The sequence below is a fragment of the Candidatus Flexifilum breve genome (assembly GCF_016713355.1).
Genome location: NZ_JADJPI010000032.1, coordinates 1 through 55,976 on the forward strand (window position 1 = coordinate 1; position 55,976 = coordinate 55,976).

The window sequence follows — 55,976 nt, forward strand, 5'->3', positions numbered from 1 at the left end:
AAAGCGTCGAAATTGGGGCCCCTTGACGGGCTGTTTGATCGTAGTGGTGGCGGTGTTCGCGTGCAGCATCGGTTCGGTGTTGGGCCTCAGCGGTGTGTGCTCCGCCTATTTTCCGGAACGCCTGCCGTATTACCCGGGCGCGGAAGTGCGCTCGGAAGTGCACAACTTCATTAACGCGTGGGGGATGGGCATCACGGTGGCTACGCTGTGGACGCCGGATGACTCGAACACGGTGCGCTCGTGGTATGGTGCACATTGGCACTTACCTGCGCAATTCGGTGGATAGCCCTACGCCGATCTCTTACTTGGGGCGGCAAATCGCTCGCGTCGATTTCGACATTGCCCGCGCCGACGATGGCGTCGGCACGCAAATCATCCTGTACGGTACGTGTTTGAATTAGGCGGCCATGACTCCTATTCCTTTCTCCCAACGCATTACCCAACCGAATCGCCCGCTGTTGGCCGATGGCGCCATGGGCACGCAGATTCACGCGCACGGCGTCTCGATGGACACGTGTTTCGATGACCTGAACCGGAAACAGCCCGCCGTCATCCTCGACATTCACCGCACCTATTTACAGGCGGGCGCGGAACTGCTGGAAACGAACACCTTCGGCGCGAACCGCTACAAGCTGGCGGATCACGGCCTCGAAGATCGCGTGTCCGAGATCAATCGGGCGGGCGCGCGACTGGCGCGGCAGGTGATCCGCGAAAGCGGGCGCGACGATGTGTATGTTGCCGGATCGGTCGGGCCGCTCGGCGTGGCGTACAGCCGTATGGTCGCCTGAAAGAAGAGGATGCATGCGGCCTACGCCGAACAGATCAAGGGCTGGCGGACGGTGGCGTGGATGTGATCCTTTGTTCGAGACCTTCAATGACCTGCCGGAAATGCTGCTCGCGCTGCAAGCCGCACGGGACGCCGCGCCGGAACTTCCGGTGATGTGCCAGATGACCTTCTCGCAGGATGATCGCACGCTCTCCGGTCACATGCCGGGGGCAGTGGCGCGGGCGCTGGTAGCCGCTGGCGCGGACGTGATCGGCGTGAATTGCAGCGGCGGCCCGGTGCAAATCGCGCGCGTGCTCCAGCAGATGCGGCTGGTCGAACCGGAAGCGCAGTTCTCCGCCCAGCCGAACGCGGGTTTTCCGCAGATCATGGGCGGGCGCACCATGTACCCGGCGACGGTCGAATACTTTGCGGATTACGCGCTGCAATTCAAGGCGATTGGCGCCAATATCATCGGCGGGTGCTGCGGCACGACGCCGGAACACATCAGCGCGATGCGGGCGGCGCTCGACGATACGACCCGTCCGCTGCCGCACGTCGCTATTCTGGAGACGAATGGCGAAGTCGATGGCGGCGTCGCGGAACGTCCGAGCGACTCGCCTTCAAAGCTGAAGGGCGGCAAATTCGTGATCAGCGTGGAGGTTAACCCGCCTCGCTCGCATAACTTCGAGCGCCTGCTGCAATCCGCGCAGACCTTGCGCGATGCGGGCGCGGACGTGCTCAACATTGCGGACAGCCCGACGGCGCGCATGCGTGTCAGCCCGTGGGCGGTGTGCCATTCGCTGCAAACGCGCCTCGGCATCGAAACGGTGCTGCATTTCCCGACGCGCGGGCGGAATCTGCTGCGCATTCAGGGCGATTTGCTCGGCGCGCATGCGCTCGGCGTGCGCAATATCTTCGTGTGCATGGGCGACCCCACGCGTATTGGCGATTATCCGGATGCGATGGACAACTACGACATCGTGCCCTCCGCGCTGATCCGGCTCGTCGACGAACGCATGAATGTCGGCGTGGATCAGGCGGGGAATTCGCTTGGCCAGCCGACCAGCTTCACCATCGGCTGCGCGCTGAACATGGGCGCGGTGGACGCCGACAAAGAGATCGACGTGCTGCGCAAGAAGATCGAAGCGGGGGCGGATTTCGCGCTCGGTCAGCCCGTGTTCCAGCCCGAAGTGGCGGAACGCTTCTTGCGACGCTATGAGGAACTCGAAGGGCATCCGCTGGAACTGCCCGTGCTGATGGGCGTCATGCCGCTGTACAGCCTGCGCCACGCCATGTTCCTCAACAACGAAATCCCCGGCATCGAGATTCCGCAGAGTATCCTCAAGCGGCTGGAAGATGCGGGCGAAGAAGCGGCGGCCGAAGGCGTGCGCGTGGCGCAGGAACTGCTGCGCGACATGAAAGACCTCGTGCGCGGCGCGTATGTGATCCCCGCGTTTGGCCAATACGAACTCGCCGCCGAAGTCATCGACGCGGTGGCGGTGGGATAACTCTCTCAGCCTTTAGTCCCCTTTCCGTTCGAAGAGGGGACTAAAGGGCGCGCTGTGCCTGCACCTCTCGTTTCTGTGCTCTAGCCCAAGCTGCACATCCCCCTCATTGATCAATGTCAGACCCCATAAGTCGCCTCAGTTGTCGAAATTGGATTGAGTTTGCTCTCCGTCTAAATGGGGATCGCAATTTCCCGCGGACGCATGAAGTTGTAGGCATGAAACTGCGGTTTAATCATGGCATATCGTTAGAAATCGATTTGATTGAGGATCAAACTGCCATGGCTCAGCCTAAAAATCACAGCGCGATTGTCATCGGCGGCAGCATCGCCGGACTGCTCACCGCGCGGGTGCTCAGCGATCATTTTGAACAGGTGACGATCATTGAACGCGACAAGGTGTCCAGCTTGGACGCCGATCCGCGGGCGGGCGTCCCGCAGGGTTTTCACGGGCATGCGCTGCTCGGGCGTGGGCGTGAAATTATGGAAGAACTCTTCCCCGGTCTCGAAGCCGATTTGTTGGATCACGGCACGCTCAAGCTGGATGCAGGACAAGCGGCGCAGATCCGCTTCCGTACGGGCTGGGCAAAGCGTCTGGTTTCCGGCATCGAAGCGGTCAGCATGAGTCGTCCGCTGCTGGAGTCGCGCATTCGTGCGCATGTACTGGCGAACCCGCGCATCACTGTGCTCGAAGGCTATGATGTGCTCGGTTTGAGCGCCAATACGCTGGCGACGACCATCACGGGTGTGGAAGTGCGGCAGCGGGGCACGCAGGGTGTCGATACTTTGTATGCCGATCTGGTGGTGGATGCCAGCGGACGCAGCACAAAACCCCGGACTGGTTGGAGGCAATGGGATATGAACGGGCCTCAGGAAACGGTGATTGATGCGTTTGTCGGCTACAGTACGCGCTGGTTCGAAATGCCCGACACGGCGGAGTACGACTGGAATTTGCTGTGGATTCAGCCCGTCCATCCCGTCCTGCCGCGCGGCGGTCTGATCGTGCCGGTGGAGGGTGGGCGCTGGCAGGTGACGCTGTACGGGATTGGCAAGGATTACCCGCCGACCGACGAAGCGGGCTTTATGAACTTCGCGCGGTCGCTCGCGTCCCGCCAGCTTTACGACGCGATCTGCAAGGGTACGCCGATCACGCCTGTGCACGGTTATCGCAACCTGATCAACCGGATGCGCCATTATGACAAGCTGGAGCACTTCCTGAAGGTTTGATCATCATTGGCGATGCCTATACGCAGTTCAACCCAACCTATGCGCAGGGCATGACCGTGTCAGCCTCGAGTGCCGACGCCCTGGCGACCCTGCTGCGCGAACGCAACGGCGCGTTTGCCGGACTGGGACATGAATTTCAAAACGCGTGGCGAAAGTCCTCGCGCCGGCATGGATGATGGCGATCACAGAAGATTTGGGCTGGCCGGCGACTGAAGGCGGCAAGCGGAATGCCCTGACGCGCTTCATGAACTGGTATACCGTGAATCTGCTGGCGCTCATCCCGGAAGATGAGGAAGTTTACCGGGCGTTTATGCCCGTACAGCACATGCTTCAGCCGGGGACAACGCTGTTCGCGCCGCGCATCGCCCGCAAGGTGATCGCTTATGCGCTGCGCCAGCGCCGTCAGCCGCAGACACCCGCCATTCAGGTCACACAGGAATTGGCCGCGGTCAAGCAGTAAAGACGCCTCACCCAAACCCCTCTCCCACGCGAGAGGGGTTTTTATTTTCCATTCCACCCATCGATGGAGACGCTTTATTTCAGCGCCGACGCGAGAAAATCCAGCACGAGGCGGTTGAATTCTTCTGGGCGTTCCATGTTGGGCAGGTGCGCCGTGCCCGTCATGACGGCGCGCTGCGCGCCGGGGATGCCGTCGGCTAAGGCGGGCGAGGCGGCGAGGATGTAATTCGTATCCAGATCGCCCCAGAGGATGAGCGCGGGCACTTTGATCTCGTGCAGGCGCGCCACACCGGGCGGATCGAGCACAATCGGCTTGAGTTGTTCGCTGATATGCTGGTAATTGGCGCGGCCCATCTCGACCATTTTGGCGACGAACGACGCGGGCATCACGTCGACCGAGCGTTTTAGGCCCGACCCCCAGATTTGCACATCCAACTGAATAAGTTTTTCCGTGTCACCGGCTTGTTCGGCGGCCTCCACTTGCGGATACAGCGCATCTTCGTCGGAGGTATCGCCGTCGGTGAAACCGCCCGGTCCCGACCCGACCGTGATCAGCGCGGTGACGCGTTCCGGGAATTCGAGCGTGGTATCGGTGGCGATCTGCCCGCCGCGTGAGCAGCCAATCAGCACGGCTTTGTCGATGCCGAGATGATCGAGCAGCGCGCGGAGATCGGCCCGGTTGGAGAATTCCACGCTGTCGCTGGTCGTCTGGCCGAACCCACGCGTATCATAGCGGACGACGCGATACTTTTCGGCGAACACCGCGAATTGATCATCCCACATCCGATGATCAGCGATGCCGGCATGAACGAAAACCACCGCTTGTCCCGCCCCGGCGGCCTCGTAGTACAGCTTGCCGCCCGGCACATCCAGATACCCGCTGACCGTTTGTGTCATTCACCTGTATCCTTGTGTTATAAATGCAGACAATCTTGAAGATAGCACAAAAGTTCGCTTTATGCAAAAGGATTGATGATGCGCCTTGAAGTAATCTCGCGTGCCCCGACTACTGTTCCGCGTTCCACGCCGATTTTGTTCGTTCATGGCGCATGGCATGGCGCGTGGGCATGGGAGGACCATTATCTGCCGTACTTCGCTGACCACGGCTATCATGTGCATGCGCTGAGTCTGCGCGGGCATGGCAACAGCGAAGGCCGCGCGGGGCTGCGCTGGTATTCGATCAGCGATTACGTGGCGGACATCAAACAGGTAGCGGATACACTGCCAGCGCCGCCGATCATCATCGCGCATTCGATGGGCGGCTATACCTTGTTCAAATATCTGGAACAGTACAGCGCCGCCGCGGGGGTACTGGTCGCCGCGCTGCCGACCGTGGGCGCGCTGGGTATGGTACTGCGCTTACTGAGCAAAAACCCAGTGGTGTTCGTCAAAATGCTGGCTCAGTTGAAGCTGTACCCGCTCGTGGGGACGCCGGAACTGGCGCGCCGGCATCTATACACCCCGGCGACCGCCGATGCGATTGTGCAGCGCACCTACGAACGCCTGCAGGATGAATCATTTCGCGTGTTCATCGAGATCGCGCTCCAGAGCTTCACCGCGCCCAAACCGCTCCGAGCGCCGGTGATGGTGATCGGCGCGGAGAACGACGGCTTCTTCACGCCGGATGAACAGCGCGCCATCGCTCGTGCCGCCAACACGACGGCGATCATCGTGCCGGATACGGGGCACAACATGATGTGTGAGGCGTCGTGGCAGACGAGCGCCGATCACATCCTCGCGTGGCTGGCGGAACGGGGGTTGTAGAGAACAACCTCACCCCTAAATCCCCTCCCAAGGGCAAGGGGACTTCAAAACTCTGCCTGCCTCCCCTCTCCTCTAGGAGAGGGGTTGGGGGTGAGGTTCACCACCGCCGAATCTGCTCGATTTCTGTTTTGGTGAGCGCTTGGTATTGTCCCGGCTGCAAGCCTGCCAGCGTGATCGAGCCAATGGCCCAGCGGACGAGGCGCAGCGTCGGGTAGCCGACCGCCGCCGTCATGCGCCGCACCTGCCGATTCTTCCCCTCGCTGATGGTCAATTCGAGCCACGTCGTGGGGATGTGGGCGCGGTAACGAATGGGCACGGGGCGCTCGGGGATGTCCGGTGGGTCGATCAGGCGGGCTTGCGCGGGCTTGGTGCGCCACAGCTTCCCGCCCTCGCTGAGTTCTACACCGCGCCGCAGACTTTCGAGCGCCGTCTCGTCCGGGATGCGTTCGACCTGTGCCCAATACGTTTTGGGATGCTCAAAGCGCGGATCGCTGAGGCGGTGCTGGAGCGCGCCGGAATCGGTCAGCAGCAGCAAGCCTTCGCTGTCCATATCCAAGCGTCCCGCCGCGTAAACGTTCGCCACGTCGATGTAATCCGCGAGCGTGGGGCGGCCGTCCGCGTCGGTGAACTTGGTCAGCACGTTATAGGGTTTCCAGAAGCGGTAAATTTGCATGGTTGCTAATCATCTGTAGTTACTTGTTGTGGTTTTGTTTTGTTATAATTTCTAACTTTGATCACTAAGAAAGCAGCTTCGCTTGCCCAATACTGGACGCGCCGTTGCTGCGTCCCTACGACTCGTTGTCTTGGGAATTTGGTTGGGCGAGGTGAGGTTGGCTCCCCTACTTACCCAACCTAAACAACAAAAAGAATTCGGGAAGGGGTTGGTGGAGGGGTCGAGTATGCTTGCCCTGTTGAAACAAGGGAAGCCCCCCAACATACCCACTTGAACTGACCACTGACCACTGTCAACTTGGTCACAGGACCAAAAAAAAAATTCCTTTCCAATTTTAAACTCTACTACAGCCACCGTCCAATCTTCTCGATCAGCTTGGACTGCGGATCGTCGGGGATGAAGCCGTGGTCACGATACCAGTGATAGGTGTCCGCGACGCTCTGGCGCATGTCGATCTGCGGTTCGCCGAGTTCACTCCACGCCTTGCGAAAATCGAAGTAGATGCGTTCCTTGCCGAGCCGCGTCTGGTTGCCGTCAATCGGCACAGGGATGCCCGCCGCGCGTAGGCGATCCACCACCGAGGCCACAATCGGCAGCGCAAAGCCGGGGACGGGGAATCCGGGACGCGGCAAGCCCATGACATCGGCGATCAGGTTGAACCACTCCGAGTACGGATAGTTGACTGCGCCGAGGATGTAGCGTTCGCCGGTGCGTCCGCGTTCCGCCGCAGCGATGTGCATGTGCGCCACATCGCGCACGTCGATGGTCGCTACGCCGCCGGGTGGGACGGGCAGCGTCCACGACAGGCGCTTCATTTGCAGGATGAAGTCGCCGGAAATCATGTTGAGGTCGCCGGGGCCGATGATCACGACCGGGTTGACCGTGACCACATCCTGACCCGCCTCAACTGCCCTGCCGACCTCAATTTCGGCGAGAACTTTACTGTAGCCGTAGGGGAATTGATCCGGTGGCAGGCTGAAACGCACGGTTTCGTCGGCGGGCAGACCATCGGCGCGAATGCCGATCGCCGCCGCGCTGCTCGTGAAGACCACGCGCTGCACGCCCGCTTCCCGTGCCGCTTGCAGCACGTTCTGCGTGCCGCCCACGTTGACATCGAACATGCGCTGTTTGTCGCTGCGCCAGTAATCCGCGACCGCCGCCACATGGAAGACCCAATCGCAGTCCGCCGCGGCCTTGCGCAGCGAGTCGAGGTCGGTCACATCGCCGAGCGCGCTCGCATAGGTCAAGCCCGCTAGCGCGTCTAGCTTTGACGAAGAACGGTGCAGCGCCACCGCCTGATGTCCACTTTCACCCAGCGCCCGCACCACGTGCGACCCGACAAACCCGGTAGCGCCTGTGACCAATGCCCGCATCGTTTGTTTGCTCCTACGCCCAGCCCAATGCGTGAACTATAGCCGTGATGCGCGCGTTCCTCAAGGCGTGGTCAGGCGTTCTAGTTGATCGCGCAGGTCTTGGGCGACGAGTTTCGCGCCCGTTGCCTGCCAGTTGTAGAGGGTGCGTTCGGGGACGGCGTTCGCGAACCAGTCGAGCGCCTGCCGTGCCGCCGGATCGAGATCGTCGGCGTCCAAGCGGCGGCTGTAAGGCTTCAGGCCCGCGACATACGGGAAATAGAGCACGTTGTAATAGCGCCATTCGTCGGTGAAGCCGCTGCCCTCATGCGGTTTGAGCCGCTCAATGCTGGCGCGGAGCAGGGCGCGCAGTTCTTTGGCGCGTTCCAGCAGCGACGCATCCGCGCCGCGCGCCGCCAAGCGCTGATCGATGAGCGGCAGGTAGGTGAGCGGACTGGTGGCCAGCTTGTCGAGATTTTGCGCGTGGCTGAGCGCCTGCCGGGTGTAGCGCGTGAATTCGGCGCTGCTCAATGTGGTGAAATCGACCGTTGAGTTGACGCGCAGCACCGCGTCCCCGACGGAGCGCAGTTCGGCGCGCTGTTCGCTCAAATCGGATTGGCGCGGGAACGTCAGTCGATCCAGCCCGGCTTGCAGGCGGTCGAACAGGGTAACGAGGGTGATGGCCGTGGCGATCACGGGCAATCCGATGACCAGTGCTGCCGCACCCAAACCGAGCAGGTGCAGGCTGATCACCACCTGCCCGCCGAACACGAGCGCGACGATGCCATTCAAGGTGAATGAGCGCAGCAGGTCGCGCCAGAGGAGCGTGCCTTCCTCGTAAGCGTCGAGCCCGGCCAGCGCGTAGCCGAGCAGCAGCAGGTCGCCGCTCGCGCCGAGGAACACGAGCGTGTGCATGAGCACCGCCGTGGGCAGCAGCAGCAGACCGAGCGAGAGCACGAAAAACGTCGTCGCCACCAGCAGAATGATCAGCGGGCGGCGGGGGAGTTCGCGCAGATGGCGCAGCACGCTGATCAGCGCGAACAGGAGACCGCCGATGGGCACAAATACGACCAGCGTGAGCGCATCGAGGAGCAGCGCGGCGGCGAGCGTCACGGCGGTCAGGGCGGCGCTTGCACCGAACAGACGATGCACCTGATACGCGCTGACGTTGGGCGTGAACGAATAGATCGCCGCCAGCCAGAACAGACCGGGAAAGAGCAGGGCTAAGGGGCGAATCGCGCTGACGGGCAGCGCCGGTTCGAGCAGCAAATAGGCCAGCCCGCCCGCGTAGGCGATCAAGCCCCAACCGGCGTAGCGCAGCCCCGGTCGTTTGGAACTGCGCGCCGCCAGATAGCAGCCGAACCATAAGGTCAGGCCGAAGACCGTGACTTGGACAACCGCCAAGAGAACTCCCGATTCACATTAGGCTTGCGCCCGCACCCCTGCACTGATCCGCCGCGCGCCGATATATTGCAGGACGGCCAGCACCAAGACAATATCCGCGCCAATGAGAATCGCCCAGCGCCCGCTCGTTGTCAAGGCGAAGGCGTCGGTGACGAGGATGAGCGCGCACAGCAGGACGAAGATCAGGTTCAAGCCGAAGAAGACAACCCCGGTTGTGGGGGTGAGCGTCTGGCGGCTTTCGCGGCCGATGATCAGACCGTAGATCACCTGGGCGATGCCAAGGAGCGTCGCCACCAGCGGATCGGGGATGCCCATAAACGCGGCGACGGGCGCGGCGGCGAAGATGAAGATCAGCCCGCTGGTGGTCGAGATCAGGCTGTCGGCGAGCAGAGCGCGGCGGAGAAGCTGGGCGTTATTCATAGCGGTGCACCTTTCCATAAGTTGAGCGAATGCCCTCAGCTTAGGCGAACAACCACTGCCAAATCCACGAAAAAGACTGCCAACTCCTGCCAAAATCGCGTTTATCATAGACAGGGCAAACAACACAACGAGGAGCAAGGGTTTGCGGATAGTTTTATTCATGCTGCTGGCGCTGACCGGCTGGGCGCGCCCGCAGGGGCTGACGATTGCTGAATGCAGCGAAGCAGCGCTGGATCAGGCACTGGCGGCGGCGGTGGACGGCGACGCGCTGGAATTCACCTGCGCGGGAATCATCCCGATCACGACGACTAAAGTCATTGACGCGGATATCACGATCAACGCCGCGCCGCATACGGTGACCTTCGATGGGGAAGAGCGCGGGCGCATCCTGTTCATTGAAGACGGCGCGGAGGTCAACATCCGCGGGGTCGATTTTGTGCGCGGGAACGCGGAATCCGGCGGCAGCGCGATCAACACCAACGGCACGCTCACGCTGAGCGACAGCCGCCTCGCCGGGAACGTACACGCGCTGGCGAATTTCGGCACGCTCACGCTCGAACGGGTCACGTTTGCGGGCAACCGGGGCGCGGCGCTGTACAACTCCGGCTTAGCGTATGTGCGTGACAGTACGTTCACGGGCAATCGGCGCGGCGTGGACAACGCCAGCGGCGATCTGTTCGTGCAGAACAGCGTGTTTTACGGGAACGTCGCCACCGAACGCGGCGGCATGGGCGCGGGGATTGCCAACAGCGGCAGTGTGGTCGTCATCGGCAGCACCTTCTACGAGAATTACGCCCCCGCCGGGGGCAGCGCGGTCGGCACGCATCGCGGCGGAGAAGTGGTTCTGGCGCATTCGCTGCTGCTGGGCAGCGCCGATTCCGCGCCATGCTTTGGCGGGATGATTGACGGGGGCGGGAACGTACAAGCACCGGGGACGAGCTGCGGCGAACTCGTCCCGGTGCTGCCGGGGTCATGACGCGCTGCGGCGGAAGAGCAGCAGCCCCGCCGTCACCAGCCACACTGACCACACGATGTAACTCAGCGCGTTGACCAGCCCGGCGAACTCGACGCCCGCGGGTTCGAGCAGCCCGACCATGATACCAATCGCCGCGCTGATGCCGACGATGCCCAGCCCGCGGTTGAACCAGCGCGAACGGAACATCATGACGCTGAGTAAAATCGTCCATGTGCCCGTGAAGAAGTAGCCGAGATGTTCACCCACGGCAACGCCGAGATATTGATGCGCGGACTCGAACGCGATCATCGCTGCGTCACGCAGACCGGGCGTGGCGGCGGGATCGGCGACGGTCGCGGCCAGCGTCGGCACGAGGAACACCCAGCGGAACAGGCCGAGCGTCTGCACGAGCCCCGCCAGCACGCCGATCACCCCGGCGGCGCGGGCAAGCTGCGGATGTTCGTCTTCGAACACGCTTTGCAGCAGCAGCGCCAGCGGAACTGAGAGCAGCGCGGTCAGCGCGAAGGCATACCACAGCGCGACGAGGCTGCTCCCACCCGCGCTGAACTTTTGCAGAATGTCAGCGGTCGGCTGGCGCAGAATATCCGGGTATTCGAAGGCTCCACCGAGCGCGAAGAAGGCGACATTGAAGGCGAGCGGAACGACGATCAGAAACAGGGCAGTGCTGCGATATTTGTTCATGGTGCAGTTCTCCTCTATCTGCGGATAGGCGCAGTGAACTACACGGGCTCGAAAGTGAGCACGTGGGGAAACCGATCTAGATTGGTCGAGCTGGACTTACACGGCGAAGTACGGGCGCAGCACGTGCAGCATGAGCTCAACGCCGCGTTCAATGCCCGCTTCGTCGACGGGCTGGCCGCTGACCTCCAGTGAGGACAGCCAGAATTCGGTGATCAGCCAGCAGATATCGGCGAGGCGCGTGACCGCCGCCGGATCGCTTAAATTGGTGATCCCGGCCTGCGCCAGCACCGCGATCAACGCGCGGAAGCCGAAGTAACCGCGGGCGCGCGCCGCGAGATAGGCCTTGTGCAGTTCCGGGTCGGCTTGCATCAGCGCGGCGAATTCGCGATAGATGAAGGCATAATCACGCAGGATGGTGAAATTCGTCCGCACGAGCGCTTGCACATCGTCGATCGTGGCCAGCCGATTGGGCGGAAGCTGGAGTTCGACATCATTGCGCGCCGAAAGCTGCGCGTACAGCGCGCGGATGATCTCGTCTTTGTTGCGGAAGTGATAGTACAAGTTGCCGGGGCTGATGCCCGCCGCCTCGGCGATATGATTGGTCGTCACGGCGTTGGTGCCTTTTTGATTGAAGAGCCCCAGCGCCGTACTGAGAATGTGTTCTTTGGTCTTCATACAACCCTGTGTTCTGTAGATTAGAGTAAAAACTCTAAAAGACAATTTAGAGCAATTACTCTAAATTGTCAAGAGCTAACTTGGCCGCCCTTGCGAAAGGTGGACATGCCAGCCGACACAAGCGCCTGACCAGGCGCTTGACAGAGGATGATTAAAACTCTACACTTTGTAAACAGTGTTCACAGAAGCTGAAACCTATGCAGAGCAAGCCCGGCGAACGCCGTAAAACGAAAACCCGGCAGGACATCATCAACACAGCGTATGCCATGATTATTGCCGATGGATTGGACGCTGTATCGCTGCGCGCGGTGGCTGACCGCTTGGATTACAGCCCAGCAGCGCTCTACCGCTACTTCAGCAGCAAAGATGAGTTGGTGGACGCCGTGCGCGCCAAGTGTTTTGAGCACCTGAACGCGGCGATCTTTCAGCGCCTGCACGGCGTATCCAGTCCCGCGCGGATGCTGTTGGTTGGTGGCATGACCTACATTCACTTTGCGCGGGAACATCCGGTCGAATATCACCTGATGTTCCACCTCGGCCCATCCCCGTCGACGCAGGCCGAGAATCAGAAACTCGCCATGCGCTCGCTGCTGTACATTGTGCGGCATGGCATTGAACTCGGCATTTTTGCAGCGGATGCGAACTACACCGAGGATGCCATCGTGCTGCACTGCTGGAGTACGGTGCATGGTCTGGCGATGCTCCAGACCACCGTCATGGACGAAGAACAGGCACGCATGGCGGAAGTCACGGAAACGATTCTGGGGCGGGTGATCGCGAGTTTCACACGTATCCCCGCTTAAGCGATAGGCGGAGGCCAAGCGTCTCCGCACTTTTTTGTCAATGAGTTAACATCGTTCACATAGTATCCAGCATTTAGTTTTCGAGGAAAAGAGATAATGCTCGCAGCCAGCCTGACCACCGCCCGCTGGATCAACACCGACCTCTACCCCTATGAAGCGCGCGCGCATCGGGTTCCCGCGGGGCTGATGCGCTATGTCGACGTTGGGCAGGGTGAGCCGATTGTCATGGTGCACGGTAACCCGACGTGGTCATTCGTGTACCGCAAACTGATCAACGCCCTGCGTGATCGGTACCGCTGTATCGCCCCGGATCACATCGGCTTTGGGCAGTCGGATAAGCCGGACCGTTGGACGTACTTACCGCAGGATCACGCCGCCAACCTGACCAGCCTGTTGAACTCGCTCGACCTGAGCGGCATCACGCTGGTGGTGCAGGATTGGGGCGGTCCGATTGGGCTGTCGTACGCAGTCGAGAACCCGGAACGGGTGAAGCGGCTGGTCATCCTGAATACGTGGATGTGGTCGGTCAAAGCCGACTGGTATTATCAGGGTTTCAGCGGCTTCGTCGGTGGTCCGATTGGGCGCTGGTTGTGCCGTAATTACAACTTCTTTGTTGGGCAGGTGGTGAAGACTGCCTACGGGGAAAAAGCCCTGCTCACGCCGGAGATTCACCGCCACTATTTCGACGCGCTGCCCACCCCGGAAAGCCGCAAAGGGACGTGGGTTTTCCCGAGGCAGATCATCGGTTCAAGCGCATGGTTGGACAGCCTGTGGCAGCGGCGCGCCAACATCGCGGATAAGCCGGCCATGCTGGCGTGGGGCATGAAAGATATCGCCTTCCGAGAGCAGGAATTACGGCGCTGGCAAGAACTATTTCCTAAGGCGCAGGTGACGCGCTTTGCCACCTCCGGACACTACGTTCAGGATGAGCAGGGCGAAGCGATTGCCAAGCTGATCGGTGACTTTATGGTTGCCAACCGGTGATAGCGATTTCCGGATTAAGCGTCTGAAATTCGGCTAGTAGCGGACGCTCCGCAAAGCGGAACAGGTGGGCGGCGCAGCGACAGTCGGACGCGCCAAAACGGGAGATCGGGATCGTTGCGTCGGGCAGCGCGAGCAGCCGTTCCGCCCACACATGCTCGTAGGGTGTCCGGCTAGCGACCGTCCACACTGCGCGGACGGTCGCGGCGGTGCGCAGATAATCGATGTGCCAATGGGGGCGCGCGGGCGGTGTCAGGTGATGCGTGAGCCGCCCGCGCAGACCGCCGCTGCCAAACGCGCTGCCGACATAGGCATACCAGCCGCGATCTAGGTTAAATGTCCCCAGTTTTCCAATCGACACCGCTTGATCTTCTACCATTTCCAGCAGCAGAATATACGTTCCCGGCTGCGGGGGCAGGTCAGCAGAAATTGGCATTTTCGACCTCCGGTTCTATGATCGCCTGAGAATGGCATAGGCGAGGCGAGACCGCAATGGCATGGATGCTGTACGGCGTAACCGGATATACGGGCAAACTCCTGCTCGACGAGGCGATTCAGCGCGGCCACCGTCCGCTGATCGCGGGACGTTCGGAAGAGAAGCTCAAGCCGCTGGCGGAGGCGTATAACGTCGAGTATGTGGCCTTCGGCGTAGACGCGGCGGCGGAGCGTCTGCGCGGGTTGGGCGTCGATCTCGTGCTGAATGCCGCCGGGCCGTACCTCTACACCGGCGCGCCGATGATGGATGCCTGTTTGCATGCAGGCGCGCACTACCTCGACATCACCGGGGAATTCCCCGTGCTCGAAGCCGCGTTTGCGCGCGATGCTGCCGCCCGGGAGCGCGGCACGCTGATCCTGTCTGGCGTGGGTTTCGACGTCGTGCCGAGCGACTGCCTTGCGCGCTATGTCGCCGACAAGCTGCCGACCGCGACGCATCTGGAAATCGTCGTCGATGTGCTCGGCGCGGGCGGGCTGGACTCCGGCGCATCGGCGGGGACGCTCAAGAGCATGATCGAAATGTCGCCGCAGGGTGGGCGGACGCGGCGTAACGGCACGCTCGTGCCCGTCGATTTTGGCGCGGAGGCGCGCCGCTTCCGCATGACGGATGGGCAGGACGTGCTAACGATGGCGATCCCGTGGGGAGACATCGTGACCGCCTACCATTCCACTGGCATCCCCAACATCACGACCTACATGCGTTTACCGCCGTTCTTCATCGCCTATGCGCAGCGTTTTGGCTTCCTGCTCATTCAATCCGGACGCAGCGCCGTGATTCGCTCCACGATGAAGAAGCTGATTGATCGCTTTGTGCCCGGGCCGAGCGAACAGCGCCGCCGAACCGCCCGCTCGTATGTGTATGCGCGGGCAACCGATGCGAGCGGCAATGAGGCTGAAGCGTGGCTCGACACCCTCGAAGCCTACGCGCTCACCGCGAAAACGGGCATTCTGGCGGTCGAACGGGTGCTGGAGGGCGGGTATCGTGGCGCGCAGTCCCCGGCGCAGGCGTTCGGCGCGGATTTCATCCTGCAACTCGAATCGACGCGCCGTTACGACACGCTGTGAGCGACGGATCGCCACCACGCGGGTTTACTCTACTGTAGCTATGCCTAGTCCCGAGGAGACCGGATGACGAACTCTGCCCTGCGTCCCGCCGTATTCAGCGATGTCGAAGGCACGCTGATCAGCATCAGCTTTCCGCGCACGTATTTTGAGCAAGCTCGGTCGATGGGGCTGGTCCCCACATTCAATGTGCTGACGACGGCGACGCTCGGCGTGTTGGCCAAGCCGTTCTCGTCCAAGTCGAAAATCGGCGGCATTCTGCGCTATCTGGCGATCATGACGGCCATGCGCAACGTCCCCATGTCCCACAATGCCGCGGTGATGGAGCGCGAGATCCCGCTGCTGCAGGCCGCGCTCAAGCCCAAGACCATCGCCCAAATTCGCGCGTACGAAGCGCAAGGCTACCCGGTGATCCTCGTCAGCGCGGCGCTCCAGCAGGGGGTCGCCGTTTTCGCGCAGACGCTCGGTTGGCGCGGTGAAGGCACGATCCCGATTCTCAAGGATGGAGTCTTTACGGGCAAGGCGGAAAAGCCGCTCAGCGGGCAGGAGAAAGTCGTGCGCGTGCAGGCGGTCGCGGCGGAGATGGGTATTGATTTAGCGCGGTCGGTCGGGTTTGGCGATACCGTGTCGGATGTGCCGTTCCTGTCGATCCTCGGCTCGGCCTATGTCGTTGATCCCGACGCCGACCTGCGGGCGATTGCCGCCACCAAAGGCTGGATGATCATCGAAAGCTGAGCGGCGCATCGGCTGACACGCCGTTTTTAACCCCACCCCCAGCCCCTCTCCGTTCGGGGAGGGGAGACGGGCGGGATTTCAAGTCCCCTCGCCCTTGGGAGAGGGGATTTAGGGGGGAGGTTGATACGATCACGCTATCCTAGCGAGTGACCGGCAAGCCCCTCCCCTACGGCGATACAATCGGCAGGGCGCGGCAATCCCCGCTGACCGTCGCGGTGCTGCCAAACGCACTCGTCGAAATCCACGCCATCGCGTAGTTGGTCTGCCACCACGAATTGTCCGCCAGCCGCCCGACCGGGATCAACTCGAAGCCCGGCTGGACCTCGTCGAAGATATAGCTGGGATCGACAACTGGCTGCGAATAGACCAACTGCTCCCCGGTCATGCGAATCAGGCACGGGCCGCTGGGTGTCGGCGGTGGGAGGGGCGTCGGCGGGAGGCTGATGGGCGGCGGTTCGACGACGGTCAGCGCCCCACAGCTCCCGGTTGCGCCGACCGCGCTCGCGGCGACCCAGCCATTCACGCCATTAAACGTCACGCTGAAGAAGCTCCCGTCCGGGCTGATGCCGCGCGCGGCGACACTCGTCCCGCCGGGCAGTGCGCCGATCACCGGAGCGTTCACGCTGGCGGACTGGCGGATGTTCACGCCGCCCGCGTTGAGCGGGGTGAGCATGCACACGCTGTCGGTCACCGGGGTGGCGACCGGAGCGGGTGGCAGCGACTCGCCGGAGCACGTCGGCGCGCCGACTGCGCTCAGACAGAGTGTATAAGTGTGCGCCGCGTCCGCGTACAGCACTTCGACGCGATAACTGCTGCCATTGGCCGGAATCTGCAAGCGCGCCTCAGTGAATTCGCCACCGATCAGCGCGCTGATGGCGCTCGTCTCGGCATTGAGCACGCGCACCCCACCGCCGCCCGTCTGCGTCACGTAGAGGTCGGCGGGCGCAGTCAAACCGCTGATGCTGTAGATGGCGAGCGGCGACTCGGCGTTCACGGCACCACTGATCGGTGTGCCAAGTGCCAGCGGCTGCGCGGTGATCGGCGTCTCGCTGTTCACAATGAGGATGACCAGTCCGGCGGTCGCATTGGCGCTGCTCACCTGCACGGTGTATGTCCCGGCGTTCAGCACGGCGGTCAAGGCGATGGTCAGCGACCCGGCGGTGTTAGGTTCGGCGGCGACGACCGCGCCGTCGCGCAGAATGGTCACGGCAGGCGCGGGGGCTTCGCCAAACGCTTCGATGACGACGGCGCTGTCCTGCGCCAACGGATAGTCGAAGGTGATGACGGCAGCGGGATCGGCCAGGTTGCCGACGGTCGGTTGGCCGACGACCAGCGTGCCCTCCGATTGGGCGCTCACCGGCAGCACCACCACCAGCGCGAGCGCACAGAGCATCTGCAGCCCAAATCGGCGTATAGCTCGAGTCATTCAGGTTCCCTTTCTCGGTTGCGGCTTCAAAGAGCTTCCCCATTGTATGGCGATTCAGCGGATTACACCTGTCCAAGTGTACAGCGTAGGCCTTAGTCCCTTGTCCGATGTGCGCGGCTGTCAGGTCGGGTACAACAGAAACATGCACGAGGAGAAGAGACCCATGCCCTTATTCATCTGTGCGACCTGCGGCACACAGTATCCCGAGTCCGAGCAACCGCCTGCCGCCTGTCCGATCTGCGTGGACGACCGCCAGTATATCCACCCTGACGGCCAGCGCTGGACGACGCTGGAAGACCTGCGCCCCAACTTCAAGAATGTGATCGAGTCGCCGGAACCGTTACTCCACCGCATCAAGACCGAGCCGAAACTCGGCATCGGCCAGCAGGCCTTTCTGATCCAGACGCCGCACGGCAACGTCTTGTGGGACTGCATCACACTGATCGACGAGGCGACGGTCGCGGCGATCAACGAGTTGGGCGGTGTGCAGGCGATTGCTGTGTCGCACCCGCATTATCACAGCACGACGGTCGAATGGAGTCACGCCTTTGACCATGCGCCGATCTACTTCCACGCCGATCACCGCGACTGGGTGATGCGGCCCGATCCGGCGGTCGTGTTGTGGGAAGGCGAACAGCTCCCGCTGTGGGACGGCGTGACGGTCATTCGCTGTGGCGGGCATTTCCCCGGCGCGACCGTGCTGCACTGGCGTGATGGCGCGGACGGTCGTGGGGTATTGTTCACGGCGGATACCATCGACATTGTGGCGGACAGCCGCTATATGTCATTCATGTACAGCTACCCGAATATGATCCCGCTGCCCGCCTCCAAAGTCCGGCAGATCGTGCGCGCGGTCGAACCGTTCGCGTTTGATCGCATGTATGAGGCGTTCGGGCAAATCACGCGGCACGACGCGAAAGCTGGACTGCTGTTTTCCGCTGAGCGCTATATCCGCGCCATCACAGATTGACCAAATGTGCCTTAGAATAACGTCAGTTGTGGATAAGCCTCATTTGTGCCTCCCCTCACCCCCAACCCCTCTCCCACGCACGCTGGGGAGGGGAGACGAACCCTGTTTTTGCTGTCTCCCCTCCCCGAATTCGGGGAGGGGTCGGGGGTGGGGTCAGAGAAGCGTTATCCATAACTCACGTTAGAATAGCGGGAGTGCGTAAGCACGCCTGTTGTGGTTGACTGAGGTTTAATCTGTGAGAAAGTCGCTTCCCATCCTGATCTTCGCCCTGCTGCTGAGCGCCGCCTGTCAGGTCGCGCCGACCCCCATGCCGCCGGATCGGGCGACCGTCAGCACGCCCGTGGCGGAACTGCCCGTGAACGCCGCTTTTCAAAACGCGACGCCGACGCCTGTCCCGCAGGCGATCATTGACGCGGCGGACGCGGAATATCTGCTGCTGACGAACATTTACGAGCGCGTGGTGCCCTCGGTCGTCAACATCGATGTGACCTATACCAACACGACCACCAATACTATCGGCAGCGCCAGCGGTTCCGGCATGATCTACGACGATCAGGGGCACATTGTCACCAACGCGCATCTCGCCTCTGATGCTGAGAGTGTCCTCGTCACCTTCCATGATGGCACGGTGGCCAACGCCGAAGTGGTCGGCGTGGATGTGTACAGCGACCTCGCGGTCATTCAAGTTGAGGTGGCGCGTGAACGCCTCGCCCCGGTGGTCTTTGGCAATTCGGATGCGGTGCGGGTGGGCGAACGCGCGATTGCCATCGGCAACCCGTTTGGCCTCGCCAGTTCGATGTCGGTCGGCATTGTCAGCGGCCTAGGGCGGCAGCTCCCGTCCGCCGAGCTGATCGTCGGCACGACCGAACGCTTCAACAACCCGTCGATCATTCAGGTCGATACGGAGATCAACCCCGGCAACAGCGGCGGCCCGCTGCTCAATTCCAACGGACAGGTGATCGGCGTAAATACCGCCATCCGCACCGAGTCCGGCGTCTTTCAGGGCATTGGCTTTGCCGTGCCATCGGCGACCGTGCTGCGCGTCATCCCGGAACTCATTGAGACGGGCAGCGTCGAGTACGCGTGGCTCGGCATTTCGAGCGAATCCGTCGAGAACGGCTTCAGCGTGGCCGGGCTGGCCGAAATTCTTGATCTGCCCGTCACCGAAGGCGTGTTGATTTCGACCGTATCGCCCGACTCCCCGGCGGCGAACGGCGGGCTGCGCGGCGGTACACGTGAAGTGCTGGTGCGCGACCGCCGCATCTGCGTGGGCGGCGACATCATCGTGGCGATCAACGGCGAGTACGTACGCAATATGGACGAACTGGTCGCATATCTGGTGGCCAACGTGCGCCCCGGCGACACGATCACGCTGCTGATTGTGCGCGGTGGCGAAACCTTCGATGTGCCGCTGGAGATGATCGCGCGCCCGGAGACGACCGTCACGCCGCTCTGCGCCGAATAGAATTACATTCCCACCCCGGCCCCGCCCCGAATTCCGGGCGGGGCGACAGAATCTCCGTTTCGTAGGGACGCGATTTATCGCGTCCGCTGGTTTGAAAATTGGCGGGCGCACACACAGGTGCGCCCCTACTCTCCTGCTGGACACTTACACATTTCGCACAACTGGCGGAAATGCTCCAGCGCATTTTGCTGTATCATGATCGAAACCCAAATAAACGTTACTTTATAGAAGGCAAAAATCATGAGTATTTACGACGAAAAGCCGTGGCTGCGGCATTATGATCCCGGCGTGAAACGCACGCTCGAACCCTACCCCGATGTCCCGCTCCATAAGTTTCTGCAAGACGCCGCCATGCAGCACCCGGAACGCCCCGCGCTCATCACCGATGCCAAGCTGCCGCTGCTCGGTCATGTGCCCGCCACGCTGACCTATGGCGAACTCGACGCGCAGTCCGACGCGCTGGCCTGCGCGCTAATCGGCTTGGGGCTGCGCAAGGGCGATACGGTCGCGCTGGTCATGCCGAACGTGGCACAGTTCGCCATCAGCTACTACGGCGTGCTCAAGGCGGGCGGCGTCGTCGCGGCGACGAACCCGACCTACCCGCCCGAGAAGATGGCCTTCCAGATCAACGACTGTGACGCCAAAATCGTGATCACGCTAACGCTGTTTTACCCCATGATCAAGGAACTGCAGCCGAAGACGCAGTTGAAAACGGTGATCGCGACCAATGTCAAAGAGGCGCTCTCCGCGCCCGCGCGTTTGCTGTTCACGCTGGCGAAAGAGAAGAAAGATGGGCATCGGCTGGACGCGCTAGCGGTTGGCGATCACTGGTTAGGCGACTTGCTCGGGCGCTACCTCGGGCAAAAGCCGAATGTCACGGTACGCGGGAGTGACCTCGCGCTGTTCCAGTACACGGGCGGCACGACAGGCGTCTCCAAGGCGGCGATGGCCCAGCATAAAGCGCTGGTCGCCAACACCTTGCAGGCGGTCGCGTGGACGACGGTCAGCGAAGGTGAACTGGCGGGCAAAGACCGCAGTCAATTCGTGTATCTGGGTGCGCTGCCGTTGTTCCATGTGTTCGGCTTGCTGGTGATGCTCTCGCAGGCCATGTCGACCGGGGCGCGCATCGTACTTGTGCCGAACGCCCGCGACATCGACAATGTGGTGGAAATCATCCACCACTATCAGCCGAATGTCTTCCTCGGCGTTCCGGCGCTGTTCAATGCGGTGAACAATCACGCCCGGGTGAAGTCCGGCGAGGTGCGCTTCAACAGCGTGTGGATCGCGCAGAGCGGCGCGGCGCCGCTGCCGCCGACAACCAAGAAGGAATTCGAAGCGGCGGGCGCAAAACTGCTCTACGAAGGCTACGGTATGAGCGAAATGCCGACCGCCACGCACAATAACCCAATCATTGGCGTGAACAAGGTCGGCACGGTGGGCATGCCGCTCCCCGATGTCGAATGCAAGATCGTCAGCCTGGATGACGGCGTGACCGAAATGCCGGTCGGCGAAATCGGGGAGATCATCATGCGCGGCCCGAATATGATGACGGGTTACTACAAGATGCCGACCGAAACCGCCAACACGCTGCGCGAACACGGCGGCAAACATTGGGTGTACTCTGGCGACATCGGCTACATGGATGCGGATGGCTACTTTACGATTGTCGACCGTAAGAAGGACATGGCGCTGATCGGCGGGTTCAACGTGTACCCGAATACGGTCGAGAAGGCGCTGAAAGAGCATCCCGCGGTGCTGGAAGTCGGCGTGGCCGCGGTGCCGCATGAGAGCAAAGCGGGGCAGGAGACGCTCAAGGCGTGGATTGTGCTCAAGCCGGGCGCAACGGTCAGCACCGACGAACTGATCAAGCACTGCGAGACGCGCCTCGCGCCCTATGAAGTGCCGCGCCGCTTCAGTTTCATCAAGGAACTGCCGAAATCGACGGTGGGGAAGACGCTGCGGCGTGAGCTTGTCCTCATGGAGATGAGCGACCGCGAACGTCCCATGGCGGATTAGCTCTGCTGATACAACAGGGCGCGTCGATACTCGTTCTCCTTGAGGCGGGCGCTTGGTTGCAAACCAGACAGGCGCGTACCCTAGCCGAAATCCTGAATTTCGCCGCGTCGGGGGCATCGTGGGGGCGGGGGGGGCGGCCGCCTTGGGCTGCCGTTCGGCAGTTGATCTTTGCGAATGAAGCCCACATCCGGCGCGCGAACAGTGTCGCCTTTGCCGGGTAGGTCAAGTGTAGCCTTTGGTCGCATGGGGAGCAGCCTCTCTTGAACAGCCATTTGCTCGTCTCCATTCCGCTTACAGCCGATTATAACATCAGATGTTGAGCAAATTTGCTACAATAGGGCGCGTCGATGAGCTAGTCCTTGAGTCGCAACGCCCGCGGTCGGGGCATCGGCTCCTCCGGGTTCGCGGTGTCCTCCTCCCGGGGGGGCGGGGGGGGGGGGAGACGCGGGGGCGCGCCCCCCCGCCCTCTCCCCCCCCCCCTCCCGGCCTTTTCTTGGCGGCGGGGCGGCTCCTCCCGGGGGGGGGGGGGGGGGGGGGTTGGGGGGGGGGGGCTGGGGGGGGGGGGGGGGGGGGGGGGGGCGCAACCCCGTCGCTGGCGACGCATCGCCGGGACGTTTATGGGTTTCGCCTTCCCGGTGTGCGAATGCGGGGTTGTGCCGGTGGTGCGCCGGCTGTACACCAAAGGCCTGCCGATGTCGGTCGGCGTGACGTTTTTGCTCGCCGCCCCGGTGATCAACCCGGTAGTGCTGGTCAGCACCTATGTCGCGTTTGGCGCGGGCACGGTGCTGATCGGGCGCTTTGTCATCACGGCGCTGGTCGCCTTCGCGGTCGGGCTGGTGTTCGCCGTGGCCGCGCGCCCGCAGGATGTGCTCCAGCCGACCTCGCTCGCGCCCGTCATGGGCGGTGATGGCGAGGTGATTCCGCTCTACGCCAAAACGCGCCGTAAACCGCTGCTTGTTGGCCTGCGCGACGCGCTGCGCATGGCAGGTGATGAATTTTTCGACATGGGGCGCTACCTGATCATCGGGTCGCTGCTGGCCGCGCTGATGCAGACGCTGGTGAGCCAGGATGTGCTGCTGGCACTCGGTCGTGGCCCGGTCGTCTCGGTGATCACAATGCAGCTTTTGGCCTTCGTCTTGAGCGTGTGCTCGACGGTCGATTCATTCCTCGCGCTGGCCTTCGCCGGGACGTTCACCACGGGGTCGATCCTCGCCTTCCTCACCTTTGGTCCGATGGTCGACATCAAGAGCACGCTGATGTTCGCGGGCGTGTTCAAGCGCCGCGTGGTGCTGTATCTGATTCTGCTGCCGCTGCTGATGACCATGCTCGTCGGCATCTGGCTCAACCTGAATATCACATTCTAGGACTGAGGTGAAAGGACTGAGGACTGGGTAACTAAGCGATGCTGTTCGCTTGTAATGCAGCGAATGTCTGCGCTGAAAAGCCGGTAGACAGTTTTTCTCAGTCCTTGGCACTCAGTCCTGAATAAAGGGGTATTATGGAACACCTACATGATCACGACCACGATCATCGCCGTGAACAGATCGCGGAGATCGTCAAGACCGGGCTGCTGATTGGCTTGGGGTTGTACTTCGTCGTCAATATCATCAGCGGCAACCTGACCAATTACATCAACGTGCGCTTCAGTTGGCTGTCATATGTGGCGGCGGTGCTTTTCCTGCTGATCGGCGCGTTTAGCGCGCTCGGTCTGCTGAACGCCCGTCGGGCGGAGCACGATCACCACCACGACCATGATCACGACCACAGCGCGATCTCGTGGGGTACGTTGATCGTGGTCGCTGTGCCGCTGGTGCTCGGCACGCTGATCCCCTCGCGCCCGCTCGGCGCGGAGTCGGTGGATGGCAACGTGAGCATCACCGCGTCCAGCGTCGACAACATGGTGCTCTCGATTGAGCCGAGCAAGCGCAACGTGCTCGACTGGCTGCGCGTATTTAATGCGACCGATGATTACGCCACGCTCAGCGGCCAGCCCGCCGACGTGATCGGTTTCGTCTACCTTGAGCCGACGTTTGGCGAAAACCAGTTCATGGTGGCGCGCTTCACCGTGAGCTGCTGTGTTGCGGATGCCAGCGCCATCGGCATTCCGGTGCAGTGGCCGGAAGCGGTCGAGCAGGGGCAGTGGGTGCGCGTCACGGGCGTGATGGAGACGGGCGACTTCCGCGGGGACGCCGCGCCGATTCTGCACGCGCAGGCCGTCGAAGTCGTTGAGCAGCCCGAACACCCGTATTTGTACCCATGAGGACTGAGGTGCAAGGACGGAGGACTGAGACAATCAATATGGTGCAATATCGGCCTTGCTGGCATGAGCAGGTAGGTTCAAAAGCAGGTGAAGGGTCATGAGTCGAGAACAAACGCAGTCCTCAGTCCTCAGTCCTCGAGCTTTCTCGCGGTTTGATCGCGCCGTCGTTGTCGCCATCGTCGTGCTGATCGGCGCGATTCTGCTGACGATTGCGCTCGGTGACCGCGTTGGGGTGACGCTCAAGCGCGTCGCACCGCTGGGCACGGCGCACAGCACGACCGCAATCACGCTGCAATTCGATGAGCCGATGGATCGCTCAACGGCGGAGCAGCGCCTGCGCTTCGAGCCACCGCTCACCGGGACGATCACGTGGAGCGGCGAAACGCTCAGCTTTAAGCCGGACGCACCGTTGGACCCCGCTGCCGAATACACCGTCGTCCTCGAACAGGGCGCGCGGGCGGAGAGTGGGCGCGAAACCGTGAGTGAGTTCCGCTACAGCTTCACGGTGATGCAGCCGCGCATCGCCTACCTGTACCCGGCGGACAATTCGCCGCAGAACATCTGGATTGTCGATGCGGACGACCCGAACAGCGCGCAGCAGTTGACCACCAGCCCCGCGGGGATCTATGACTTTGCCGTCAGCCCGGATGGGACGAAGATCGCCTTTTCCGAGTACAACAGCAACGGTACGATGGACATCAAGCTGCTGGATCTGGATACGGGCGCGCTCCTCCAGTTGACCAACTGCGTCGACTCGACCTGTTCAACCCCTGTGTGGCGACCGGACGGCGGCATGATCGTGTATGAGCGCATCGACTACAATACGGGTGTCGAAGGCGTGAACACCAGCCCTGTCCGCCTGTGGACGCTCGACATGACGACGTACCCGCCGCCCACGCGCCCGCTCTTCAGCGACTTGCAGGTGCTGGGTTACAATGCGCAGTGGTCAGCCAATGGTCGGCGCATTTCGCTGGTGGATCGCGGCACGTCGTCGATCTTGATCTATGACTTTGACACCGGGGAGATCGTCGGCCTGCCGACGACGACCGGGACGTATGGCGCATTCGCTCCGGACGGGCAGAGCATCATCACGTCGAGCGTGCTGCTGCTGGAAGGCGCGCAGGCGCGCGTCAAAATGCAGTTGGTCGGCTTGAATGGCGGCACCTTGCTCGATCTCAGCAATGGCGAGGACTCGATTGACGAGAAGCGCGCCCAGTGGCGACCGGATGGGAGCGTCGTCGCGATCTCGCGCGATAACCCGGATGAGCTCGGCGGCACGCAGATCTACCTCGTCAATCCGACCGATGCCTCGGCGGAACTACTCACCGACGATCCGCTGTACGCCAGCACCTTTTTCTATTGGAATCCCGCCGGGACAGCGCTCGCCGTGCAGCGTTTGCCCCTGTTGGAAAGCGGCGTCACCGACCCGCTCTCGCGCCCGGAAATCTGGGTGATCGATGCAGTGACTGGCGACGGCGTGCGTTTAGCTCAAAACGGCTATTTGCCGAGATGGATACCATGACTCAACCTGAACACACTGGCGAACCAGCTCCGGTTCCCGAGGCTTCGCCCGTCATCCAACCGCCGAAGCGCGGCGTCTCCGTGCCGCTGCTGATCTTCCTCGTCTTCCCGCTGATCGGCCTGTCACTCGCTATGCTTTTCATGTTCCTCAGCGCGGGCGCCCGCGCCAATGCGGGGCTGCCGACACCCGGCCCGGTCACGCTGCCGCCTATGCCCACGCCGATTGACCTCGCCAACACCCCTGCGGTCGAGTTTCAGCTCACCTCGTTCGATGGCGAATTAGTAAACGCGGCGGATTATCGCGGACGCGTGATCTTCCTCAACTTCTGGGCGACCTGGTGCGAACCGTGCAAGCGCGAAATGCCCGCGCTGGCGGAATTCGGGGCCTCTCAGCCTCCTGATGGCGCGGCGGTGCTGGCCGTCAATGTGGAAGAGCGACGCATTGATGTCGAGGCGTTCCTCAACCAGTACAACATCCGCGGCTTGACCGTGCTGCTCGACCCGACCGGCGACACCGCCGACGACTACGGGATTTTCCAACTCCCGGTCACCTATGTGATCGACGGGACGGGCGTAATTCGCTATCCTAAATACGGTGAGATCACGCTGGAAGAATTGAACGCCTACACTGAGGCGCTGAACGCAGAAAGGGCATCATGATCGACATTCCCCGCGCCTTTACCTATGTGTTTGATGATCCGCAGTGGGTGTCCAAGCTGGTGATGGTCGCCATTGTGACGTTCGGCTCGGCGATTCTCACGCCGGTGCTGATCGGTTTGGTGGGTTTCGCCATCCTGTTCGGCTACCAACTGGAATTGATCCGCAATATCCGGCGTGGGGAACGCTATCCGCTGCCCGCGTGGGATGACTTTGGGCGCTTTCTGAATATGGGGATCAACCCGGTGATCGCGTGGGTGGCCTACAATGTGCCGAATCTCGTCATCAGCCTGGTGATCGGCCTCATCGGCTTCACGGCGGGCGATGGCTTGCTGAGCGGCGGGCTGATCTCACTGGCCTTCTGCTGCTTTGTGCCGCTGCTCATCCTCTACAACCTCGCCATTCAGCCCGTATATACGCTCGGCTTGGGGCGCTACGCCGAAGAACCGCGCTTGAACGTGTTCTTCGAATTCAGCAGCTTGATCAGGCTGGTGCGCTCGCGCACGGACGCGCTGATTCAGTGGCTGCTCGGCGCAGTGATCGCCGCGATTGTGCTCGGTCTGGTCAACGCTATCCCGTGCCTCGGCTGGATCGTGGGCACGGCGCTCACCATTCCGATCTTCGGCCACCTGAGCGGACAGTACATCACTGTGGTGCTCGGTCAGGGGCAAATGAAGCGGAAGAATATGTAGCACATCGACCCCACCCCCATCCCTGTCAGGGGTAGGTTTTTCATGGTTCCCAATGGAATTTGGGTTCCTACGCCAAAGAATTTGTAGGGACGAGGCATGCCTCGTCCTGTTTTTTCTCTGGAGAGGGCAACCCACCGGTCATCTGTTCCCATAACTGGAGGAAATCAAAACGTTACGCGGAACGGTTCTGGTTCGATTTTCGACCGAGGACGAGGCATGCCTCGTCCCTACGATGAAACCTTGATTGAACACCCTCTCGCATGGCGAAAGGGACGACGCATTGTTTACCCCTGTAACAGCGACTGCGCCCCGTCAATCCAGATTTCCGTGCCGCTGATGTGCTTCGACTGATCCGATGCGAGGAATAGCACGAGATCGCCCACATCCTCGGCTTTGCCGGGCACGCCATCGGTGAGCGGAATTTCGCCTTCCGGGAATTCGACGGGCTCTTTCTCGCGCTCGACGTTGCGTTTCTCGGTGTTCTCGTCGATCTGGCTTTCAATCGCGCCGGGGCAGATCACGTTGACGCGCACCTTGTGCTTTGCGAGTTCCAGCGCCAGCATCTTCGCCATGGCGACCTGGGCCGCCTTAGTGCACGAGTAGGCCGTCGCGCCCGTATTGCTGAAGATGCGCGTGCCGTTGACCGACGACGTGATGATGATTGAGCCGCCCTGCTTCTTCAAATGTGGCGCGGCGTACTTGAGGGTGTAGAACGTGCCGTTCAGGTTGATGTTGATCGTCTTCTGCCAGTCTTCCGGCGTGAGGTCTTCGAGCGGTGCCCACACGCCGTTGATGCCCGCATTGGCGAACACGATATCCAGTCGCCCCCAGCGCCCCACCACCTGTTCGACCGCGCGCTGCATCGCTGCCGGGTCGGAAATATCGGCGTTGACGGGAATCGACTCGCCGCCCGCCGCATTGATCGCGTCCGCGACTTGTCGGTTCTCGTCGTCCGAGCGCCCCAGCACGGCGACTTTCGCGCCTTCCCGCGCCAATCGTTGGGCGGCCGCCTTGCCTAATCCGGATGCGCCGCCTGTCACCAGCGCCACTTTGCCACGTACCGTCATGTGCCTAACCCTCGTTCAATCTGCTGACATAATCCCCACTGTAATGGAGAATTCAGTGAAATTGTTTAGAAGGGGATTAAGGTGCATGTGACAAATGGTGCCGCGCGGGTAGTCCGATGATCAGTTGGCAGGCGAACGACGTGGGCGTATGGTAAAGACAAGGAGGTGAGCCGCCGACAAGGCGGCGCGGTGACTTACTTATTTCGCTCGCTTTGGACTGGAGAGACGTTTATGCAACCGAAATTTGTTCTCACGTTCCACAGCTTCATCCTGCTGCTGGTGGGCGCCGTGACCCTGCTGCTGCCGCAGGCGACGCTGTCCGTGGTGGGGGTGACGCTTGACCCGGCGGCGCTTCACATTATTCAGTTTACGGGGGTTGGCATGCTATGCATCGGTTTGCTGGCGTGGGTCGCGCGGCACTTGCCAGATGGCAATACGCTGCACGAAATCTACGGCGCGTTCCTGTTGCTGTCGCTCCTCGCGTTTGGCGTGGCGCTCGTCGACCAGGTCATGCACATGGTGAATTGGCTCGGCTGGTTGGCCGTAGTGATCAACCTGCTGCTGGCGCTGAACTACGCCTACTTTCTGGCGGGCAGAGCCGAGGCTTCGGAGGCACCCACGCTAACGCACCGGCATCAGCATTAGAAAGTGACTGCGATTCGGCCAACCTCACCCCAAGAAGCCGACCGTTCTTTGCCCCTCGCCCTAGGGAGAGGGGCAGTTGAGCGCAGCGAAACGGGGTGAGGTTTGCCCTACGGCAGCGCCAAGCTGACACGATACTGCCCGGTGGTCGTGCCTTCGCGCACGCCGAAGCGCGTCACGGCGATGATGTACGTGTCGTCGGCGGGCAGCGTGTAGACGAGGTGCGCGTCGCGGGTGTTCGCGTCGGCGTCGTCGTTGACCGCGTCGGGCAGCGGCGTGTCATCGGCGCGGCGTAGAATCACCATCGCGTCCAGATCGCCGGAGAGCTGCTCGACGCGAATGTCGACCGTTTGCCCCGCCGTCCCGCTGAACTGGTAGAAGCGCGCGTAGACCTCGCCATTGATCTCCCCGGTGAGCTGTTCGCCGGGACGGATCAGCGTGTCGCCGCCTTGACTGACCGCTTCCTGCGGCGACGGAAGGATCACACTGCCTTCGTCGAGCAAAAAGCCTTGCAGTCCATCGCCAACGCGCACCGCCGTCTCATAGCGGCTGGACGGGGGGACGCGACCGCTGGTGTTGAGGATGGGCGTCCCATTCACGCTGACGATCAGCGAGAATTCGACGGGCGCAATCGACCCGCAGCCATTTTGATTCCACACCCAGATCGTGTAATCGCCGACGGGCGGCGTCCCCCAGAAAACGTGTTCAACGGGCTGATCGCTCGGCGTTTCGCAGTTGGCGTTGCTGTCGATTTGCAGTGTGCCGCCGCTCGGCGTGCTGGGGCTGCTCCACGCGACGACGCGTCCATCCGGCTGCGTCACGAATAGGTTGAGATCTGCACCGGAGATCCAGCGCAGCGTCGCCGTGAGGCCGCCGCTCGTCAACGCGATCTCGCCCGCCGTGATCGCCAGTTCATAGCCGCCGGTCGTCGTCCCCGCCGATAAGCCGGAACGCGACGCGAGGATCAGATACTCGCCGTCTTTGGGCAGGCGGAACTGGGTGATACGCGCGCCGCGACTTGCGCCCGCGTCGTCATTCGACGTGAGCTCGTTGAGATCGCTGTCCATCAGGATGAGGAACGGGTTGAGGTCGCCGCTGGTCGCGTTGAGCTGGAGCGTGACCAATTCGCCCGTTTTGCCCGCGAAGCGATAGAACTGGAGCGGCGCGGCGTAACCGTCAATGCTGCCCTGATACTGCTCATTGTAGCGGGCATCAATCGCCTCAAGGCGTGTGCTCCCCGGCACACTGCCGAGGCGCAGGCTGAAGCCGCCGCTCGCTGCCGGGCTCAAATTGTTGGCCTGTACAATGTAGATGCCGCTGCGGGGAATCGTCGTGCGCAGTGTGGCGAAACGTTCGCCCGCTTCTTCCGCGACCGGATTGAGGCTCAAATCCAGCAGGCGAACTTCCGGCGCGACGCCGCTGTTCGATTCGGTCGTGAACATGGTCACGGTGAGCAGATCACCAAGCCGCGCGTTGACGATGTACGACACCGAGGGCGCAGTCGGGGTGAAGCGGCTCGTGACCGCCTGCCCGACTTCGAGCACGGCGGCGGCGATGCGTCCCGCGTACAGGTCGAAGTTGCCTTCGCCTTCGCGCCGCCCCGCCTCGATCAGATACCAGCCATTTTGCGGCAAGGTGATATAGGCGATCGATTCGCCCGCGCGTGGTTCGCTCTCCTGACTGAGTTCTTCGCGCGCCTCGTTGAATACGCGCACTCGCGGCAGGAGATCGCCGCTGGTGCGGGTCATGGTCACGCGGACGAGGTCGCCCTGCGTCCCGCCGATGACGAAAAAGCGGTCGGGTGTCGCATCGTTGATGCTCCCGGTGACGATCTCCTGATAACTCATCACGCGGTAAGCCTCGCCAAAATCCGGCGGGCGGTTGAGCGGATTTTCGGGCGTGGGGGTGGCTCCGCCGCCCGCGACCGTCAGCGTGAGGCGGAACGTGCCGCTGGTGGGCACGCCCTCAAAGCGCGCCGCCTCGACCGTATACGTGCCGGAGCGCGTCAGCGTGATGGCGATTTGCGCGTCGCGGTTGCCGGTTTGCAAATCGTCGTTGCGTTCCAGCAGTTCGCCCGTGGGATCGTACAGGAACAGCAGCGGATCGAGATCGCCGGACGTGTTCTCCATAAGCAGTGACACGCTGTCGCCCGCGTTCGCCTCGAAGCTGTAGCGTAAGCGGGGCTGCGCATCGTTGATGTTGCCTTCGATGCTCCCCGGTCGCAGCGGGAACACCGGGATCGGCGCCGCCGTCGCCGTGGGCGTCGGCGTGGGCGTCCCGGTCTGCGCGGCGACCGGCAGCGCGGCGAACAAGAGGACGATCAAGGCGAATAGGCTGAAAACACCATTCACCCGTCGGGGAGAGGGGGCGTTCCCCGCAGCACACGTCCCCTCGCCCCGCTTGCGTGGGAGAGGGGATTGAGGGGTGAGGGGTTGTTTCAACACACTCATGCGTCGTCCTCGCGTTCTATTATGGAAAAAAGGACGAGGCATGCCTCGTCCCTACAAACTGACGACTGAATAGCTTGGAGACTAGATCCGAATCACCGAGCCGCAGTACTGGCATTCGATCTGCATCTGGTTGGCGACCAACTGCGGCAGCGTCCCCGCGCACACCGGGCAGGCGGTCGGTGCGTTGCGCATGGCCTGCACCGTCTCCGCGTCCGGCTGAATGGCGCGTTCGTCGTTCGCACCGCCGCTGATCATGCGTTCGATCTGCGCCGCCCAGAACTTCGACGCGACGCCGCCCTTGACTTCGATTTGCGCTTGTCCAAAGGGCGCGCCGGACTTAAACGTGAACTGCAGTAAGTCTTTACCCCCCAAAAAGCCCTTGTTTTCCGCCTTGACGGCTTCGACCAGATGCAGCGGAATCTCCCACTCGACTTCCTGCACCTTCTTGCCGCCGAACAGCCCAAGCTTCTTACCTGTCGTCTCCTTTTGTTCGAAGACGAGACGCTGGTCGGTCAGGTAGAGGATGCCGTCGGGGTCATCGCCGCCGCGCCCGGTCGCCTGATGTTCGGCCTGCGCCGCCAGATACAGCGATTCGCCCGCCAGCAGCTTGAAACAGGCCTCACCCAGTTGATCAAGATACCAGTGAATTTTGCTCAACTCGCTGGCGGTCTGATCCGTGTCGCGCTTGAGATCCGCGTAGGCCTGGCGGATGCGATTCTGTGCCGCGTCGATTTGACCGCGCAGCAGCGTCATCTGGCGTTCGATTTCCGGGATGAACATCTCCAACCCGGTGGGCTTGGCACGGTAGATGTTGGCTTTCTCCATGCGTTCGCGCAGGTCATCCATGATCGGGCGGGCGCGGTAGCTCTCGCTTTGAATGGTGCGCTGGATATCGTCGCGCATCTCGTCCCAGCGCGTCTTGATCACCTCGGCTTTGCGTTCGAGGTAGGCAGCGAAGCTGTAGCCGCGTGACCGGGCACGGGCGATCTCGTCGGGGAGGCGGCTCACGGTCTGCGCGACGCTGGCCAGTTCGTTGCGCAGGTCGTCGAGGCTGATGTCGCGCTGAAGGGTGTCAAACTGCGTCTGCAACGTGTCGAGTTTCGCGATCAAAGGGTGCTGTTCAGTTGCCATCCGGGAGTCCTTTGTGTGTGACGACCTCACCGCCTGCTAGAGAAAGTCAGTGCACCGCTCTCCACAGCGAGAGCCAATGAGGTTCGAACAGAATACGAGTCTGGACTCTATTGTAACGTGAGTTTGGGTTCCTCAGCCTTGACCCGCCTCCCAATGGCTAGGGGATTGGGGGAAGATGGCTTCTTCCGCTGCGTCTAACCTCACCCCCCGCCCCTCTCCTAGGGGGGGGGGGACAGTTTAAGAATTGAGGGACGCCCAACAGGGCGTCCGCACCGCGCTTGCGCCCTACACCACGTTTTCCCTCAAGATCGCCTTAATGGTTCCCATGTTAAAGTATCCTGTCCTCAGCCTCTAGGAGAGGGGAGGTTTGCAGTGGTTGTAGTCCCCCGCCCTTGGGAGAGGGGTGGGGTGAGGGGTTACTTCTTGGCGCTCAAATTGATGTAGGGCACGTCCTCGATTTGGCGGGCTTTGGCGAGCGGCAGGGCGACCAAGCGCCCCTCGTCGCGGTAATCGAGCGCGAAGGTCGTGAACGTGAACACACGATCCGCGAACGGATTGATCGCCGGGGAGACTTCGAGCAGATTGGCCAGCAGCGTCGAGCGCGTCATGAGCAGCAGCACGCACGCCTCCATGAACGCCCAGTCGCCGTCATAGGCGAGGATGGTCTGCGGCTTGATCATGGTTCTGGGCTTGCTCAGTTCGCGGTATTTGCGGAACAGCAGTTCCCATTCCCGCGAATTCAAGGCTTTTTCGGCCTGCGTGATGATCGCTGGCGGCAGTTGGTTGAGGCGGTTGAGCAGATCGGCGCGGTACTCTTTGAGCGTCATGACGTAGACATCGGCGTGCCGGATGCCGCGCCGCCCGACCTCATCCACCTGATCGGTCACGGTGACGCTGCACACGACGGCCTCGCCCGTTTCCAGCCCAAAACATTTGAGCGTGCGCGCGGCGGGGTAGTCGTTCCACCCCTGACCGCGCGGCATGGCATTGCGCCAGATGGCCTTGAGCGCGTCCGGCGCGAGGCCGTCGGTCGGCGTGGTGAAGTTGTAGCCGCGGCGCTCGCCTTCCAGCACATAGCCGATTTCGAGGTGGCGCATTATTTGGGCTGCGGGCGGATGCTGTTGAAGAACGTCCGCATGGCCTCGCGCACGCCGACGCCCGTCGTCACGCTGCTGGAATAGATCGACGCCTTGTAGCCGAGCCGTTCCGACTGCTGCCCCAGGCGTTTGACCTCGTTGCCATACTGCGCCATCAGTTTGTCGAGCGGCGACTGGTTCAGCCACAAATCCGACTTGTTGACGAGCACGAGGAAGGCTTTCAGGTTCTTCTGCGCCTCTTTCTCATCCTCGATCATGTTCATGACGAAGTTGAGCGCATCCTTGTGCTTGAGAATCTCGGTGTGGTCGATCATGAAGATGATGCCGCGCGGCTTGGCTTCGCGGAACAGTTCGACCCAATCCGTCTCCCACATTTCGTATTCGCCGCCCACATCGCGTGTGGGCTTGAGCCGCATCATCTCATCGCCGATGCTCGATGAAAACGTGCCGACGGCATCCCCGCCGGGGGCGGTCGGGGCGGGGCTGAAGTCTTCCAGCGAGGAGACGTTTTCGCGCAGCCACTCGATCAACGTGGTTTTGCCCGTTTGCCGCGCGCCGAGCACAATGAACGGCAAGCCGAGCACCTTCACATACACGAAGTCGTAGACCTGATCCACACGCTGCGTGACTTTATCGAAAAATTTACTGCTCACATTGCCGAAGACGACTGTGAACAGACGATCCAGCAAATTCGTCATAATCCGCATACCTTCCCGTGTTCCTATCACCCATTCTATACGCAATCCCACGCGAAAAGTCGCATCCCAGTGTAAGATTAAAGAACAAGTTGAAAGTTAAAAGGCGAAAGTTAAAGGTAAAAGCCTTAGCGAGGCGAGCTGAATATTCACCTCTTTGTGCCAGTGTCGGGGCTTGGCATGCCAAACTCTGAAGCGAGACCGGATGACACCGAATGAAAGAAACACAGGCGATTATTGAGCGGGTGCGCCGCATCAACGAGACGCATCAGCATTTGTATCTGGCGATTGACCCGGCGCTGAGCGGAATCCGCGCGGGGCAGTCGGTGCTGGCGCGCACGGGCAGCGGTTGGACGCCCTATTTGCGCGAACAGTGGTATCCCGTCGACGTGCAGAAGAATACGCTCATCGTCGAGCGTCCCGCGGGGCTGCGCTACGAACCCGGCGATGTCGTCGGGTTGATCGGCGCGGTTGGCCAGCCCTTCAAGTTCCGCAAGACGCTGCGCAGTGTGCTGCTCGCCGCCTATGACAGCGAACCGACGCCGCTGCTGATGACGATCCCCGCGCTGCTGCCGCAAAAAGTCGCGGTGACGGTGCTGCTGCTGGGCGATGCCCGCAAATACACCACGCAGCATCTGCCGCCCGAAGTCGAAGTGCTGCAAGGGGACAACGATTTGCAGTGGGCGAACCGTGTCACGACCGTCGGGTGGGCGGACCAGGTGTTTGTGACGACGACCGATCAGGATCATTACACGCGGGTCTGGCATCTGTTTCGCGAACTGCGCGCGGAAATTCCCGCCAATTACCTGTGGGGCGTGTGCAGCCCGACGGTGGGCTGGGGCGTGGGCGGGTGCTCGGCGTGAAGGGTCAGGAGGAAAGGTGGTCTGCACATGGTGTGCACCGAAGGCGCGGCACTCGACTTCACCAAGCTGACGTGGGCGACGTGACATGAGCTACCGCATCACGCAAGCGGGCAAGCACAGCCTGATCCTTGAAACGCCCGTCATGAATGCGGCGGGGATGCTCGGCTTTGGCGACAACTACCGCGATCTGCTCAAGTATGAGAAGTTGGGCGCCTTCGTCACCAACCCGATCACCTATGCGCCGCGGTCGCCGGCTAACGGGACGCGTATTGTCCCGCTTGACGCTGGCGTGCTCGTGCATACCGGTCTGCCGAACCCGGGCATGAACAAAGTGATCTCTGGCTACCGCGCGGTCTGGGAGAAGCTCGGCGCGCCGATCATCACGCATATCGTCGTCACCACGCCCGATGAAATCCGCCGCTGCTTGAAAGCGGTTGATCAGGAGGAAATTGTCGACGCGGTCGAACTCGGCTTGCACGACGAAACCCCGCCCGCCGAGGTCGAACGGCTCATCCGGGTGGCGCGGGACAGCGTCGAGAAGCCGATCATCGTGGTGCTGCCGTTCAATGCGGCGCAGGAACTGGCGCAGGCGGTCATCAACGGCGGCGGGGATGCGCTGGTCGCGTGCTCCGCGCCGCGCGGCACGGCGCGTGACAATTCCGGTAAACTGGTTGCGGGGCGTGTGTATGGCCCGACGATCAAACCGCTCAATCTGCGCTATGTGGGGCAGTTGGCGCGCCGTTCCACGATTCCGATCATCGGGGCGGGCGGCATTCATTCGACGCAGGACGCCAAGGATTATCTGGAAGCGGGCGCAGTCGCCGTGCAGGTCGACGCAGCGGTCTGGTCGCTGCCCAAGCTGCTGGAGAACATCTCCCGCGAACTGGGCGGCATGACCGTCACCCAGCCGATTGACGCGCTGGATAACTGGGATGGCGAATAGCTGACTTACTGCCGCAAATCAGACCTTGGTACGATGAGGATCCGAACGAATTTGTTATACTCGTGCAGGTACATGCATGGACACGATTGAGGCAGACGTATGAGCGCAGCGGTTGAAGTCTCTACCGCCTTGGCGAAAGTAAGCTGGCAAGACCCGCAGACGGGCGAAACGCGTGAACTCATCCTTCCGGAAGGGGCACGGGCGTCGATTGGGCGGCTGGAAAGCAACGATATTTGCATCCGGGAACAACATGTCTCGCGGCAGCATGCCTTCATCGAGTATCAGGACGGCGTGTTTTTCGTCAGCGATAACGCCAGCGCGAATGGCGTGTTCGTCAACGACGAGCGCATCACCGAACCGTTCCCGCTGATTGCCGGAGATGTCATTCGTCTGTTCGTTCCGCTCATTCAGTTCAAAGCGGTAATTGGTGGCGAAACAGTGGCCTCCGGTGAACATCTCAGCACGGCGCACGGCGCGGTCGGGCGCGGTCGGCTGATTATGATGGGCGGCGCGCAGGAAGGCACGGCGATCCCGCTGCGCTGGCAGTCGCTGCGCGTCGGTCGCGCCACCGCCAACGCCGAATGGGAAGTGTGCATCCCTGACCCGTCGATCTCCCGCCCGCATGCGCGGATGGAATTCGTCGACGACAACTGGATTGTGTACGACCTTGGCAGTTCGAACGGCACGATGGTCAACAATACGCCTGTCAACGAGAAGGGGCGCATGCTGCGGGATGGCGATATGGTCACCTTTGGCATGTCGACGCTGCTGTTTAGAAATTCGTAGGTGTGTCATCTGAACTTGGTTTCGTAGGGACGCGATTTATCGCGTCCGCTTACTTCTATCAGACCAAACACCTCGCTAGCTTCGATGCTCGGTTCCGCGTTCGGGGGTTCCAACTATCGCGCTTGATCCCCCATAGGTCTCTTGGTAGAATCAATCTATTCTCCGGTTGTTAGTCAGAGGAAACACCAATGGGAAAGTCCCATCGTGGTAAAGGGTTGTACAAGATGACCGCACACGGACGTGGTACGTGCCCGGTCTGCGGTCGCACCCGCATCAAGCTGCTGTATCCCGTGAAGATCAGCGGCGCGCAGAAGAATGTATGCAAGAACTGCCGCAACACCGACGCGACGTAGGCTCCATGCCCCACTTCGCAACATGAGGACGCTGTAGACTCTACGGCGTCCTTTTTTATTGCAGAGCCGACTCCGCGATGCTGTCCGGCGCGAACGAGCCAACGAAATAGTGGATCGCCTGACGCTTGGCTTCTACGCTCAAATCCGGCAGCAAAAACACCTGCTCGGCAAAACCGCCAATATCCTGCACCACCCAGGCCGCGCGATAGTAGATCAGCGCTTCCCGGTCGATCTCCGTTTGACCATAACCCACGAAGAATGCGGTTTCCTGCTGCTCAGTCACCGCGGTGATCACGCGCCCGCCGCTGATGAACATGAGATCGCGCTCTTTGGGTGCGATGACAGGCTGATCCCAATCGACGACGAATAACTGCCCCTGTGCATCGATCAACAGGTTGCCCGTGTGTAAATCGGCATGGCACAGCACGTGCGGCAGATCACGTCCGCGTAAATGCTGACCGTAGGCATCAGCCCGGCGCAGCAGTTCGGTGATCTTGTCATAGTGGGCGCGCCATGCCTCGGCCAGCGCGATCTGTTCGGGATCGGTGTACGTTTCGCGGCGGATGCGGGCGTGTGTTTCGTGGGCGATCCTGCGCCAGTCGGCGGAGGGCGCGAATTCCTCGCGGTGAAGCGTGACGTTGGACGGAAGCGGGGCGTCGTGGATTTGCCGCACAATCGTGCCGAATTCACGCCATTGAGCATCGGTCAAGCCGATTTCAGATGCGGTGTGATGCTCGATGTACGGGTAGAGGATCAGATTGAACTGCTCGATCGTGGTGATCAGTGAGCCATCACGGGCGGGGAGCGGCGTAACGATCTGCCGCAGTCCGCGGTCAAACAAATAGCGTGGCACGACGACGCTCGGCAGGTAGACTGCGCCCGTCTTCACCTTGAGGAAGTAATCGGCCCCGGTCGTCGTGACGCGGTAGACCCCCGCGTTGATGTCATAGCCGAGCGCGAGAAACTCAATGCGATTGGCAGACAGTCCGTAGTGATCACGGACGGCGGCGAGCAGCGTTTCATCCGCGATGGCGGGTTTCTTGAGCATGGTTCAGCTCCGGTGGTGGCACACCCGGGCGATGAACGCATCCATCTGTTCGTAGTGTGAGCCGCGCCAGTACACCTTACCACAGGTCCCGCACAGCCGGAACTCGTCGTAGTATTGCAGCGTGGACGGCAGCACACGGTCGACGACCTCATCTTTGGGGACGACGCGCAGTTCGCCGTTGCAGCCCGTGCAGCGCTGCGCTTTGGCCAGCAGATCGTACAGGTCGAAGCGTTTGATCAGTTCTTCGAGCTGCTGCCAAGGATCGGTGGCGCGCACATAGTAACCCCGCCGCACAATGCTGCGCTTGAGCAAGCCCCGATCCCGCGTGAGCAGAATGCGCCCCTCTTCGCTGGAAATGCGCGCGAGTTCTTCGTCGCGGTAGTCTTCGGGGAAGAGCGTGTCGAAGCCGAGCATGCGCAGATAGGCCGCCAAGCGCCCGAGATGCACATCCGCGACAAAGCGAAAGTCGCCCTCAGCGTCCGGCTGCAAGTCGGAGGTCAGTTCCGGGTGCGCGAACGGCGGGTAGACGCTGATGCGGTCGCCCGTGTGCACGTTATAGGTGAAATCGACCGGATGATTGTTGACGAGAATCAGCGCCACCTCGGTGTGTGGCACGCCGAGCGCTTCGATCATGTCTTTGATGGCGGGCATGCCATCAAAGCGGTGCAGGAATTCAAGCTGACGGCGGGACGGGGCGAGAAAATCGTTCAGATGTGCGTAAAACCGCAGGTTAGCCTCAGGCATGGTCGTGCCAATATGTACAGTATGACGATGTAATACGGACACAGTAATCTAAAATCGCCGCGCTGTAAACTATTTGCTCAGAAATATGGGTTTTGGGCGTTGCTGTAGGCCGGGGGGCTATTTGAGAATTGGTAAACACCTCACCCCTAAATCCCCTCGCCCTTGGGAGAGGGGACTTAAGAGCACAGTCTGGCTCTCCCTCTCCTTTAGGAGTTGACGGAGGGACAGTTTTAACATTGGGAGCCATTAAGGCACCGGTTTGAGGGGAAACAGATTTCGTAGGGACGCGCAACGGCGCGTCCGTTTTGCCCACGATCTGGCGGACGCCCCGTTGGGCGTCCCTACAATCCTCTCGATTGTTAAAAGTGTCCTGTCCTCAACCTTTAGGAGAGGGGGCGGGGTGAGGTTTAGTGGTTTCGCTAATTGTGAAATACGCTCGTGCTTGGTCCTGGCGAATCGCGGTTGCTGGTGGGCTTACGATTCTTCCAGCGTGCCGCTGACCACAGCGGGTGAGGTCGGGCCGGGGCTGCCGCCTTCCGGCTCTTCGGTGACGCCCGCGCGATCATAGTCGCCAATGGAGCGCGGCGCGGTGAAGATCAGCGCGCCTTCGCCCTCTGCCGTGACGGTGAAGGTGCCGCCGCTGATGCGGCCATCTTCGTTGGCCAGCCACAACTGGTACACCTTGCCCGACTGCAATTCGGGGAAGTCGCGCGTGTAAATCAGCCCGGTGGTGGACTCTTTGTCCCACATGAGCATGGCGAAGCTGTTGGTGTTCTCGTTGGCGAGCTGCACCAGTTCCAGCGATTCGGCATTGCGCACGGAGAACGTTCCATCGCGGAGCTGCGCGAGCAGGGCGGTCGCATCCTGCATTTGCGTCGAGAGACTGTTAACGCGGCTGAGCCAGTACACATTCGTGATAACCAGCGCGATCAACGCGGCGGCGGCGATCAATGGGAACAGCAGTGAGCGCCGGATGACGCGCGTCTGTGGCGCGGTCGGCGCTGGGGTGGCGATTGAGCGCGGCGCAGGCCGGATCACAGTTGACGGCGCGGGAACAGGTTCGGCGCTGATGGCCTCACGCAGGCGCAGGCCGAGCGTGGACGGCGGCGCGATCTCCGGCACGTCCTCGCGCATGGCGGCTTGCATCTGGCGATATTCGGCCAACTGCTGCGCGGCTTCCGGGCAAGTGGGCAGCGCCGCTTCGACACGCCGCGCCGTCACTTCGTCGGTCAAGCCGAAAGCGTATTCGGGAATCAGTTCGAGGATGTCAGTGCAATTCGGTTGCTGCGCCATTTGTGCTGTGACCGTGCCAGTTCATTACTAGTATAAAACGCTTGCGCTGTCGTGTTCGGATGTCTATTTGAATATTTATACACAATTTAGATTCGGACTAGAGTCAAGATTTCAGACTTCACTGCTCAGCCACAATTCGCGCAAGCGCCTCAGCCCCGTGCGTAGGCGCGTTTTGACCGTGCCGAGCGGCATTTTGAGCGATTCGGCGATATCAGTGTGGCTCATGCCGTGAAAGAAGGCCAGGTCGATGAGATAGGCTTGCTCGGCGGGGAGCTGCGCGATCAGAATTTGCATGGTCGCGCCATCCTGCCACTGCGCGCCATCGGCCAGCATGAAGGTTTCGGCGTTGTCGTCGAGCGCGTCGGCGAGCACCGCGGGCTGCCGCCGCTCCTGCCGCAGGCGATCAATCGCCGTGAACTGGGCAATGGTCAGCAGCCAGCTCTTGAGGCGGCCTTTTTCGGAATCCCAGCGCGCTGTCTGATTCCAGACTTTGAGGAAGGTGTCTTGCGCGACCTCTTCTGCCAATACGGAATTGTTGACCACGCGATACGCTAGGCTGTAAACCGCTTTGCCGTAGGTTTCGTAGAGTTCCATGAGGGCTTGTTGATCGCGTGCGGCGATTCGCTGCATAAGCGCGATGTCGTCCGACTGCATAGGAATTACCTGCTCGTGAGCCGATGCACGCGATCAACTGTAACAGAGAACAAAGATTACTTCAACGTGAGGAACATGGCGCAGGTCAGCACGCCGCCGACCAAGCCGCCCGCGATCACCTGACTGAGTGTGTGCCGCTGCAGTTTGATGCGGGCCGCCCCGACCACGGGGATGAGCGGGCTGAGCACCAGCGCCGGGACGACGCCATACAGCGCGCCGGTCGTAATGACCGCGCCCGTGATGCTCATACTGTGCATGCTGATTTGCCACTTCAGCGTCACGGCCAGCATGACCGCGATCTGGATGAGGCTGAACAGGGCGAACAGGGGGAGCAGTGAGGGCGCGCCCAGCAGCTGCAAAGCTTGCCACGCGAGCGCCGTACCGACAATCGAAACGATGAACGGGCGGATCCGCTGTTCGCGCACCTGCATATGCACATCGGTGATTTTGCCGCGCCACACCATCCACGCGATGTAGACAGCGGGCAGGAGGCACACAAACACACCGTAGGTGACCGCCCAGAGAATCGCCTGCTGAGTGGTTTCGGCGGCGCGGAAGGCAATCGGGAAGGCCAGAAAGCCCCAGACGACCGGCGGACTCAAGATGTTTGAGATCAACCGCGCCCACGATTGATGTATCTGTCGCTTCAACTTGCTTTTCCTTCTCCATTGCTGTGTCGCGTTACCAGTGTAACATAAACTCGCGGGATCGCTGGTTAAGTTACGTTGAAAATTTGGCGAGTGTTCATAATTCACCTGCTTCCGGGCGCTATCGGTTGGTGGGTGCGGCTAATGAGAGGACAGTTCACGATGAATGATGCTTTATCCGGGCAGTTATGCGCCCGTTGGACGATTCCGGCGTATGCGCAGGACATGCTGTGGCTGACGGGGAATGACGGCACGGCGGCGCGCGTCGAAGGGGGCAAGGGGCTCTTCACGCTGGCCGCGCCCGCCGACGTGCTGACGCTGCGCTGGGGCGGTGAAGACGGTGCGCCGCTGACGCAGATCCGCTGGCAGGTCGATTCGCTGGAATGGGATGGCGCGGTGCGCTTGGGCGGCTTCATCGACGCGATGCACATCACGACAATTGCCCAACTGCCCGCGCCCATCGTTGTGCTGACCGTCGGCGGGCAGCCGCTCAAACCGGGTGTGCGGCCGTTCTCCGGCGCGGGCGAGCGGAAGCGGACGCCGTACCCTGTGCCCGCGTTTGGCGATGGCATCGACGACGAGGTCAGCGAAGGTGTGACGACGTGGATCGCGTTTGAAGACGACGCGGCGCTCACGCTGGCGCAGGATGCGCTGGTGAGCAAGCTGCGCGTGCATGTCTATGGGCGGCTGGCAGAGCAAAAAACGGGCCTGCACGAGCTCTTCGCACTGCCGATCACGCTGGAGGGCATGAGTTTGTTCGCACCTTAATAAGTCAGGGGATATAATAAGGGGAGGCTGATGCTGATGCATGGGCTGATCGCGTACCTTTCGCCTCCCCGTCTTGCTGGTACGAAGGATGATCCTCGATGAAGACGCTTCGTTCCCTGCTGTACTGTTCCCTCATCGTCGCGCTGCTGCTCGGCGCACCGCTCACCGCTCAAGACATTGTTTTGACCGAGTTTTATGCCCCCTTCAACGGCAACCTGAGCGCCTACTATCCGGCTGGCTTTGACCGCATTTTCTCGCACGGCGACATTCTGATCTCTAATGACCCGAGCGCGATGACGTGGTATGCCACTATCCCACTCAATGCGGGTGAAGTCGTCATCGTCCTGCGCGATCCAGTGCGGATTACCCGAGAACTGGGCACGGACATCGACGCAGTGGCGGACGCGCTCAGCGCGGCGACGCCCATGCAAGAACGCAGCGCGCTGACCGTGCACGGTCAACCGGCGGTGCGCTTGGTCGAATCGGATGAACAGGTGCATGTGGTGTTCGATCTCGGCGCGGGGCAGGTGACGTATGCGACGCTCGTCACGTTCGCGGGTGAACGGACGGACTTCGAGCCGCTGTTCTTCGCCATTCTCGAACAGGCGGCGTTTGTCGAACCCGAAGTTGAACCAGCGCCGGAACCGGAACCGACGAACGTCCGCATTGACCATCAACTGCGGTCGCCGTTTAACGCGCATTACGACGGCAGCGTGTCGATCCCGGTCAGCTTTGATTACCCCGCCGACTGGAATATTGACGAATTCTTATACGAAAAGAGCGTTTATCTCAGCAATGCGCCGTTTTCCGATGAGCAGATTGGCGCAGAGAATATGCTGGTGATGGTACAGGTTTTCCCACAGCCCATTGCCGATGTGCCGCATTTCCGCGACTTGATTCTGGCGCGCTACTGGGAGCACAACGGTTACTTTCAGGAAACCACGCTGTTCAGTCAGGCAGGCGTAACCGGGGTGTACGGCGTTCTCACTGGACCTGACGCGCGAGACTTCGAATTGAACTATTACCTGAACGCAGATCTCGTGTTTGAGAATGGCTTGGTGTATGTGGAAGCGTACGGCGGCTGGGCGCGCGACTACGACGAGGATGAAACGATCATCTTCGATCTCATCAAGTCGGTGCGTATTCTGGATTAAGATTCGTTGAATACTGCCGTCATGCTTGCAACTGAATCCTGCGCTATGATAAAATCGCAAGTGTTCGTCAATGTGTGAGGTAACACTTGGAAGACGGCAGTATTTCTTCAGTGCTGCTTTTAATCGCCTTGATCCTGTTTCACGGCGGTATGGAACTAACCTACGCGGTGTTAACTAATGTGCGCCGCAATGCCCTGCGTGAACGTGTCGAGTCCGGCGACCAGACTGCCAAGCGCATTCTGCGCCTGACCGAAAATGTCCCCCAGCTGTACATCACCGCTCAAGTTTTTTTGATGCTGGTCAAGTTTGCCATCGTCGCCATTGCGACGGTTGATGTGGCCGAGCCATTGCTCCGTGCGCAGGAAGCGGCGGGCAATCGGATCATCCCGGAATTGGGTTATCTGGCGGTCCTGTTCCCCATTGCGTTGCTGACCTACATCCTCGGCGACCTCGTCCCGTCGGCGCTCGGCAATGCCTACGCCGATCAGCTTGCGCCGCTGGTGGCGACGCCGCTGCGCCTGTTCACGCTGCTGTTGTCCCCACTGGTCAAGCTGTTCATGAGCCTGAGCGATACGATCTCGCGCATCACGGGCGGCGAAGAGATGGACAAGGCTGTCACCGAAGAAGAGATCATGACGCTCGTCGAAGATGGTCAGAAGGGCGGCGCCATTGAGGACGAAGAGCGCGAGATGATCTATTCCGTGCTCCAGTTTGGCGAGACGCTGGCGCGCGAAGTCATGGTGCCCCGCCTCGATCTGACCGCCGTCGAATGTAACACGCCGTTGAGCGAGGTCGTCAAAGTGCTGATGGAAACCGGACATTCCCGCATTCCGGTGTACGAAGAAGACATCGATAACATCAAAGGTCTGCTGTACGCCAAAGACCTGCTCAAGCTGTGGAATGATGGCACATCGGGGACCAAGAAGGCGCGCGAACTCATGCGCCACGCCTATTTCGTGCCAGAAACCAAGCGTGCTGATGTGCTCTTCAAAGAACTGCAGGACAAGAAAGTGCATCTTGCCGTGATCGTCGATGAGTACGGCGGCACGGCGGGCATCGTCACCATCGAAGACCTGATCGAAGAGATCGTCGGCGATATTCAGGATGAGTACGACCTCAACGAGGAAGCCGAATATACGGAAGTGGGCGAAAATGCCTACATCGTAGACGGCGGCATGAACCTCGGCGATCTGAACGAACTGCTCGACATCGACTTGCCGACCGACGAAAATGACTCGATTGGCGGGTATGTGTACAGCCAACTCGGGCATGTGCCGGATGTGGGGGAGACGATCACCACGCCAACGCTGCACATGCGCGTCGACGAAGTCGAAAATCGACGCATTCGCAAGGTATATATCGCCCGCGTAATTCCGCCTGCACCAGAAACCGATGATGCGCCGGAGGAAGCGCCGCGCACCCCGAAGAGTACTCCGGTCGTCACGCCGCAGGCCAAAACCGCCTCGTAGTCTGACCGGGTATGTTCAAAGTCTGTGGACTGACGGAGGCCGAAGACGCCTCCGTTTTGATTCCCATTCCGGCTAAAGCCCCATATGCCCCGCTCCACCTTAGTTCCACACAAAGGCGGAGGACTGAAAGATCAGCTTGACCCATACTGATCAACATGGAGCAGAGAAGTCTGTCTTAGTTGAGAGGTGGTAACACCATGTTCCGCAAGCGTAGTTTCATTTTGCTGATCGTGTTGGCTGGAATTATTTTGATCGGAGCGGTGAGCGTCTCCGCTGCTGACTACAGTTTCAGTGGCAACATTTTATCGGGCGCTCAGTACGATCTTTACACTGTGAATCTGATTGCCGGCGAACGCGTGGTTGCGACTCTGGTATGTGACGAACTCGCTCCCGGCGATCGCCCGCTTGACCCGGTGCTGTCCGCGTATTTCCCCGGCATTGACCCAAGCAATACTATCAATGCGAGTGCCTACAATGACGATGGCTTTGGGTTGGACGATGATCCGAATGGCGTCGATTGTAATGCATTCGACAGCTCGCGTCTTCAATTCACTGCGCCGGTGACGGGGGCCTACACTTTCCGCGCCGAAGGCTTTGGTTCTGCCACTGGTCCCTACAGCCTGGTCATTCGTACCGGGGTTGGCTTCTCGGATGGGCGAATCAATCCGCAGGACGATGCGCCGATTGTGCTTTACTGTGATGGCAGCGCGACCGTTTTCTACTCGGTGACGGGTGTCCCGCTGGGGACGGTTGAAAATGGCGGCAGCGCGACCTTTGGGTCGGCGACGGTTGGCCCGACGGCCGATGGTCGGATGTACGTGAACGCCGCGTTCTCCGATGGTAAGAGTTACTTGTTCGTGTGGAGCGGCTGCGCGCATGGTTCGTTTGAGGCCTACAACGTCAACGGCGGCGTGCCGACGCTGTATTCGTCTGGTTCATACTAACGAACCTGCATTGAGTGTGACGAGAGCAGTCTCACTACTGCTCTCGTTTTGATTCCGCTAGGGAGTGAGGGATGCAGACTTGGGCCAGCGCTGGAAATAAAAACCGGTGGTGACTGATGTCACCACCGGTTTTAGAAGCGGATTTAGGTCAAACCGAGGTACGTGCAGAATTCCGGCGGGGCGTCGACACCGCAGAGCGGGATGACCGGCTGGAGCGGACGCACCGAGCTGAAACGGAGCGTCTCCTGCACATCACCCACACCGGACGCCTGTCGGATCGTCGGGATGAGGATGGGGCAGTAGCCGAAGTTCTGCGGAATGCTGCGCAGGAAGGTGAGGTTGGCGAGATCTTCAGCCGTCAGCGGTGTGATCTCCGACCAGTCGCCGACGCGGTCTTCCGATGTGATCGGTTCGCCGAAGTTGAGCGGCGCGGTGACCGAGTAGCCGACGGGGACGGTGATGCGTTCCGTCACGTCGCCCGGCTCGGCAACGCCGTCGCTGTAGACATCCGGTTCAATGTACACGAGGCCGTAGATCACCTGGACGTTGATGAAGCCGGTCTCGCCACCGCCGGTGATGACCGCCGCGCCATCAATCGTGAAGTTCACGCCTTCCGCGCGGAACTGGCGGGCGTCGAAGTCGCAGTCCGACTGCACGAACAGCGTGGACGGTGTATCGACGCAGGCGTTTTCCTCAGCAGTCGCAAACACAAACGACTGCAGCGGGGAGAACGTGGCATCGGGCTCATCGGTGTCGGCGATTTCCACGCCACCGAAGAGGATATAGCGCAGGTTCGGTTCGGAAGCGTTCACATCAGGCAAGCGCAGTAAGCTCAAGCCCCACTGGTCATCTTCGCGGCTGTACGGCTGGGAAGTGATCGATTCAATCTCGTCAATTGCGAGTCGGTCGCCGAGCGTGAAGTCCTCAATCGGGGCGTTTTCGGCCTGGGTGGCGACGACGCTGTTATAGCCATAGCAGTATTCGCCCGCTTCGGTTCCGGCACAGGCGGTCGAAAAGCCGTTGAAGGCCTGCCGCTGGAAGGTCGGGCAGACGACGGAATCATCAGTTTGCCCTTGCAGTCCGGCCACTGAGAGCAGACTGAGTAAGCCCACGAACAACACCAGGTGTAGCATCCGCTTCATCATTGACTCCTACGTGTCATTAATATCTGGTTGTGCTCGGAGTCCAGATATACTTTCAAGGATAACATGGGGCAAGAAAACCCCGCAAACCAATTCCTTAAGAAATTTCAACGCGACTTTAGTCCTCAACGCCGCCGCGAACGCTGCTGGTGAGCCAGATGCATTGACATCCTTAGTCTGCATTCTATACTGATTCGTCGGAACGTGTCGATTTTCCCCGCGAGTTTTCCACAGGCCGCGACATAGTACATAAGTTCCAACGTATGCCGGTCGTTTGATGGGATGATCCGCGGGGACAAAAGTGCCAAAGGCCGCTTTATAACCGGGCTGAAAGGGGGAACAGTGCTGGGGTTTGGGTAACGTTAGAAACTGGTTTAACTTGGATCAATGAACAATAGAGGTCTCAATTATTATTTTGTTTATCTAAATAAGAAATTTATGTTGTTAGGGATTTTTGACGTTACCGTCTCTCGGATTTCTCCTATAATGAACGAAGTGGACAGCGCTAAGACCTCATCAAGCGCGAACTTACCATCTACTGACTTATGTCTTCTGCCACAGCCGAATGCAGCGTAGTGACAAGGTGAACTTCATGTGGCTCCGATTCCGTAATTATGCGATCGGAATTCTCCTGTTCCAATTTCTTATTGTCTTGTTAGGGTCGGTTCTGGCCATTAACATGACGTGGGCTGGCGAACGCGTGGCGAATGCGCTGAAAGCGCCCCCGCCCGCGAGCGCGGCTGAACTGCTCGTCTTCTGGTTAGAGGCGAATGAACCTCTGCCGCCCATCGAGACGGTCTCGCGGTACTATGATGCGGCGATCACCCAGCAGGTGGTGCTGGTGCAGGATGTGAGCGATAGCCAGTTTGAAGACACGCGAGCGGCGCTCGAAACGTATGGCATTCCGGTGCATCACATTGTGGATGTGCGTAACGTTTCGACGATCGCCCATGACCTGAACGCAATTTTCGCGGCGGCTCCGGTCGCTAATGCGGTTGTCGTCTCGGAATGGTTCCACGGGCGACGCAGTGTGTGTGCCGTGCAGGCGGCGGCTGCGGGCGGCGTCCCGGTCAGCTTCGTCGGCGCGCAGGCTGATTTCAGCGCGTCGAACTGGTGGGCGTCGGAAGCGGGCGCGGTCGGCATTGCGACTGAAATCGCGAAAACGGCTTACTCCACACTGATTTACGGCATGCCGTTTTCGGGCTGCTGGTCGGGCGATTTTCCGTTCACGTTGGTGACGGGCTATACGCTGGCCGCGTTCCTGCTGAGCGGCTTGCTCGTCGGCACACTGCGCTGGTTTACGATCCGGCGCAAACTGCTCGATGTGGCCAACGAGCGCAGCATGCACAAAATTCCGACGCCGCGCGGTGGTGGCATCGTGATCTCCCTACTCACGCTGATCATGCTGATCGTCGTGGCAATCTTCTTCTCCGATTTGAAGCCGCAGCTCCTGATCGTCTATATCGTCGCGGCGCTGGCGCTGACCTTCCTGAGCCTGTACGACGATTGGGTGAAGGCTGTGCCGATCAAGATCCGTCTGCTGCTGCATCTGGCGACCGCCGTGGCTGTGGTGATCAGCACCTTCCTCATCCAGCCAGCGGAAATCCGGCTGGAAGTTCCCGGTGTGATCACGCTGATGGTGACAGGAATCTTTGCGGCGGGTGCGCTGATATTGTGGATCACCGGTTTCACGAACATGTTCAACTTCATGGATGGCATCGACGGGATCGCCGGGCTGCATGTGGTGCTCGTCGGGGCGGGTTGGGCGCTCTTGTTCTTCCTCGAAGGCGAAAGCACCCTCACGCTGATCGGCGTGCTGATTGTCGCGACGAGTGCTGGTTTCCTCGTGCATAACACCGCGCCCGCGCGCATGTTCATGGGCGATTCGGGCAGCGTGTTCCTCGGTTTCACGCTGGCGGCGCTGCCCGTGCTCGGCTATGTCGGCACGAGCAATGCGGATATGTTCATCGTCGGCGTGATGTTTGTGCTGCCGTTCCTGTTCGACGCGACCTATACGATCATCAAGCGCTGGCGCAACGGCGAAAACGTGCTGCAAGCCCACCGCAAGCACCTGTATCAGCGTTTGGTGCTGCGCGGGCAATCGCATGGCGGGGTGACCGGGTTATACGGTTTCATGAGCGTGTTCTGTGTGGCGAGCGGCGTGCTGTACTATACGGGCAGTCCCATCACCCGCGGCATTGCGCTGATCGTGGTTATTCTGCTCATGGCGACGTACGCGCTCGGCGCGGAAACGATGCTGGCGGCCAAGCCTGTGGGTTACGCGAAGACTGTCGGCGCCGATATGCAGGTGGATTAGCGCGGTTCGATAAGATCAAGCAGTAAGGTGAAAGACGAGGCTGACCGCCTCGTCTTTTTATTGCCCGAGTTCCGCGACGGTGCGCCGCCAACCTTCTTCCAGCGTGATTTGGGGTGCGAAACCCAGTGCGCGCAGCCGAGCACCGCTGTAGGTCTCGCTCTGCGTGAGCTGTGCGATGCTCTCACGCGTCAACGGCGACCGCTTGCCGACGAGCCGGAAGACGACCTCCGCAGATCCCGCGCCCGTTTCGACCAGCGCGGCGGGCAGATGCACAGCAGGTCGACTCTTACCGCAGGCGGCGTAGATTGCATCAAGCACACTGTGCATGGGTACGGCATCATGCGCGACGAGGTTGACGGTCGCGCTGGCGGGCTGTGCCGCGACGAGCACGGCAGCGCGCGCCGCATATCATCCACATGGGTCAGGCTGCGTACGTTCTGCAGGCCGCCAACGGGCACAAACACCCCATGCTGAATCCCACGGACCAGAAAGCGCCACGACCCACGCAGGCGCGCGCTGTAGATGGGCGAGAGGCGCAGCACGCTCGTGTCGATGACCTTGTGCGCGGCGCGTTCGCCGTCGAGTTTGCTCTGCGCGTAATCGGTCTGCGGGTTGAGCGGGTGGTCCTCGGTGACGGGCTGCGCGCTGTGCGTTCCGTAAACTTTCACCGTGCTGAAGTAGATTAAGCGCTGGGCGCCTGCGCGGGCGGCTTCCTCCGCGACGATGCGGGTCGCGGCGACATTGACGCGCTGGTAGTCGGCGCGCAGTTCGGGCGGCGGGTTGGTCACATGCAGCAGCGCGGCGAGGTGATACACCTGCTGGACGCCCGTCAGCGCCGTGCGTACGGCGTCGCGATCACTGATGTCGCCGCTGTGAAATTCCACGTCGGGCGGGAACAATGGATCGAGCGGACGCTGGCGGCTGAGCACGCGCACACGCTGCCCCTGCCGCCGCAGTTCGGCGACGAGCGCCGGGCCGACCGCCCCGGTCGCCCCCGTGACGAGGACGAGCGCCGACTCGGTCATCGGTGCTAGCTCTCCGTGAGCTGGCGCATGAGTGCGTGATACCGGGCGCTGACCGCTGATCGCGAATAGTGCTCCTCGATGTAACGCCGACCATTCATGCCGTAGGCTTGGAACTGCTCCTGATTCGCGTAGGCCTGAAGCACGGCCATTTCCAACGCATCGGCGGCATCGGGCGGTGTCCAGAGACCACAGCTCGCCGTCTCGACCAGCGCGACCAGCTCCGAGTCATGATCAACCGACACGAGGGCTGGCCGTCCGCTCGCCATAATCGTGTAGATCTTGGAGGGAATCGTGGTTCTGGCCGTCCCGGCCATGAGCGGCACGAGATGTAGATCCCCGGTCGCATAGATATTGGGGACGACCTGCCGCCGCTGGTAAGGCAGCATTGTGACATTGGTAGCGCCGAGCTCGCGGATGACCTCTTCCACGTAAGCCCGGCGCGCGCCGTCACCGACGATCAGAAAGTGGATGTGCGGGTGAGAAGCTAATCGGCGCATGACCTCGACGATCATGTCGAAACTCTGGGTCATGCCAATATTGCCCGCATACAGGACGACAAATTTGTCCACCAGCTTCAGCTCGCGCGCGAGAGGATTATCTTTGGCTTCCGGGCGGATGAAGTCTGTGTCGACGAAGTTAGGGATGGTCACGACTTTTTCGGGGGCGATCTCCTCGGCGACGATATGCGCCTTAAACATATCAGAGATAGGGACAATGATATTGGCGCGGCGGTAGACAAATCGTTCCAGCCATTTGAGAACTTGGTACAAGCGGGTGTCTTCCGTAATCATCCCCATTTGTACCATGAGCGCCGGATAAATCTCCTGGACGTTGTAGACGAACTGGGCACCTTTTAGTCGGGCAAGCATCCATCCCAGCACGCCGATGGTCAGGGGCGGTGAAGGCGCGAGCACGATATCCTGACGACCGATGAGCAGCAGACCGAGAAGCAGACTCAGCGTGTGGAACCACAGGTAGTCGCTGAACCGTCCGCTAACGCGCTCGCCTTTCCGGCGCATACGCGTATGGATGACGCGCATCCCATGATATTGGCTCGTGTAATAGAGTCCAAACCAATGTCGTTCCAGCGGCTGGCGCCCTTCCGCATCGAGATCGCGGTTGTAGTGGGGCTGAGTCGTCAGAACGACGATCTCATGCCCCGCTGTGCGTAAATCCTGCGCCAACTCGGAGAGCAGTTGGGAAGTCGAGACGCCATCCGGCGCGAAGACGAGCGTGTGAAGGAGGATGCGCGCCATGAGGCTTACGTACCCGCCTCTTCCGGTTTGGTGCAGAAGTAATTGCCGAGCACGAGAACATCCATCTTGGTGCGCAGGTAGCAGTCGACCGCTTCATCCGGGTTGCAGATGATCGGCTCGTTTTCGTTGAAGCTGGTGTTGATGAGCACGGGCGTCCCCGTACGTTCGCCAAACGTCTTGACCAGATCGTAGTACAGCGGATTCTCGTCGCGCGACACCGACTGCAGACGCCCGGTATCGTCGACATGGCGCACGGCGGTCAGGCGTTCGCGCCATTCCGGGCGAATCTTGTAGACATGCAGCATGAACGGGGACGGGTGGTGATACTCGAAGAGTTCGCTCTGCCGTTCCGCCAGCACGACGGGCGCGAACGGGCGGAACCATTCGCGGCGCTTGATGCGCGCGTTGAGGATGTCCTTCATATCGCTGCGACCGGGATGCGCGAGGATCGAGCGGTTGCCGAGCGCGCGCGGCCCCCATTCCATACGCCCCTGAAACCAGCCAATGATGTTGCCCTGTTCGATCTGGTCGCTGGTCGCGGTCAGCAGATCGGCGCGCGAAAGTTCGCGGTACTGCACACCGCCTTTGTCGAGCGCGGTGCGCATCTCGGTGGGGCTGTATTCCGGGCCGAGGTAAGCATCCTGCATCACGAAGCGTTCTTTTTCGTGCAGCACGGACTGGCTGACGTAGAGCGCTGCGCCGAGCGACAAGCCCTCATCACCCGCGGCGGGTTGAATGCAGGTTTCGCGGAAGGGCGTCTGATCAAACATTTTGCCGTTGGCCACGCTGTTGAGCACGACGCCGCCCGCCATGACGATCTTATCGGTCGGCACCTGTTTGTAGAGCACGTTGAGCAGGTGCATGTACACGTCTTCAAAGCGTGCTTGCAGGCTGAAGGCCAAATCCATGTCGCGCTTGGTGATCTCTGTGTACGGTTCGCGCGGTTTGCCGAACAGCTCGACCATGTGATCGGCGTAGTGCTGGAGGATGATCATCTCGCCCTTGTCGTTCATCTCCACGCCCTGATTCGAGCCGAACGGCATGAAGTACTTCGGATTGAGCTCGAAGGCATCCTCTGTCAGCGTGATCATGTCCTTGAAGATGTCGGTATAGGTCGGCTCGCCGTAGGGCGCGAGGCCCATCACCTTACCTTCGTCGCCGTACTTGCCATAGCCGATGAACTGGCAGATCATGGTATAGAGGGAGCCGAGCGACTGCGGCACATACACGCGCTGCTTGATCTTGATCTCCTGCCCGGTGCATTCGGTCAGCATGCACGTGACGAAATCGCCGGAGCCGTCGATGCTGAACCCGGCGGCGTGTTCCCACGGGGAGATGTAGTAGGCGCTGGCAATGTGCGCGAGGTGATGTTCGACGTTGACCTGTTCGAAGCGCAGATCGGCGGGGTTCGCGCCGCATTCGGTGACGAGGAGCGTTTTCAGGTCGTCAAGCGCTTCGCGGGCGGCACGGATCTTCAGCAGGTTGAGCAGCTTGGTCGGGTTGCGCAGGACAAACTCAACTTTTTGGCGGTGTTGGTGCTGGGGTCGCGCCCGATCGCGACATAATCGATGTCCTTGAAGGTCACGCCGCCAATCTCCATGACCTTGAGGATGCTCAAGGTGGGGAAGCCCGCGTAGTACTTGATGCGATTGAGCCGTTCTTCGGCGATAGCGGCGACCGGTTTCCCGTTGATGACGAGCGCGGCGGAGGAACCCGCGTGGTGGGTGTTAACGCCCAGAATTACTGCCATTGATTTTCACCGTCTTATGAGCAGAATGGATGAGCGGAAGGTCGCATGACTGACCATCCGATTTGCAGGTATTATAACGTTCTTCCGGGCTGCGACTTGATCAAGGTACTTTGAGCCTATGCTAATTCAGAAAGTGTACGCCAGTTTTAAGCGGCTGCTTCCCACCGCACTATCGAAACCACTCCGAGCCTTGATGACGGCGCTGCTGACCCCGGCGTATTTTAGCTGGCTCACCGGGCACTGGCAAAGCGCCTTGCGCGGCAAGCCGCTTAACCGGGCGGGCGCGCCGATACCGTGGTATACCTACCCGGCGATTCAGTTGGTCGAAAACAAAGATTACCGCGGACGAACGGTGGCCGAATTCGGCGCGGGTAATTCGACGCTGTGGTGGGCGCAGCAGGCGGCGCAGGTGGTCGCGTTTGAGGAAGACGAGCAGTGGTTTAACTACCTGAAGTCACGGGTGCCGGCTAACGTCGAACTACACCATCTGCCTGTGGATCTCACGGGCATCGACACCAAACTCGGCGACCGTCGCTTTGATGTGGTGATCGTTGATGGGCTGGATCGCTTTAAAGCGGTTGTGGTGGCGCGGCGCATCCTCAAGCCGGGCGGTCTCATCATTGTGGATAACGCCGAAGGCTACTGGGGCGCGGAAGGGACTTATCCGATCATGGATTTCATGCGCGCGGAAGGCTTCCAGCGGCTCGACCTCTACGGTTTCGCGCCGGGGTGCTGCTGCCGCACTGTACCTCAATCTTCTGGAAAGATGCGACGTTCGTATTTGCCGGGCAGGAAAATCCAAAAAACTACGTGCGCGCCGCCAGCTAAGGATCCGTCGTGACGACAGCGGTTTTGCCGATCTCCGTGGTCTTTCTGACCTATAACGACGAACAGCTCATCGAAGACGGCTTGAAAAGCGTCGCCGACTGGGCGAGCGAAATCATCGTCGTCGCTTCGGGCAGCACCGACGGCACGCTCGACATTGTGCGCCGCTACACCGCGCACATCGCGGTGCATCCCTTCGAGAATTACGCCGCGCAGCGCAACTGGGCGCAGGCAAATATTCCGCTTGCCAATGAGTGGGTCTTTCACATCGACTCCGACGAACGTGTGACGCCCGAGCTGTATGCGTCGCTGCGGCAGTTGTTCACCGCGACGCAGCTCGACGATATCGACGGCATTCTGTTCCCGCGGCGCACCGTTTTTATGGGGCGCTGGATGCGGCATGGCGGACATTATCCGGTCTATCACCTGAGGTTGTACCGCAAAAGCCGCGGTCAGTGTGAGGAACGCCTGTACGACCAGCACTACACGGTTCCCGGCGCGGTGATCAAGGCGCATGGTGATCTGATCGACGTGATCAGCACCAGCCTCGACGCGTGGATGCAGCGCCATGTGCGTTGGGCCGGGCTGGAGGTGCAGCAGCAGTTGCGCGCGGAGGTCGTCGCCACGCAGGTCGAGGGTAAGCTCACCGGGACGCCCATTGAGCGGCGGCGCTGGCTCAAGCGCTTTGTGTTCGGGCGCGTGCCGTTGTTCACGCGGGTGTTCGCTTATTTCTTCTATCGCTACATTCTGCGTCTCGGTTTCCTTGATGGCACGGAAGGGCTCATCTTCCACTTTTTGCAGGGCTGCTGGTTCCGCTTTTACATCGACGCCAAGTTGTGGGAAGCGCGACAGGCGCAGAAGCAGGCGCCGTGATGTCCAAACGCGCGCTGCTCGTCATCACCGGGGCATTCGCTTACAGCGGCGGGATCGCGGCGTCGACGCGCCTCGCCATCCGCGCGCTGCTCGACTCCGGTTACGAATTGGACATCTTCGCCTTCAATGAGACACCCGACGCCGCCAACAAGTATGCGGCGCTGCCGGGGGTGCGCTATCACGCGGGGAACAACGCCAAGCTCGGCTTTGCGCTGATGGTGTGGTGGGCAGGTCTGACGCGGCGCTACGCCTTCGCTTTCAGTGATCACATTAACGTGGCGTCGATCCTCGCGCCGTTGGCGTGGCTGCGGCTGGTTCGGTATATCGTGCGCGTGCATTTGATCGAGGCGGTCGCGCCCAACCCCGATGCGCAGGGGCGCCTTGGTTTGCGGGCCGCGTGGCGTATTCATGCGTCCGAATTTGCTCGCGCCGAAGTGCGCAAAGCTTTTCCCGATCTTCAGATCGAGGTGGTGCCGCTCGCGCTGGACCCGGATACGCACTTCGACCTGCCTGCGTTGCCCCCCACTCAGATGAAGCTGCAGGCCGTTGCTGGTCAGGAACGCGCACTGGGGGAGCGCGTGGTGCTGCTGGTGGGACGCATGGCAGCGGGCGAGCAATACAAGGGGCAGGATGTGCTCATCCGCCCCTACCGCTGATCCTCGAACGCTGCCCCGATGTGCAGCTTGTGCTGGCGGGGCACGGCGACGACTATCCGCGCTTGTTGGCGCTGGCACACTCGCTGCCCGCTGCTGTACAGGAGCGCGTCTTTATGCCGGGTTATGTCAGCGCGGACCAGCTCGAAACGCTCTACCGGACATGCGCGGTGTTCGCCATGCCGAGCCGTGGCGAAGGCTTCGGCGTGGTCTATCTGGAGGCGATGCGCTGGGCGAAATCGTGCGTCGCCAGCCGTGCCGACGCCGCGCAGTTCATTGTTGAGCACGAGCAGACGGGACTGCTGGTGGATGATCCGCAAGACGAACGGGAAGTTGCCGCGGCGTTGCTGCGTCTGCTGACCGATCCGGCGCTGGCACAGGCGTACGGTCAAGCGGGCTATGAACG

Annotated in this window: 60 protein-coding genes (1 of these 60 running past the window's edge); 35 read left to right on the forward strand and 25 right to left on the reverse strand. The window is 61.0% G+C overall.

From position 1 onward, the window contains the following. From IPK17_RS22370 to IPK17_RS22400, 7 genes are all read left to right on the forward strand, one after another. Positions 1–286 (forward strand): hypothetical protein (locus IPK17_RS22370; protein WP_343419914.1); only part of this gene is annotated, 286 nt, incomplete at its 5' end. Beyond that, a complete protein-coding gene (locus IPK17_RS22375; protein WP_343419915.1) occupies positions 246–401 on the forward strand; it encodes a hypothetical protein in 156 nt (51 codons plus the stop codon). The genes IPK17_RS22370 and IPK17_RS22375, both read left to right, overlap by 41 nt. A gap of 6 nt (positions 402–407) precedes the next feature. After that, on the forward strand, positions 408–788 hold the full coding sequence (locus tag IPK17_RS22380) for a homocysteine S-methyltransferase family protein (RefSeq protein WP_343419916.1): 381 nt from the start codon (positions 408–410) through the stop codon (positions 786–788). A 70-nt stretch (positions 789–858) separates the two neighbouring features. Further along, on the forward strand, positions 859–2,274 hold the full coding sequence (locus tag IPK17_RS22385; protein WP_343419917.1) for a bifunctional homocysteine S-methyltransferase/methylenetetrahydrofolate reductase: 1,416 nt from the start codon (positions 859–861) through the stop codon (positions 2,272–2,274). Positions 2,275–2,552: 278 nt separating this feature from the next. Beyond that, a complete protein-coding gene (locus IPK17_RS22390; RefSeq protein WP_343419918.1) occupies positions 2,553–3,497 on the forward strand; it encodes an FAD-dependent oxidoreductase in 945 nt (314 codons plus the stop codon). Beyond that, positions 3,494–3,673: a hypothetical protein gene (locus tag IPK17_RS22395; protein WP_343419919.1), complete on the forward strand. Its 180-nt coding sequence runs from the start codon at positions 3,494–3,496 to the stop codon at positions 3,671–3,673. Before IPK17_RS22390 ends, IPK17_RS22395 begins: the two co-directional genes overlap by 4 nt. Further along, entirely contained in the window at positions 3,643–3,957 is a 315-nt protein-coding gene (locus tag IPK17_RS22400; protein WP_343419920.1) for a hypothetical protein, read from the forward strand. Before IPK17_RS22395 ends, IPK17_RS22400 begins: the two co-directional genes overlap by 31 nt. Before the next feature lie 74 nt (positions 3,958–4,031). Here the strand turns inward: IPK17_RS22400 and IPK17_RS22405 are convergent, their stop codons facing one another. Further along, positions 4,032–4,853, reverse strand: a complete 822-nt coding sequence (locus tag IPK17_RS22405) for an alpha/beta fold hydrolase (RefSeq protein WP_343419921.1) — start codon at positions 4,851–4,853, stop codon at positions 4,032–4,034. Positions 4,854–4,928: 75 nt separating this feature from the next. Here IPK17_RS22405 and IPK17_RS22410 point away from each other — a divergent pair, with 75 nt between their 5' ends. Then, positions 4,929–5,720 carry an alpha/beta hydrolase gene (locus IPK17_RS22410; protein ID WP_343419922.1) on the forward strand — a complete coding sequence of 264 codons (792 nt, stop codon included), beginning with the start codon at positions 4,929–4,931 and terminating at the stop codon, positions 5,718–5,720. A gap of 97 nt (positions 5,721–5,817) precedes the next feature. Here IPK17_RS22410 and IPK17_RS22415 read toward each other — a convergent pair whose 3' ends face one another. The 4 genes from IPK17_RS22415 to IPK17_RS22430 form a co-directional block, all read right to left on the reverse strand. Then, positions 5,818–6,393 carry a pseudouridine synthase gene (locus IPK17_RS22415; protein ID WP_343419923.1) on the reverse strand — a complete coding sequence of 192 codons (576 nt, stop codon included), beginning with the start codon at positions 6,391–6,393 and terminating at the stop codon, positions 5,818–5,820. 344 nt (positions 6,394–6,737) lie between these two features. Continuing rightward, positions 6,738–7,766 carry an NAD-dependent epimerase/dehydratase family protein gene (locus tag IPK17_RS22420; RefSeq protein ID WP_343419924.1) on the reverse strand — a complete coding sequence of 343 codons (1,029 nt, stop codon included), beginning with the start codon at positions 7,764–7,766 and terminating at the stop codon, positions 6,738–6,740. Positions 7,767–7,826: 60 nt separating this feature from the next. After that, the gene (locus tag IPK17_RS22425) at positions 7,827–9,146 is read right to left on the reverse strand and encodes a hypothetical protein (protein ID WP_343419925.1); all 1,320 of its coding nucleotides are present in this window, start codon (positions 9,144–9,146) and stop codon (positions 7,827–7,829) included. 18 nt (positions 9,147–9,164) lie between these two features. Further along, positions 9,165–9,566: a hypothetical protein gene (locus IPK17_RS22430; RefSeq protein ID WP_343419926.1), complete on the reverse strand. Its 402-nt coding sequence runs from the start codon at positions 9,564–9,566 to the stop codon at positions 9,165–9,167. 142 nt (positions 9,567–9,708) lie between these two features. Here IPK17_RS22430 and IPK17_RS22435 point away from each other — a divergent pair, with 142 nt between their 5' ends. Beyond that, complete coding sequence (locus IPK17_RS22435) at positions 9,709–10,542, forward strand: right-handed parallel beta-helix repeat-containing protein (RefSeq protein ID WP_343419927.1); 834 nt, start codon at positions 9,709–9,711, stop codon at positions 10,540–10,542. Here IPK17_RS22435 and IPK17_RS22440 read toward each other — a convergent pair. Together IPK17_RS22440 and IPK17_RS22445 are read right to left on the reverse strand one after the other, a co-directional pair. Then, complete coding sequence (locus IPK17_RS22440; RefSeq protein ID WP_343419928.1) at positions 10,537–11,223, reverse strand: DUF4386 domain-containing protein; 687 nt, start codon at positions 11,221–11,223, stop codon at positions 10,537–10,539. The genes IPK17_RS22435 and IPK17_RS22440 overlap by 6 nt on opposite strands. A 96-nt stretch (positions 11,224–11,319) precedes the next feature. After that, positions 11,320–11,898 (reverse strand): TetR/AcrR family transcriptional regulator, encoded by a 579-nt coding sequence (locus IPK17_RS22445; RefSeq protein ID WP_343419929.1) that lies wholly within the window; start codon positions 11,896–11,898, stop codon positions 11,320–11,322. A gap of 197 nt (positions 11,899–12,095) precedes the next feature. On the opposite strand from IPK17_RS22445, the gene IPK17_RS22450 reads away from it, so the two are divergent. After that, positions 12,096–12,701, forward strand: coding sequence for a TetR/AcrR family transcriptional regulator (locus IPK17_RS22450; protein ID WP_343419930.1), 606 nt, complete (start codon positions 12,096–12,098; stop codon positions 12,699–12,701). 96 nt (positions 12,702–12,797) lie between these two features. Continuing rightward, the gene (locus IPK17_RS22455) at positions 12,798–13,685 is read left to right on the forward strand and encodes an alpha/beta fold hydrolase (RefSeq protein WP_343419931.1); all 888 of its coding nucleotides are present in this window, start codon (positions 12,798–12,800) and stop codon (positions 13,683–13,685) included. On the opposite strand, the gene IPK17_RS22460 is transcribed toward IPK17_RS22455, so the two are convergent. Then, positions 13,666–14,118: a GIY-YIG nuclease family protein gene (locus IPK17_RS22460; protein WP_343419932.1), complete on the reverse strand. Its 453-nt coding sequence runs from the start codon at positions 14,116–14,118 to the stop codon at positions 13,666–13,668. The genes IPK17_RS22455 and IPK17_RS22460 overlap by 20 nt on opposite strands. Before the next feature lie 56 nt (positions 14,119–14,174). Here IPK17_RS22460 and IPK17_RS22465 point away from each other — a divergent pair, with 56 nt between their 5' ends. Together IPK17_RS22465 and IPK17_RS22470 are read left to right on the forward strand one after the other, a co-directional pair. Beyond that, on the forward strand, positions 14,175–15,242 hold the full coding sequence (locus tag IPK17_RS22465; protein ID WP_343419933.1) for a saccharopine dehydrogenase family protein: 1,068 nt from the start codon (positions 14,175–14,177) through the stop codon (positions 15,240–15,242). Positions 15,243–15,305: 63 nt separating this feature from the next. Further along, positions 15,306–15,974: an HAD family hydrolase gene (locus IPK17_RS22470; protein ID WP_343419934.1), complete on the forward strand. Its 669-nt coding sequence runs from the start codon at positions 15,306–15,308 to the stop codon at positions 15,972–15,974. Between the two features lie 166 nt (positions 15,975–16,140). Here the strand turns inward: IPK17_RS22470 and IPK17_RS22475 are convergent, their stop codons facing one another. Further along, positions 16,141–17,400: an SH3 domain-containing protein gene (locus IPK17_RS22475; protein WP_343419935.1), complete on the reverse strand. Its 1,260-nt coding sequence runs from the start codon at positions 17,398–17,400 to the stop codon at positions 16,141–16,143. 163 nt (positions 17,401–17,563) lie between these two features. Between IPK17_RS22475 and IPK17_RS22480 the strand changes: the two genes are divergently transcribed. The 8 genes from IPK17_RS22480 (at position 17,564) to IPK17_RS22515 (ending at position 26,981) form a co-directional block, all read left to right on the forward strand. Then, a complete protein-coding gene (locus IPK17_RS22480) occupies positions 17,564–18,370 on the forward strand; it encodes an MBL fold metallo-hydrolase (RefSeq protein ID WP_343419936.1) in 807 nt (268 codons plus the stop codon). Positions 18,371–18,605: 235 nt separating this feature from the next. Then, a complete protein-coding gene (locus IPK17_RS22485) occupies positions 18,606–19,835 on the forward strand; it encodes a S1C family serine protease (RefSeq protein WP_343419937.1) in 1,230 nt (409 codons plus the stop codon). 240 nt (positions 19,836–20,075) lie between these two features. Continuing rightward, a complete protein-coding gene (locus IPK17_RS22490) occupies positions 20,076–21,851 on the forward strand; it encodes an AMP-binding protein (protein WP_343419938.1) in 1,776 nt (591 codons plus the stop codon). Positions 21,852–22,258: 407 nt separating this feature from the next. Then, on the forward strand, positions 22,259–23,215 hold the full coding sequence (locus IPK17_RS22495) for a permease (protein WP_343419980.1): 957 nt from the start codon (positions 22,259–22,261) through the stop codon (positions 23,213–23,215). Between the two features lie 134 nt (positions 23,216–23,349). Beyond that, on the forward strand, positions 23,350–24,111 hold the full coding sequence (locus tag IPK17_RS22500) for a TIGR03943 family putative permease subunit (protein ID WP_343419939.1): 762 nt from the start codon (positions 23,350–23,352) through the stop codon (positions 24,109–24,111). A 97-nt stretch (positions 24,112–24,208) separates the two neighbouring features. Continuing rightward, positions 24,209–25,633, forward strand: coding sequence for an Ig-like domain-containing protein (locus IPK17_RS22505; RefSeq protein ID WP_343419940.1), 1,425 nt, complete (start codon positions 24,209–24,211; stop codon positions 25,631–25,633). After that, positions 25,630–26,292, forward strand: coding sequence for a TlpA family protein disulfide reductase (locus IPK17_RS22510; protein ID WP_343419941.1), 663 nt, complete (start codon positions 25,630–25,632; stop codon positions 26,290–26,292). The genes IPK17_RS22505 and IPK17_RS22510 overlap by 4 nt, the downstream gene beginning before the upstream one ends. Beyond that, entirely contained in the window at positions 26,289–26,981 is a 693-nt protein-coding gene (locus IPK17_RS22515; protein WP_343419942.1) for a DUF4013 domain-containing protein, read from the forward strand. Before IPK17_RS22510 ends, IPK17_RS22515 begins: the two co-directional genes overlap by 4 nt. A 284-nt stretch (positions 26,982–27,265) precedes the next feature. Here IPK17_RS22515 and IPK17_RS22520 read toward each other — a convergent pair whose 3' ends face one another. Then, positions 27,266–28,048, reverse strand: coding sequence for an SDR family oxidoreductase (locus IPK17_RS22520; protein WP_343419943.1), 783 nt, complete (start codon positions 28,046–28,048; stop codon positions 27,266–27,268). A 231-nt stretch (positions 28,049–28,279) separates the two neighbouring features. Between IPK17_RS22520 and IPK17_RS22525 the strand changes: the two genes are divergently transcribed. After that, positions 28,280–28,693, forward strand: a complete 414-nt coding sequence (locus IPK17_RS22525; RefSeq protein ID WP_343419944.1) for a hypothetical protein — start codon at positions 28,280–28,282, stop codon at positions 28,691–28,693. A gap of 107 nt (positions 28,694–28,800) precedes the next feature. On the opposite strand, the gene IPK17_RS22530 is transcribed toward IPK17_RS22525, so the two are convergent. The 4 genes from IPK17_RS22530 to IPK17_RS22545 all read right to left on the reverse strand — a co-directional run bounded on the left by IPK17_RS22530 (position 28,801) and on the right by IPK17_RS22545 (position 34,066). Next, on the reverse strand, positions 28,801–31,014 hold the full coding sequence (locus tag IPK17_RS22530; RefSeq protein ID WP_343419945.1) for a pre-peptidase C-terminal domain-containing protein: 2,214 nt from the start codon (positions 31,012–31,014) through the stop codon (positions 28,801–28,803). A gap of 207 nt (positions 31,015–31,221) precedes the next feature. After that, complete coding sequence (locus IPK17_RS22535) at positions 31,222–32,271, reverse strand: hypothetical protein (RefSeq protein WP_343419946.1); 1,050 nt, start codon at positions 32,269–32,271, stop codon at positions 31,222–31,224. A gap of 416 nt (positions 32,272–32,687) precedes the next feature. Next, positions 32,688–33,368 (reverse strand): hypothetical protein, encoded by a 681-nt coding sequence (locus tag IPK17_RS22540; RefSeq protein WP_343419947.1) that lies wholly within the window; start codon positions 33,366–33,368, stop codon positions 32,688–32,690. Beyond that, complete coding sequence (locus IPK17_RS22545; RefSeq protein ID WP_343419948.1) at positions 33,368–34,066, reverse strand: ADP-ribosylation factor-like protein; 699 nt, start codon at positions 34,064–34,066, stop codon at positions 33,368–33,370. The genes IPK17_RS22540 and IPK17_RS22545 overlap by 1 nt, the downstream gene beginning before the upstream one ends. Before the next feature lie 212 nt (positions 34,067–34,278). On the opposite strand from IPK17_RS22545, the gene IPK17_RS22550 reads away from it, so the two are divergent. The 4 genes from IPK17_RS22550 to IPK17_RS22565 all read left to right on the forward strand — a co-directional run bounded on the left by IPK17_RS22550 (position 34,279) and on the right by IPK17_RS22565 (position 37,008). Continuing rightward, the gene (locus IPK17_RS22550) at positions 34,279–34,926 is read left to right on the forward strand and encodes a hypothetical protein (protein ID WP_343419949.1); all 648 of its coding nucleotides are present in this window, start codon (positions 34,279–34,281) and stop codon (positions 34,924–34,926) included. A gap of 85 nt (positions 34,927–35,011) precedes the next feature. Continuing rightward, positions 35,012–35,869: a HisA/HisF-related TIM barrel protein gene (locus IPK17_RS22555; RefSeq protein WP_343419950.1), complete on the forward strand. Its 858-nt coding sequence runs from the start codon at positions 35,012–35,014 to the stop codon at positions 35,867–35,869. A 99-nt stretch (positions 35,870–35,968) separates the two neighbouring features. After that, complete coding sequence (locus tag IPK17_RS22560) at positions 35,969–36,655, forward strand: FHA domain-containing protein (RefSeq protein ID WP_343419951.1); 687 nt, start codon at positions 35,969–35,971, stop codon at positions 36,653–36,655. A gap of 224 nt (positions 36,656–36,879) precedes the next feature. Beyond that, complete coding sequence (locus IPK17_RS22565) at positions 36,880–37,008, forward strand: hypothetical protein (protein ID WP_343419983.1); 129 nt, start codon at positions 36,880–36,882, stop codon at positions 37,006–37,008. 55 nt (positions 37,009–37,063) lie between these two features. Here the strand turns inward: IPK17_RS22565 and IPK17_RS22570 are convergent, their stop codons facing one another. The 5 genes from IPK17_RS22570 to IPK17_RS22590 form a co-directional block, all read right to left on the reverse strand. Next, complete coding sequence (locus IPK17_RS22570) at positions 37,064–38,056, reverse strand: phosphotransferase enzyme family protein (protein ID WP_343419952.1); 993 nt, start codon at positions 38,054–38,056, stop codon at positions 37,064–37,066. Between the two features lie 3 nt (positions 38,057–38,059). Further along, positions 38,060–38,800, reverse strand: coding sequence for a Mut7-C RNAse domain-containing protein (locus tag IPK17_RS22575; RefSeq protein ID WP_343419953.1), 741 nt, complete (start codon positions 38,798–38,800; stop codon positions 38,060–38,062). Positions 38,801–39,274: 474 nt separating this feature from the next. Beyond that, positions 39,275–40,093: an anti-sigma factor gene (locus IPK17_RS22580; protein ID WP_343419954.1), complete on the reverse strand. Its 819-nt coding sequence runs from the start codon at positions 40,091–40,093 to the stop codon at positions 39,275–39,277. 111 nt (positions 40,094–40,204) lie between these two features. After that, positions 40,205–40,747, reverse strand: a complete 543-nt coding sequence (locus tag IPK17_RS22585; RefSeq protein WP_343419955.1) for an RNA polymerase sigma factor — start codon at positions 40,745–40,747, stop codon at positions 40,205–40,207. A 56-nt stretch (positions 40,748–40,803) separates the two neighbouring features. Beyond that, complete coding sequence (locus IPK17_RS22590) at positions 40,804–41,397, reverse strand: phosphatase PAP2 family protein (protein ID WP_343419956.1); 594 nt, start codon at positions 41,395–41,397, stop codon at positions 40,804–40,806. Positions 41,398–41,556: 159 nt separating this feature from the next. On the opposite strand from IPK17_RS22590, the gene IPK17_RS22595 reads away from it, so the two are divergent. The 4 genes from IPK17_RS22595 to IPK17_RS22610 all read left to right on the forward strand — a co-directional run bounded on the left by IPK17_RS22595 (position 41,557) and on the right by IPK17_RS22610 (position 45,729). Beyond that, positions 41,557–42,162 (forward strand): hypothetical protein, encoded by a 606-nt coding sequence (locus IPK17_RS22595; RefSeq protein WP_343419957.1) that lies wholly within the window; start codon positions 41,557–41,559, stop codon positions 42,160–42,162. Between the two features lie 98 nt (positions 42,163–42,260). Then, positions 42,261–43,316, forward strand: a complete 1,056-nt coding sequence (locus IPK17_RS22600) for a hypothetical protein (RefSeq protein WP_343419958.1) — start codon at positions 42,261–42,263, stop codon at positions 43,314–43,316. A gap of 86 nt (positions 43,317–43,402) precedes the next feature. After that, a complete protein-coding gene (locus IPK17_RS22605; protein ID WP_343419959.1) occupies positions 43,403–44,785 on the forward strand; it encodes a hemolysin family protein in 1,383 nt (460 codons plus the stop codon). Between the two features lie 197 nt (positions 44,786–44,982). Further along, positions 44,983–45,729 (forward strand): hypothetical protein, encoded by a 747-nt coding sequence (locus IPK17_RS22610; RefSeq protein WP_343419960.1) that lies wholly within the window; start codon positions 44,983–44,985, stop codon positions 45,727–45,729. 143 nt (positions 45,730–45,872) lie between these two features. Here the strand turns inward: IPK17_RS22610 and IPK17_RS22615 are convergent, their stop codons facing one another. Further along, positions 45,873–46,874: a hypothetical protein gene (locus IPK17_RS22615; RefSeq protein ID WP_343419961.1), complete on the reverse strand. Its 1,002-nt coding sequence runs from the start codon at positions 46,872–46,874 to the stop codon at positions 45,873–45,875. A 589-nt stretch (positions 46,875–47,463) separates the two neighbouring features. Here IPK17_RS22615 and IPK17_RS22620 point away from each other — a divergent pair. Next, entirely contained in the window at positions 47,464–49,188 is a 1,725-nt protein-coding gene (locus IPK17_RS22620; RefSeq protein ID WP_343419962.1) for an MraY family glycosyltransferase, read from the forward strand. A gap of 57 nt (positions 49,189–49,245) precedes the next feature. Here the strand turns inward: IPK17_RS22620 and IPK17_RS22625 are convergent, their stop codons facing one another. From IPK17_RS22625 to IPK17_RS22645, 5 genes are read right to left on the reverse strand one after another with little or no spacing between them, the layout of a single operon-like run. After that, complete coding sequence (locus IPK17_RS22625; protein ID WP_343419963.1) at positions 49,246–49,380, reverse strand: hypothetical protein; 135 nt, start codon at positions 49,378–49,380, stop codon at positions 49,246–49,248. Further along, positions 49,377–50,213, reverse strand: a complete 837-nt coding sequence (locus tag IPK17_RS22630) for an NAD-dependent epimerase/dehydratase family protein (RefSeq protein ID WP_343419964.1) — start codon at positions 50,211–50,213, stop codon at positions 49,377–49,379. Before IPK17_RS22630 ends, IPK17_RS22625 begins: the two co-directional genes overlap by 4 nt. A gap of 5 nt (positions 50,214–50,218) precedes the next feature. Further along, positions 50,219–51,469 (reverse strand): glycosyltransferase family 4 protein, encoded by a 1,251-nt coding sequence (locus IPK17_RS22635; protein WP_343419965.1) that lies wholly within the window; start codon positions 51,467–51,469, stop codon positions 50,219–50,221. Between the two features lie 5 nt (positions 51,470–51,474). Beyond that, on the reverse strand, positions 51,475–52,977 hold the full coding sequence (locus tag IPK17_RS22640) for a carbamoyltransferase family protein (RefSeq protein WP_343419981.1): 1,503 nt from the start codon (positions 52,975–52,977) through the stop codon (positions 51,475–51,477). Continuing rightward, positions 52,944–53,219: a carbamoyltransferase N-terminal domain-containing protein gene (locus IPK17_RS22645; protein WP_343419966.1), complete on the reverse strand. Its 276-nt coding sequence runs from the start codon at positions 53,217–53,219 to the stop codon at positions 52,944–52,946. The genes IPK17_RS22640 and IPK17_RS22645 overlap by 34 nt, the downstream gene beginning before the upstream one ends. 118 nt (positions 53,220–53,337) lie before the next feature. On the opposite strand from IPK17_RS22645, the gene IPK17_RS22650 reads away from it, so the two are divergent. The 4 genes in view from IPK17_RS22650 to IPK17_RS22665 are tightly spaced (each overlapping or abutting the next) and all read left to right on the forward strand, a layout consistent with a single transcriptional unit that may run on beyond the window. Next, positions 53,338–54,060 carry a class I SAM-dependent methyltransferase gene (locus IPK17_RS22650; RefSeq protein WP_343419967.1) on the forward strand — a complete coding sequence of 241 codons (723 nt, stop codon included), beginning with the start codon at positions 53,338–53,340 and terminating at the stop codon, positions 54,058–54,060. Beyond that, positions 54,057–54,917: a glycosyltransferase family 2 protein gene (locus IPK17_RS22655; protein WP_343419968.1), complete on the forward strand. Its 861-nt coding sequence runs from the start codon at positions 54,057–54,059 to the stop codon at positions 54,915–54,917. The genes IPK17_RS22650 and IPK17_RS22655 overlap by 4 nt, the downstream gene beginning before the upstream one ends. Then, positions 54,917–55,573: a glycosyltransferase family protein gene (locus IPK17_RS22660; protein WP_343419969.1), complete on the forward strand. Its 657-nt coding sequence runs from the start codon at positions 54,917–54,919 to the stop codon at positions 55,571–55,573. The genes IPK17_RS22655 and IPK17_RS22660 overlap by 1 nt, the downstream gene beginning before the upstream one ends. Beyond that, a protein-coding gene (locus IPK17_RS22665) for a glycosyltransferase family 4 protein (protein ID WP_343419982.1) crosses the window boundary here: on the forward strand, positions 55,573–55,976 show its 5' portion. It continues 61 nt past the right edge of the window; only the first 404 of its 465 coding nucleotides appear in the window; its start codon is at positions 55,573–55,575; the stop codon falls past the right edge of the window. The genes IPK17_RS22660 and IPK17_RS22665 overlap by 1 nt, the downstream gene beginning before the upstream one ends.

Excerpts from the sequence above, each read along its gene's own strand:
- IPK17_RS22375 (WP_343419915.1), top strand. The coding sequence starts at position 246 with ATGGTGCACATTGGCACTTACCTGCGCAATTCGGTGGATAGCCCTACG.
- IPK17_RS22380 (WP_343419916.1), top strand. The coding sequence starts at position 408 with ATGACTCCTATTCCTTTCTCCCAACGCATTACCCAACCGAATCGCCCG.
- IPK17_RS22390 (WP_343419918.1), top strand. The coding sequence starts at position 2,553 with ATGGCTCAGCCTAAAAATCACAGCGCGATTGTCATCGGCGGCAGCATC.
- IPK17_RS22405 (WP_343419921.1), bottom strand. The coding sequence starts at position 4,853 with ATGACACAAACGGTCAGCGGGTATCTGGATGTGCCGGGCGGCAAGCTG.
- IPK17_RS22410 (WP_343419922.1), top strand. The coding sequence starts at position 4,929 with ATGATGCGCCTTGAAGTAATCTCGCGTGCCCCGACTACTGTTCCGCGT.
- IPK17_RS22415 (WP_343419923.1), bottom strand. The coding sequence starts at position 6,393 with ATGCAAATTTACCGCTTCTGGAAACCCTATAACGTGCTGACCAAGTTC.
- IPK17_RS22420 (WP_343419924.1), bottom strand. The coding sequence starts at position 7,766 with ATGCGGGCATTGGTCACAGGCGCTACCGGGTTTGTCGGGTCGCACGTG.
- IPK17_RS22430 (WP_343419926.1), bottom strand. The coding sequence starts at position 9,566 with ATGAATAACGCCCAGCTTCTCCGCCGCGCTCTGCTCGCCGACAGCCTG.
- IPK17_RS22440 (WP_343419928.1), bottom strand. The coding sequence starts at position 11,223 with ATGAACAAATATCGCAGCACTGCCCTGTTTCTGATCGTCGTTCCGCTC.
- IPK17_RS22445 (WP_343419929.1), bottom strand. The coding sequence starts at position 11,898 with ATGAAGACCAAAGAACACATTCTCAGTACGGCGCTGGGGCTCTTCAAT.
- IPK17_RS22450 (WP_343419930.1), top strand. The coding sequence starts at position 12,096 with ATGCAGAGCAAGCCCGGCGAACGCCGTAAAACGAAAACCCGGCAGGAC.
- IPK17_RS22455 (WP_343419931.1), top strand. The coding sequence starts at position 12,798 with ATGCTCGCAGCCAGCCTGACCACCGCCCGCTGGATCAACACCGACCTC.
- IPK17_RS22460 (WP_343419932.1), bottom strand. The coding sequence starts at position 14,118 with ATGCCAATTTCTGCTGACCTGCCCCCGCAGCCGGGAACGTATATTCTG.
- IPK17_RS22465 (WP_343419933.1), top strand. The coding sequence starts at position 14,175 with ATGGCATGGATGCTGTACGGCGTAACCGGATATACGGGCAAACTCCTG.
- IPK17_RS22470 (WP_343419934.1), top strand. The coding sequence starts at position 15,306 with ATGACGAACTCTGCCCTGCGTCCCGCCGTATTCAGCGATGTCGAAGGC.
- IPK17_RS22475 (WP_343419935.1), bottom strand. The coding sequence starts at position 17,400 with ATGACTCGAGCTATACGCCGATTTGGGCTGCAGATGCTCTGTGCGCTC.
- IPK17_RS22480 (WP_343419936.1), top strand. The coding sequence starts at position 17,564 with ATGCCCTTATTCATCTGTGCGACCTGCGGCACACAGTATCCCGAGTCC.
- IPK17_RS22490 (WP_343419938.1), top strand. The coding sequence starts at position 20,076 with ATGAGTATTTACGACGAAAAGCCGTGGCTGCGGCATTATGATCCCGGC.
- IPK17_RS22500 (WP_343419939.1), top strand. The coding sequence starts at position 23,350 with ATGGAACACCTACATGATCACGACCACGATCATCGCCGTGAACAGATC.
- IPK17_RS22505 (WP_343419940.1), top strand. The coding sequence starts at position 24,209 with ATGAGTCGAGAACAAACGCAGTCCTCAGTCCTCAGTCCTCGAGCTTTC.
- IPK17_RS22510 (WP_343419941.1), top strand. The coding sequence starts at position 25,630 with ATGACTCAACCTGAACACACTGGCGAACCAGCTCCGGTTCCCGAGGCT.
- IPK17_RS22515 (WP_343419942.1), top strand. The coding sequence starts at position 26,289 with ATGATCGACATTCCCCGCGCCTTTACCTATGTGTTTGATGATCCGCAG.
- IPK17_RS22520 (WP_343419943.1), bottom strand. The coding sequence starts at position 28,048 with ATGACGGTACGTGGCAAAGTGGCGCTGGTGACAGGCGGCGCATCCGGA.
- IPK17_RS22525 (WP_343419944.1), top strand. The coding sequence starts at position 28,280 with ATGCAACCGAAATTTGTTCTCACGTTCCACAGCTTCATCCTGCTGCTG.
- IPK17_RS22535 (WP_343419946.1), bottom strand. The coding sequence starts at position 32,271 with ATGGCAACTGAACAGCACCCTTTGATCGCGAAACTCGACACGTTGCAG.
- IPK17_RS22540 (WP_343419947.1), bottom strand. The coding sequence starts at position 33,368 with ATGCGCCACCTCGAAATCGGCTATGTGCTGGAAGGCGAGCGCCGCGGC.
- IPK17_RS22545 (WP_343419948.1), bottom strand. The coding sequence starts at position 34,066 with ATGACGAATTTGCTGGATCGTCTGTTCACAGTCGTCTTCGGCAATGTG.
- IPK17_RS22550 (WP_343419949.1), top strand. The coding sequence starts at position 34,279 with ATGAAAGAAACACAGGCGATTATTGAGCGGGTGCGCCGCATCAACGAG.
- IPK17_RS22555 (WP_343419950.1), top strand. The coding sequence starts at position 35,012 with ATGAGCTACCGCATCACGCAAGCGGGCAAGCACAGCCTGATCCTTGAA.
- IPK17_RS22560 (WP_343419951.1), top strand. The coding sequence starts at position 35,969 with ATGAGCGCAGCGGTTGAAGTCTCTACCGCCTTGGCGAAAGTAAGCTGG.
- IPK17_RS22565 (WP_343419983.1), top strand. The coding sequence starts at position 36,880 with ATGACCGCACACGGACGTGGTACGTGCCCGGTCTGCGGTCGCACCCGC.
- IPK17_RS22570 (WP_343419952.1), bottom strand. The coding sequence starts at position 38,056 with ATGCTCAAGAAACCCGCCATCGCGGATGAAACGCTGCTCGCCGCCGTC.
- IPK17_RS22575 (WP_343419953.1), bottom strand. The coding sequence starts at position 38,800 with ATGCCTGAGGCTAACCTGCGGTTTTACGCACATCTGAACGATTTTCTC.
- IPK17_RS22580 (WP_343419954.1), bottom strand. The coding sequence starts at position 40,093 with ATGGCGCAGCAACCGAATTGCACTGACATCCTCGAACTGATTCCCGAA.
- IPK17_RS22585 (WP_343419955.1), bottom strand. The coding sequence starts at position 40,747 with ATGCAGTCGGACGACATCGCGCTTATGCAGCGAATCGCCGCACGCGAT.
- IPK17_RS22595 (WP_343419957.1), top strand. The coding sequence starts at position 41,557 with ATGAATGATGCTTTATCCGGGCAGTTATGCGCCCGTTGGACGATTCCG.
- IPK17_RS22600 (WP_343419958.1), top strand. The coding sequence starts at position 42,261 with ATGAAGACGCTTCGTTCCCTGCTGTACTGTTCCCTCATCGTCGCGCTG.
- IPK17_RS22610 (WP_343419960.1), top strand. The coding sequence starts at position 44,983 with ATGTTCCGCAAGCGTAGTTTCATTTTGCTGATCGTGTTGGCTGGAATT.
- IPK17_RS22615 (WP_343419961.1), bottom strand. The coding sequence starts at position 46,874 with ATGATGAAGCGGATGCTACACCTGGTGTTGTTCGTGGGCTTACTCAGT.
- IPK17_RS22620 (WP_343419962.1), top strand. The coding sequence starts at position 47,464 with ATGTGGCTCCGATTCCGTAATTATGCGATCGGAATTCTCCTGTTCCAA.
- IPK17_RS22630 (WP_343419964.1), bottom strand. The coding sequence starts at position 50,213 with ATGACCGAGTCGGCGCTCGTCCTCGTCACGGGGGCGACCGGGGCGGTC.
- IPK17_RS22635 (WP_343419965.1), bottom strand. The coding sequence starts at position 51,469 with ATGGCGCGCATCCTCCTTCACACGCTCGTCTTCGCGCCGGATGGCGTC.
- IPK17_RS22645 (WP_343419966.1), bottom strand. The coding sequence starts at position 53,219 with ATGGCAGTAATTCTGGGCGTTAACACCCACCACGCGGGTTCCTCCGCC.
- IPK17_RS22650 (WP_343419967.1), top strand. The coding sequence starts at position 53,338 with ATGCTAATTCAGAAAGTGTACGCCAGTTTTAAGCGGCTGCTTCCCACC.
- IPK17_RS22660 (WP_343419969.1), top strand. The coding sequence starts at position 54,917 with ATGTCCAAACGCGCGCTGCTCGTCATCACCGGGGCATTCGCTTACAGC.